The 57,671-nt window shown below is 65.2% G+C and carries 45 protein-coding genes and 2 pseudogenes (1 of these 47 running past the window's edge); 19 read left to right on the forward strand and 28 right to left on the reverse strand.

The window, feature by feature from the left end; translation table 11 throughout:
• Positions 1–114 precede the first annotated feature (114 nt).
• From ACVWY1_RS10820 to ACVWY1_RS10830, 3 genes and pseudogenes are all read right to left on the reverse strand, one after another.
• Positions 115–882: a methyl-accepting chemotaxis protein gene (locus tag ACVWY1_RS10820; protein ID WP_373682083.1), complete on the reverse strand. Its 768-nt coding sequence runs from the start codon at positions 880–882 to the stop codon at positions 115–117.
• Between the two features lie 165 nt (positions 883–1,047).
• Positions 1,048–1,827 (reverse strand): annotated as a pseudogene (locus ACVWY1_RS10825) (methyl-accepting chemotaxis protein); the annotation flags it as partial.
• Between the two features lie 100 nt (positions 1,828–1,927).
• Positions 1,928–3,691: an ABC transporter transmembrane domain-containing protein gene (locus ACVWY1_RS10830; RefSeq protein ID WP_457378258.1), complete on the reverse strand. Its 1,764-nt coding sequence runs from the start codon at positions 3,689–3,691 to the stop codon at positions 1,928–1,930.
• A gap of 246 nt (positions 3,692–3,937) precedes the next feature.
• On the opposite strand from ACVWY1_RS10830, the gene ACVWY1_RS10835 reads away from it, so the two are divergent.
• Entirely contained in the window at positions 3,938–4,108 is a 171-nt protein-coding gene (locus ACVWY1_RS10835; protein ID WP_173862435.1) for a PA1571 family protein, read from the forward strand.
• Between the two features lie 53 nt (positions 4,109–4,161).
• Here the strand turns inward: ACVWY1_RS10835 and pdxB are convergent, their stop codons facing one another.
• The 3 genes from pdxB to rlmM form a co-directional block, all read right to left on the reverse strand.
• Complete coding sequence (gene pdxB / locus ACVWY1_RS10840) at positions 4,162–5,304, reverse strand: 4-phosphoerythronate dehydrogenase PdxB (RefSeq protein ID WP_457378259.1); 1,143 nt, start codon at positions 5,302–5,304, stop codon at positions 4,162–4,164.
• A gap of 47 nt (positions 5,305–5,351) precedes the next feature.
• Entirely contained in the window at positions 5,352–5,594 is a 243-nt protein-coding gene (gene tusA, locus ACVWY1_RS10845; protein WP_139672427.1) for a sulfurtransferase TusA, read from the reverse strand.
• A 107-nt stretch (positions 5,595–5,701) separates the two neighbouring features.
• On the reverse strand, positions 5,702–6,766 hold the full coding sequence (gene rlmM / locus ACVWY1_RS10850; RefSeq protein WP_457378260.1) for a 23S rRNA (cytidine(2498)-2'-O)-methyltransferase RlmM: 1,065 nt from the start codon (positions 6,764–6,766) through the stop codon (positions 5,702–5,704).
• A gap of 219 nt (positions 6,767–6,985) precedes the next feature.
• Between rlmM and acnA the strand changes: the two genes are divergently transcribed.
• The 3 genes from acnA (at position 6,986) to ACVWY1_RS10865 (ending at position 12,399) form a co-directional block, all read left to right on the forward strand.
• Positions 6,986–9,727, forward strand: coding sequence for an aconitate hydratase AcnA (gene acnA, locus ACVWY1_RS10855; protein WP_457378261.1), 2,742 nt, complete (start codon positions 6,986–6,988; stop codon positions 9,725–9,727).
• Between the two features lie 129 nt (positions 9,728–9,856).
• Positions 9,857–10,633: a CPBP family intramembrane glutamic endopeptidase gene (locus ACVWY1_RS10860; RefSeq protein ID WP_139672436.1), complete on the forward strand. Its 777-nt coding sequence runs from the start codon at positions 9,857–9,859 to the stop codon at positions 10,631–10,633.
• A 200-nt stretch (positions 10,634–10,833) separates the two neighbouring features.
• Complete coding sequence (locus tag ACVWY1_RS10865; RefSeq protein ID WP_457378262.1) at positions 10,834–12,399, forward strand: methyl-accepting chemotaxis protein; 1,566 nt, start codon at positions 10,834–10,836, stop codon at positions 12,397–12,399.
• 113 nt (positions 12,400–12,512) lie between these two features.
• Here ACVWY1_RS10865 and ACVWY1_RS10870 read toward each other — a convergent pair whose 3' ends face one another.
• The 4 genes from ACVWY1_RS10870 to ACVWY1_RS10885 all read right to left on the reverse strand — a co-directional run bounded on the left by ACVWY1_RS10870 (position 12,513) and on the right by ACVWY1_RS10885 (position 15,342).
• Positions 12,513–13,397: a pseudouridine synthase gene (locus tag ACVWY1_RS10870; RefSeq protein ID WP_457378301.1), complete on the reverse strand. Its 885-nt coding sequence runs from the start codon at positions 13,395–13,397 to the stop codon at positions 12,513–12,515.
• A 50-nt stretch (positions 13,398–13,447) separates the two neighbouring features.
• Positions 13,448–13,756 (reverse strand): hypothetical protein, encoded by a 309-nt coding sequence (locus ACVWY1_RS10875; protein ID WP_046856421.1) that lies wholly within the window; start codon positions 13,754–13,756, stop codon positions 13,448–13,450.
• Positions 13,757–13,823: 67 nt separating this feature from the next.
• Positions 13,824–14,060: a glutaredoxin family protein gene (locus tag ACVWY1_RS10880; RefSeq protein ID WP_277503313.1), complete on the reverse strand. Its 237-nt coding sequence runs from the start codon at positions 14,058–14,060 to the stop codon at positions 13,824–13,826.
• A 73-nt stretch (positions 14,061–14,133) separates the two neighbouring features.
• The gene (locus tag ACVWY1_RS10885) at positions 14,134–15,342 is read right to left on the reverse strand and encodes an ammonium transporter (RefSeq protein WP_430944398.1); all 1,209 of its coding nucleotides are present in this window, start codon (positions 15,340–15,342) and stop codon (positions 14,134–14,136) included.
• A gap of 302 nt (positions 15,343–15,644) precedes the next feature.
• Here ACVWY1_RS10885 and ACVWY1_RS10890 point away from each other — a divergent pair, with 302 nt between their 5' ends.
• From ACVWY1_RS10890 to ACVWY1_RS10915, 6 genes are all read left to right on the forward strand, one after another.
• Positions 15,645–15,956, forward strand: coding sequence for a DUF883 family protein (locus ACVWY1_RS10890; protein WP_023631678.1), 312 nt, complete (start codon positions 15,645–15,647; stop codon positions 15,954–15,956).
• A 9-nt stretch (positions 15,957–15,965) separates the two neighbouring features.
• Positions 15,966–16,340, forward strand: coding sequence for a phage holin family protein (locus ACVWY1_RS10895; protein ID WP_102683128.1), 375 nt, complete (start codon positions 15,966–15,968; stop codon positions 16,338–16,340).
• Complete coding sequence (locus ACVWY1_RS10900) at positions 16,337–16,663, forward strand: hypothetical protein (protein WP_102683127.1); 327 nt, start codon at positions 16,337–16,339, stop codon at positions 16,661–16,663. Before ACVWY1_RS10895 ends, ACVWY1_RS10900 begins: the two co-directional genes overlap by 4 nt.
• A 78-nt stretch (positions 16,664–16,741) precedes the next feature.
• On the forward strand, positions 16,742–18,073 hold the full coding sequence (locus tag ACVWY1_RS10905) for a deoxyguanosinetriphosphate triphosphohydrolase (protein WP_102683164.1): 1,332 nt from the start codon (positions 16,742–16,744) through the stop codon (positions 18,071–18,073).
• Positions 18,074–18,351: 278 nt separating this feature from the next.
• Positions 18,352–18,972: a response regulator transcription factor gene (locus ACVWY1_RS10910; RefSeq protein ID WP_102683126.1), complete on the forward strand. Its 621-nt coding sequence runs from the start codon at positions 18,352–18,354 to the stop codon at positions 18,970–18,972.
• A gap of 1 nt (position 18,973) precedes the next feature.
• Positions 18,974–22,606 (forward strand): transporter substrate-binding domain-containing protein, encoded by a 3,633-nt coding sequence (locus ACVWY1_RS10915; RefSeq protein WP_457378263.1) that lies wholly within the window; start codon positions 18,974–18,976, stop codon positions 22,604–22,606.
• Positions 22,607–22,636: 30 nt separating this feature from the next.
• Here ACVWY1_RS10915 and ACVWY1_RS10920 read toward each other — a convergent pair whose 3' ends face one another.
• Positions 22,637–22,981, reverse strand: coding sequence for a YggL family protein (locus ACVWY1_RS10920; protein ID WP_046856427.1), 345 nt, complete (start codon positions 22,979–22,981; stop codon positions 22,637–22,639).
• Positions 22,982–23,166: 185 nt separating this feature from the next.
• On the opposite strand from ACVWY1_RS10920, the gene dacB reads away from it, so the two are divergent.
• The gene (dacB, locus tag ACVWY1_RS10925; RefSeq protein WP_277503310.1) at positions 23,167–24,630 is read left to right on the forward strand and encodes a D-alanyl-D-alanine carboxypeptidase/D-alanyl-D-alanine endopeptidase; all 1,464 of its coding nucleotides are present in this window, start codon (positions 23,167–23,169) and stop codon (positions 24,628–24,630) included.
• A 222-nt stretch (positions 24,631–24,852) separates the two neighbouring features.
• On the opposite strand, the gene ACVWY1_RS10930 is transcribed toward dacB, so the two are convergent.
• From ACVWY1_RS10930 to ACVWY1_RS10950, 5 genes are all read right to left on the reverse strand, one after another.
• The gene (locus ACVWY1_RS10930; protein ID WP_457378264.1) at positions 24,853–25,662 is read right to left on the reverse strand and encodes an OmpA family protein; all 810 of its coding nucleotides are present in this window, start codon (positions 25,660–25,662) and stop codon (positions 24,853–24,855) included.
• Positions 25,659–26,012 (reverse strand): DUF4398 domain-containing protein, encoded by a 354-nt coding sequence (locus ACVWY1_RS10935; protein ID WP_102683122.1) that lies wholly within the window; start codon positions 26,010–26,012, stop codon positions 25,659–25,661. Before ACVWY1_RS10935 ends, ACVWY1_RS10930 begins: the two co-directional genes overlap by 4 nt.
• Positions 26,013–26,021: 9 nt before the next feature.
• Positions 26,022–26,843 carry a substrate-binding periplasmic protein gene (locus ACVWY1_RS10940; protein WP_457378265.1) on the reverse strand — a complete coding sequence of 274 codons (822 nt, stop codon included), beginning with the start codon at positions 26,841–26,843 and terminating at the stop codon, positions 26,022–26,024.
• A gap of 86 nt (positions 26,844–26,929) precedes the next feature.
• Positions 26,930–27,859, reverse strand: a complete 930-nt coding sequence (locus tag ACVWY1_RS10945) for an electron transfer flavoprotein subunit alpha/FixB family protein (protein WP_277503308.1) — start codon at positions 27,857–27,859, stop codon at positions 26,930–26,932.
• Complete coding sequence (locus tag ACVWY1_RS10950) at positions 27,860–28,609, reverse strand: electron transfer flavoprotein subunit beta/FixA family protein (RefSeq protein ID WP_102683119.1); 750 nt, start codon at positions 28,607–28,609, stop codon at positions 27,860–27,862.
• Positions 28,610–29,151: 542 nt separating this feature from the next.
• On the opposite strand from ACVWY1_RS10950, the gene ACVWY1_RS10955 reads away from it, so the two are divergent.
• Positions 29,152–30,816, forward strand: a complete 1,665-nt coding sequence (locus ACVWY1_RS10955) for an electron transfer flavoprotein-ubiquinone oxidoreductase (RefSeq protein ID WP_139672461.1) — start codon at positions 29,152–29,154, stop codon at positions 30,814–30,816.
• Between the two features lie 63 nt (positions 30,817–30,879).
• On the opposite strand, the gene ACVWY1_RS10960 is transcribed toward ACVWY1_RS10955, so the two are convergent.
• From ACVWY1_RS10960 to ACVWY1_RS10980, 5 genes and pseudogenes are all read right to left on the reverse strand, one after another.
• Positions 30,880–32,340, reverse strand: coding sequence for a hypothetical protein (locus ACVWY1_RS10960; protein WP_102719455.1), 1,461 nt, complete (start codon positions 32,338–32,340; stop codon positions 30,880–30,882).
• 347 nt (positions 32,341–32,687) lie between these two features.
• Positions 32,688–32,799: pseudogene (locus tag ACVWY1_RS10965) on the reverse strand (type II toxin-antitoxin system MqsA family antitoxin); the annotation flags it as partial.
• On the reverse strand, positions 32,800–34,125 hold the full coding sequence (locus ACVWY1_RS10970; RefSeq protein WP_102683116.1) for an MFS transporter: 1,326 nt from the start codon (positions 34,123–34,125) through the stop codon (positions 32,800–32,802).
• 69 nt (positions 34,126–34,194) lie between these two features.
• Positions 34,195–34,680 (reverse strand): ANTAR domain-containing protein, encoded by a 486-nt coding sequence (locus ACVWY1_RS10975; protein WP_102683115.1) that lies wholly within the window; start codon positions 34,678–34,680, stop codon positions 34,195–34,197.
• Positions 34,681–34,851: 171 nt separating this feature from the next.
• Positions 34,852–35,391: a sigma-70 family RNA polymerase sigma factor gene (locus ACVWY1_RS10980; RefSeq protein ID WP_102683114.1), complete on the reverse strand. Its 540-nt coding sequence runs from the start codon at positions 35,389–35,391 to the stop codon at positions 34,852–34,854.
• Between the two features lie 153 nt (positions 35,392–35,544).
• On the opposite strand from ACVWY1_RS10980, the gene ACVWY1_RS10985 reads away from it, so the two are divergent.
• The 3 genes from ACVWY1_RS10985 to ACVWY1_RS10995 are packed head-to-tail and all read left to right on the forward strand — an operon-like array spanning position 35,545 to position 40,093.
• A complete protein-coding gene (locus ACVWY1_RS10985) occupies positions 35,545–36,723 on the forward strand; it encodes an efflux RND transporter periplasmic adaptor subunit (protein ID WP_102683113.1) in 1,179 nt (392 codons plus the stop codon).
• A 1-nt stretch (position 36,724) separates the two neighbouring features.
• Positions 36,725–38,683: a MacB family efflux pump subunit gene (locus tag ACVWY1_RS10990; protein WP_102683112.1), complete on the forward strand. Its 1,959-nt coding sequence runs from the start codon at positions 36,725–36,727 to the stop codon at positions 38,681–38,683.
• A gap of 3 nt (positions 38,684–38,686) precedes the next feature.
• A complete protein-coding gene (locus ACVWY1_RS10995; RefSeq protein WP_139672473.1) occupies positions 38,687–40,093 on the forward strand; it encodes an efflux transporter outer membrane subunit in 1,407 nt (468 codons plus the stop codon).
• A gap of 60 nt (positions 40,094–40,153) precedes the next feature.
• Here the strand turns inward: ACVWY1_RS10995 and pvdP are convergent, their stop codons facing one another.
• Positions 40,154–41,776, reverse strand: a complete 1,623-nt coding sequence (gene pvdP, locus ACVWY1_RS11000) for a pyoverdine maturation tyrosinase PvdP (RefSeq protein WP_277503304.1) — start codon at positions 41,774–41,776, stop codon at positions 40,154–40,156.
• 147 nt (positions 41,777–41,923) lie between these two features.
• Here pvdP and ACVWY1_RS11005 point away from each other — a divergent pair, with 147 nt between their 5' ends.
• On the forward strand, positions 41,924–42,856 hold the full coding sequence (locus tag ACVWY1_RS11005) for a siderophore-interacting protein (RefSeq protein WP_457378266.1): 933 nt from the start codon (positions 41,924–41,926) through the stop codon (positions 42,854–42,856).
• Between the two features lie 70 nt (positions 42,857–42,926).
• Here ACVWY1_RS11005 and ACVWY1_RS11010 read toward each other — a convergent pair whose 3' ends face one another.
• The 3 genes from ACVWY1_RS11010 to ACVWY1_RS11020 form a co-directional block, all read right to left on the reverse strand.
• Positions 42,927–44,327 carry an aspartate aminotransferase family protein gene (locus tag ACVWY1_RS11010; protein ID WP_102683108.1) on the reverse strand — a complete coding sequence of 467 codons (1,401 nt, stop codon included), beginning with the start codon at positions 44,325–44,327 and terminating at the stop codon, positions 42,927–42,929.
• A gap of 247 nt (positions 44,328–44,574) precedes the next feature.
• A complete protein-coding gene (locus tag ACVWY1_RS11015) occupies positions 44,575–45,897 on the reverse strand; it encodes an ATP-binding protein (RefSeq protein ID WP_457378267.1) in 1,323 nt (440 codons plus the stop codon).
• Positions 45,894–46,577: a response regulator gene (locus tag ACVWY1_RS11020; RefSeq protein WP_102683106.1), complete on the reverse strand. Its 684-nt coding sequence runs from the start codon at positions 46,575–46,577 to the stop codon at positions 45,894–45,896. The genes ACVWY1_RS11015 and ACVWY1_RS11020 overlap by 4 nt, the downstream gene beginning before the upstream one ends.
• Before the next feature lie 200 nt (positions 46,578–46,777).
• Here ACVWY1_RS11020 and dsbD point away from each other — a divergent pair, with 200 nt between their 5' ends.
• The 3 genes from dsbD to dsbG are packed head-to-tail and all read left to right on the forward strand — an operon-like array spanning position 46,778 to position 50,086.
• Positions 46,778–48,496, forward strand: coding sequence for a protein-disulfide reductase DsbD (dsbD, locus tag ACVWY1_RS11025; protein WP_457378268.1), 1,719 nt, complete (start codon positions 46,778–46,780; stop codon positions 48,494–48,496).
• On the forward strand, positions 48,496–49,326 hold the full coding sequence (locus ACVWY1_RS11030; RefSeq protein WP_457378269.1) for a TlpA family protein disulfide reductase: 831 nt from the start codon (positions 48,496–48,498) through the stop codon (positions 49,324–49,326). Before dsbD ends, ACVWY1_RS11030 begins: the two co-directional genes overlap by 1 nt.
• Position 49,327: 1 nt before the next feature.
• A complete protein-coding gene (gene dsbG / locus ACVWY1_RS11035) occupies positions 49,328–50,086 on the forward strand; it encodes a thiol:disulfide interchange protein DsbG (RefSeq protein WP_102684968.1) in 759 nt (252 codons plus the stop codon).
• Positions 50,087–50,178: 92 nt separating this feature from the next.
• Here dsbG and ACVWY1_RS11040 read toward each other — a convergent pair whose 3' ends face one another.
• From ACVWY1_RS11040 to ACVWY1_RS11050, 3 genes are all read right to left on the reverse strand, one after another.
• Positions 50,179–50,577, reverse strand: a complete 399-nt coding sequence (locus tag ACVWY1_RS11040; protein ID WP_102684967.1) for a hypothetical protein — start codon at positions 50,575–50,577, stop codon at positions 50,179–50,181.
• Positions 50,574–55,106: an RHS repeat-associated core domain-containing protein gene (locus ACVWY1_RS11045; RefSeq protein WP_457378270.1), complete on the reverse strand. Its 4,533-nt coding sequence runs from the start codon at positions 55,104–55,106 to the stop codon at positions 50,574–50,576. The genes ACVWY1_RS11040 and ACVWY1_RS11045 overlap by 4 nt, the downstream gene beginning before the upstream one ends.
• Before the next feature lie 150 nt (positions 55,107–55,256).
• Positions 55,257–57,671, reverse strand: the end of a protein-coding gene (locus ACVWY1_RS11050) for a non-ribosomal peptide synthetase (protein WP_457378271.1). Its footprint extends 10,533 nt past the window's final position; 2,415 of the gene's 12,948 nt are visible here — the last part of the coding sequence; the start codon falls outside the window, past its right edge; it ends in the stop codon at positions 55,257–55,259.

Consider the following 57,671-nt stretch of genomic DNA (forward strand, 5'->3'; position numbering starts at 1 on the left):
CCAGCGGGCGGCGCGGGCGCCCCCCGGGGGCCCCGGGGCCCCCGGGTCCGTTGGGTGTGGGGGGGGGGGGGGGGGGGGCGGGGGGGGGGGCCCCCCCCCCCCCCCGCACTACCGTCAGGCGGTCAGGCGGGAAGTCACTTCGCCCAACTGACCCGACAGTCCGTGCAGGCGCTGTCCGGCCTGTTCGGTGTGCTGCACCGCCTGCTGGTTGGCGGTGGCGATGCGGGTGATCTCGACCAGGTTGCGCGAGATGTCCTCGGCGACGCTGGTCTGCTCCTCCGCGGCGGTGGCGATCTGGCGGTTCATATCGCGGATCGCCTCCACCGCCGTGGTGATGCGCTGCAGCATCTGCCCGGCCTGCTGCACCTGTTCGGCGCCCTCCTCGCTGCGCTGCTGGCCACTCTCGATGGCCTTGACCGCCTCCACCGCGCCCGACTGCACCGCCTCGATGATCTGGTGGATCTCGGCGATCGATGCCGCGGTGCGCTGGGCCAGGCTGCGCACCTCATCGGCCACCACCGCGAAACCCCGTCCGGCCTCGCCGGCACGGGCGGCTTCGATGGCGGCGTTGAGCGCCAGCAGGTTGGTCTGTTCGGCGATGCCGCGAATCACTTCAAGCACCTTGCCGATGCGCGTGCTGTCGTTTTCCAGGTGGCGAATCACCGCTGCGGTGCCGGCGATCTCGCGGTTGACCACGGCAATGGTGTCGATGGTGCGCTGCATGACCTGCTCGCCCGCCTGGGCGCTGTGGTCGGCCTCGTCCGCCGCGCGGGCGGCATCGGCGGCATGGCGGGCCACTTCCTGGGCGGTGGCGGACATCTCGTGCATGGCCGTGGCGACCTGGTCGGTACGCAGGAATTGATCATGGGTGCCGTGGGCCATGTCGCCGGCGATACGGCTGAGCTGGCCGCTGGCGCTCTCCAGCTCTTCGGCGTTGTCCTTGAGCCGGCCAACGGTGTCGGCAAGAAAATCGCGCAGGGTGTTGGCGGCCAGCGCCAGGCGTCCGAGTTCATCCTCGCGGCGGCTGTCGACCCTGGCGGCGAAACGCCCCTGGCTGAGCTGGGCGACGTAGTCGATCAACTGGCGAATCGGCTCGACCAGGCTGCGGTTGACCAGCCATAGGCTGAACAGCCCGACCAGCACGGCCGAGGCCAGCATCACCAGCACGCCCAACCACACCGTGCGCTCGGCGCTGGCGCTGATGGCGTCGGCACGCCCGTGGGCATCGGCGCGCAGTTGCTCCACCAGTGCACTCATCTGGTCGCTGGTGGCGCGGTCCACGCCCTTGACCGCCAGGTCGCCGGCCACCGGGTCGCCACCGGCGGCCAGGAATGCCTGGCGCCCTTGCTCGTAGGCCGAACCCAGCTGGCGGTGGCTGGCCTTGAGCTGCTCCAGACGCGATTTGAGCGCCGGGTCGCTGCTGTCGATCAATTGCCCCAGCAATTGCTGCACCTGCTGCTCGCGGGCCTGGAACTGCTGCCAGTACTTGTCCAGCTCCGCGGGTTGGCGACCACGCAGCAGCACGTTCTTCCACTCCTGCACCTGGATCTTGAACTGCAGGTTGGCTTCGTCGATCAGCTGCGAGGCACGCAAGGGTCCGTCCACCAACTCGGCGTAGCCGCGCACACTGGACGACAGGAACTGGAAGCACACCAGGGCGATCAACAGGATCGCCAACAGGCTGCCACCGAGCAGGGAGAGAATTTGCACTCTGAGGGTTTTACGCAAGATTGCGGATCTCGGAACAAGGAAGAGGGAAACGGCGCACGCCGGCACCGCCGACAGAGGCGTCCTTGTCCTCGTTCGCTGCCCCATCAACGCCGCCATCGGGCGATGGCAACCAGGGCAAGCACCTGCGCAACAGCCGAGGCAGATAGTCTCAGGCAATTGCTACAGAATTGTTACAAAACAGCGACAGCAAAGACGCTCAACCCGAGTTGAATTGCAGTGCTGCCAGGCGGGCGTAGAGTGGGCTTTGCTCGATCAATTGTCGATGGGTCCCGACTGCCGCCAGTCGGCCTTTGTCGATCACCGCGATACGGTCGGCATGCTGCACCGTCGCCAGGCGGTGGGCGATGACCAGCGTGGTGCGCCCGGCCATCAGTTCTGGCAATGCCTGCTGGATCAGATACTCGCTTTGCGCGTCCAACGCGCTGGTGGCTTCGTCCAGCAGCAGGATCGGCGCATCCACCAACAGCGCCCGGGCAATCGCCAGGCGCTGACGCTGGCCACCGGACAAGCCCACGCCCCCTTCGCCCAAGGGTGTCTGGTAGCCCTGAGGCAGCTGGATGATGAACTCATGGGCATGGGCACCGCGCGCCGCCGCCTCGACCTCGGCCAGGCTGGCCTCGGGCCGGCCATAACGGATGTTGGCCTCGACCGTGCCGCGAAACAGCGCCGGTTGCTGGGCCACAAGGGCAAACTGGCGGCGCAGGTCGGCAGGCGCCAGACCGGTTATCGGCTGGCCATCGAGTAGAATCGCGCCACCTTGCGGATCGTAGAACCGCAGCAGCAGGTCGAACAAGGTCGATTTGCCGGCCCCCGACGGCCCAACCAACGCCACGGTCTCGCCGGGACGGACATGCAGGCTCAGGCCGTCGACGGCCGCCACCGCGGGCCGTGACGGGTAGGCGAAGCGCACCTCGCGCAGTTCGATGTCGCCACTGGCGCGCCCGTGCGCCAATCCCGCCGGCTGTGACGGCGCCAGGATCGCCGTCTGCGCCGCCAGCAGCTCGGCGATGCGCTCGGCGGCACCGGCGGCCCGTTGCAATTCGCCAATCACCTCGCTCAGGGTGCCAAAGGCGCTGCCGACGATCAGGCTGTAGAACACGAACGCGGCGAGCTCGCCGCCGGAGATACGCCCGGCGATCACATCCATGCCGCCGACCCAGAGCATCACCCCCACTGCGCCAAGCACCAGCACGATCACCAGGGTGATCAGCCAGGCGCGCTGGGCGATGCGACGGCGCGCCACATCGAACGCCGCCTCCACGGTGTCGCCGAACAGTGCCTGGTCGCGCGCCTGGTGGTTGTAGGCCTGCACCGTCTTGATCTGGCCAAGGGTCTCGGCGACATAGCTGCCGACATCGGCCACCCGGTCCTGGCTCTGCCGCGACAGGCTGCGTACGCGCCGGCCAAACAGCAGGATCGGCGCCAGCACCAGGGGCAGGGCCAGCACCACGATGCTGGTCAGCTTGGGGTTGGTGACGAACAGCAGGATCACCCCGCCGACCACCATCAGCGCATTGCGCAGGAACATCGACAGCGACGAGCCGATCACCGACTGCAGCAAGGTGGTGTCGGCGGTCAGCCGCGACTGGATCTCCGAACTGCGGTTGTCCTCGAAAAAACCCGGGTGCAGGCCGACCAGGTGGTCGAACACCGCCCGGCGGATATCGGCCACGCAGCGCTCGCCGATCCACGACACCAGGTAGAAGCGGGCGAACGTCCCCACCGCCAGGGCCAGCACCAGCAGCAGGAACAGGCCAATGGTCTGGTTGAGCTGGTGCGCCGAGCCGGTCATGAAGCCCTGATCGACCAGCAGGCGGATCCCCTGCCCCATGGACAGGGTGATGGCGGCAGTGACCACCAGCGCCAGCAAGGCCAGCAGCGCCTGGCGGCGATAGGGTCGCACGAACTGCCAGCCCAGGTGCAGGGCGCGGCGTTGGCGGGGAGAGATCGGATCGGACATGGCAAAGGTCGTTCCACAGGGGATTGGTAGCAGACTACCACTCGTCGGCGCTATGCAACGCCTGGGAATGCGAGGTCGTCCCATGCCCGGACGGAGCGACAGTGGCTATGCCCATTCGTTCTAAAGTGTGACTGGAGCTTTGCCGCGCTTTCTGGTGGACTGATCCAGCATGAAGCCGAAAAGCTGTCACAGACCAGTCACGGCGAAGCGATACCTTGAGCTTGAACCTGAAAGAGGAGACAGGACATGAGCTTGCAGCACACCGATACGCCCAAGACCCAGCCCCCTGCGCAACATCAGGTCTGCGGCTCGATCATCGATGCCCAGGGCCGCGAGGTACCCATCACCGAGCAGATGATCCAGAAGGCCTGCAAGGACCTGGAAGCCAGCCGGGCCGAGAAAACCCGCAAGACCTGACCCCTGAATTGCGTGCAACCCGGCGCTTGCGCCGGGTTTTTAGTGGCCGAGCCTCAGGCCAGCACCGCCCCCAGCGCACTGACCAGTTGCGCCAGCTGCGGCGCCTCCCCACGTACACCCACCGCCAGCCCCTCGATCTCACGCCTTACCGGGTAGTGTTTGCGCAGCAGGTCGAACGCCGCACGCTGTTCGAGCGGATCTTCGCTCAGGCTGCGACGGAAATCGGCATCGTCACGACGTGGGTCGTAGACCGCCCGGCACAGGGTGGCCAATGCCCAAGCCGAATCCGCGCTCGCGTCAAACTCGATCCGCGCAAGGCCCGGCGCCGGCAGCAGGTCGGCAAGGCGCACCTGCTCGGGCTCCCCGCGCCAGCGGCAGAAGGCCTGGTAAATCTGCGCCGTGCCCCGCTGCTTGCCGTCCAGGCTGTAGCCGGCGATGTGCGGCGTGGCCAGGGTGCACAGGTCAGCCAGTTGCAGGTCCACCTGCGGCTCTCCCTCCCACACATCAAGCACCGCGTGCAGATCCTCGCGATCCAGCAGCAGTTCGCGCAGGGCCGCGTTGTCCACCACAGGCCCACGGCTGGCGTTGATCAGCCAGGCGCCTGCGCGCAAGCGGGCCAGGCGCGACTTGTCGAGCAGGTGCCAGGTCGGGTGCTCGCCGCCACGCTGCAGCGGCGTGTGCAGGCTGATCACATCACACTGCGCGAGGACACTATCGAGATCGACAAAATCGCCGGTCTCGCTGGCCTGGCGCACCGGGTCGCACACCAGCACCTTCCAACCAAGGCCGCGCAGCACCCGCACCAGCCGCCCGCCGACCTCACCCGCGCCGACCACGCCATAGACGCGCTTGCCCAGGTCGGCACCCTCGAGTTCGGCCAGGGTCAGCAGGCTGCCCAGCACGTAGTCCACCACGCCACGGGCATTGCAGCCCGGCGCGCTGCTCCAGTGGATACCGGCTTGGGCGAAATGCTCGAGGTCGAGATGATCGGTGCCGATGGTGCAGGTGCCGACGAAGCCCACCCGACTGCCCTCAAGCAGTTGCCGATCGACGCGAGTCACCGAGCGTACCAGCAGCACGTCGGCGTCCTTGACGCAGTCGGCGTCGATGGCCCGGCCGGGATAACGGCGAATTTCACCGAAACCGGCAAAGAAGGCATCGAGCAGCGGGATATTCTCGTCGGCAACTATCAGCATGGCGCTCTCCTGTCAGGGGAGCGCAGTGTAGCGCGATCGCGGCAGGCTCAGTCGGCCTTCTTGCGGATCCAGTACAGGTAGGTTCCGGCGTCTTCTTGCTGGCCGAGCAGCTCGTGGCCGAGGAAGATGCAGAACTTGGGGATGTCGCGGCGGGTCGACGGGTCGGTGGCGATGACCTTGAGCACGCCGCCGGATACCAGCTCGCGCACATGCTTGTGCAGCATCATCACCGGCTCCGGGCAGTTCAGGCCGGTGGCGTCGAGGATCGCGTCGTGGGTGAAATCGGTCATGAAAGGCTCCGCAAAATGCTCGTCATTGTGGCGTATCGGCCGAGGGGCGCCAAGCCCACTCCCACAAGGGCCGGGTACCGTGGGAACGGGCTTGCCCCGCGATGGGCTCAGCGCGGCTTCAGGTCCAGCCGGCGCAGATGGCAGGTGACTTCCTCACGGTCGTGATACAGCTGCTTGCAGGCGATCGAGACCTTCACCTTGCGTGCCTTGAACCCAGCCTCAATGCGGTCCAGCAGCTTGCGAACCTCGGCGTGGCGTTGCTTCATCGGCAGCTTCAGGTTGACCACCGCCTCGCGGCACAAGCCCTCGCCCAGCCAAGTCTCGATCAGCGAAGCGGTACGCGCCGGCTTCTCGACGATATCGCAGACCATCCAGTCCACCGTCTGCTTCGGCTGCCAGGTGAAACCGTCGGCCATCAGATGGGTGACCAGGCCGGTATCCATGAGGCTCTCGGCCATCGGTCCGTTGTCGATGGCGGTCACCAGCATGCCACGCTTGACCAGCTGGTAGGTCCAGCCTCCGGGCGAGGCGCCCAGGTCGACACCCGTCATGTCATCGTTCAGGCGCGCGTCCCATTGCTCGCGCGGGATGAACTGGTGCCAGGCTTCCTCCAGCTTGAGGGTCGATCGGCTCGGGGCCTCGCGGGGGAACTTCAGCCGTGGGATGCCCATCGGCCACAGCGCCGAGTTGTCGGCCTCGGCCAGGCCGAGGAACACCCGGCGGCCGCTGATGAAGGTCAGCAGCAGGCGCGGACGGCGGGCGTCATCGACCAGGCGGCCGGCCTTCTCCAGGGCCTTGCGCAGCGGCACTTCGAACTTGCGGCAGAAGGTCGACAGCTCCTTGCCCTCGTTGCTGTCGAGCACCTCCAGCCACAGGCTGCCGCACACCGGCAGTCCGGCCAGGTGCTCGAGCAGCACGCTGATACGGTCGGTCTCTGGCAACTCGACGTACATACCGCGGGCCCACTGGCGCGGGAAGATCAGCTGCGAGAAGCGCAGCGCCTGCATCATGCGTTCGGCGCCACCGGGCTCGGTGCAGACGAACTCGGCGCAGGCACTCTGCGGCTTGCCCTTGGCATAGCCGGGCACGCCCAAATGGGCGGCGTGTTCGCTGCTTTCGGCGCAGACCTCGCCCTCGAAGCCGGGCCGGCAATGCATGAACAGGGTATTCATTTCTCACTCCACATCACTGGCGCAGACGGCGCCAGGGCGGCGAATGATAAAGGAAGTCGGGAACCAGCGACACGCCCCATCGGTCCAGAAAAGGGTCGGGGCCGGCAAACCGGTCTAACCTGACTGTTCAGCCAGGTCCGTGCCGTGCGGACCGGTCCAGAGCGGTGATACCGGCGAGCGACCCGCAGTCGCCGGGCACCGGAGCACAAGGAGTTGTAAATGCCCTCGCTCGATAGCCTGAAAACCCTCAAGACCCTCCAGGTGGCCGACCGCGCCTACCACTATTTCAGCTTGCCCGACGCCGCCCGCCAGCTCGGCGACCTGCAGCGCCTGCCCATGTCGCTCAAGGTACTGCTGGAGAACCTGCTGCGCTGGGAAGACGGCAAGACCGTTACCGGTGACGACCTGCGCGCCCTCGCCGCCTGGCTGCAGGAGCGTCGCTCCGACCGCGAGATCCAGTACCGCCCCGCGCGGGTGCTGATGCAGGACTTCACCGGCGTGCCGGCGGTGGTCGACCTGGCCGCCATGCGCGCGGCCATGGCCAAGGCCGGCGGCGACCCGCAGCGGATCAACCCGTTGTCGCCGGTGGACCTGGTGATCGACCACTCGGTGATGGTCGACCGTTATGCCACCCCGGCCGCATTCGCCCAGAACGTCGACATCGAGATGCAGCGCAACGGCGAACGCTACGCCTTCCTGCGCTGGGGCCAGAGCGCCTTCGACAACTTCCGCGTGGTGCCGCCGGGCACCGGCATCTGCCACCAGGTCAACCTCGAGTACCTGGGCCGCACGGTATGGACCCGCGAAGAGGACGGCCGTACCTATGCCTTCCCCGACACCCTGGTCGGCACCGACTCGCACACCACCATGATCAACGGCCTGGGCGTGCTCGGCTGGGGCGTGGGCGGCATCGAGGCCGAGGCAGCCATGCTCGGCCAGCCGGTATCGATGCTGATCCCCGAGGTGATCGGTTTCAAGCTCACCGGCAAGCTGCGCGAGGGCATCACCGCTACCGACCTGGTCCTGACAGTCACGCAGATGCTGCGCAAGAAGGGCGTGGTGGGCAAGTTCGTCGAGTTCTATGGCGACGGCCTGGCCGACCTGCCGCTGGCCGATCGCGCCACCATCGCCAACATGGCCCCCGAGTATGGCGCCACCTGTGGTTTCTTCCCGGTCGACCAGGTGACCCTCGACTACCTGCGCCTGTCCGGCCGCCCCGAGGAGACCGTGCAACTGGTCGAGGCCTACTGCAGGGCCCAGGGCCTGTGGCGCCTGCCCGGCCAGGAGCCGTTGTTCAGCGACACCCTGGCGTTGGACATGAACGATGTGGAAGCCAGCCTGGCCGGGCCCAAGCGCCCGCAGGACCGCGTCGCCCTGGGCCAGGTGCGCCAGGCCTTCGACCACTTCATCGAGTTGCAGCCCAAACCACTGGCCAAGGAAGTCGGCCGCCTGGAAAGCGAAGGCGGCGGTGGCGTGGCGGTGGGCAATGCCGACCAGGCTGGCGAGATCGACTACACCCACGAAAACCAGACCCACACCCTGCGCGACGGCGCGGTGGTGATCGCCGCCATCACATCCTGCACCAACACCTCCAACCCCAGCGTGATGATGGCCGCCGGGCTGGTGGCGAAGAAAGCCGTGGAGAAAGGCCTGCAACGCAAGCCCTGGGTGAAGAGTTCGCTCGCCCCCGGCTCCAAGGTTGTCACCGACTACTACAAGGCCGCGGGCCTGACACAATACCTCGACCAGCTCGGTTTCGACCTGGTCGGTTATGGCTGCACCACCTGCATCGGCAACTCGGGCCCTCTGGACGAGGCCATCGAGCAAGCCATCGGCAGCGCCGACCTCACCGTCGCCTCGGTGCTATCGGGCAACCGCAACTTCGAAGGCCGGGTACACCCGCTGGTCAAGACCAACTGGCTGGCTTCGCCGCCGCTCGTGGTGGCCTATGCTCTGGCCGGAAGCGTGCGCATCGACCTCAGCCAGGAGCCGCTCGGCACCGGCAAGGACGGCAAGCCTGTCTACCTGCGCGACATCTGGCCAAGCCAGCAGGAGATCGCCGAGGCGGTCAGCAATGTCGACACCCGCATGTTCCACAAGGAATACGCCGAGGTGTTCGCCGGCGATGCCCAGTGGCAGGCGATCGAAGTGCCACAGGCCGCGACCTATGTCTGGCAGGCCGATTCCACCTATATCCAGCACCCGCCCTTCTTCGATGACATCGGCGGCCCACTGCCGGAGATCGGTGATGTGCGCAACGCACGCATCCTCGCCCTGCTCGGCGACTCGGTAACCACTGACCACATTTCCCCGGCCGGCAACATCAAGGCCGACAGCCCGGCCGGCCGCTACCTGCGCGGCAAGGGCGTGGAACCGCGCGACTTCAACTCCTACGGCTCACGGCGCGGCAACCACGAAGTGATGATGCGCGGCACCTTCGCCAACATCCGCATCCGCAACGAAATGCTCGGTGGCGAGGAAGGCGGCAACACCCTGTACGTGCCCAGCGGTGAAAAGCTGTCGATCTACGATGCCGCCATGCGTTACCAGCAGGATGGCACGCCGCTGGTGGTGATCGCCGGGCAGGAATACGGCACCGGCTCCAGCCGCGACTGGGCGGCCAAGGGCACCAACCTGCTGGGGGTCAAGGCGGTGCTGGCGGAGAGTTTCGAACGCATCCACCGCTCCAACCTGGTGGGTATGGGCGTGCTGCCACTGCAGTTCAAGGCAGGGGACGACCGCAAGCGCCTGGGGCTGACCGGCAGCGAGCGCATCGATGTGCTGGGGCTGACTGATGCGCAGATCCGCCCGGGCATGAGCCTGCCGCTGCGCATCACTCGCGAAGACGGGCGCCAGGAGCAGATCGAGGTCCTGTGTCGGATCGACACTCTCAATGAGGTGGAGTACTTCAAGTCGGGGGGGATCCTGCATTATGTGCTGCGGCAATTGATCGCAGGATAAGGCCCCTTCGCGGGGCAAGCCCGCTCCCACGCAATGTGGGGGCTTGCCCCGCGCGGGTGGTTTCAGGTGTCCTGAAGGCCAGACGAGGAGTCCTACCCTCCTCTGATTCACCGGCACTAAGGAAACACCATGCCTCTTCTCCACTGGATCGCCCTGCTCCTGCTTGCCCTCGGCTATGCGATCGCCCTGACCTACGGCAGCCTCGGCCTCGCCGCCCTGCCCGCCTTGCTCGCGCTGCTGTGCAGTGCCCTGCTCGTCCGCCGTCCGGTGCGCTGGCAACAAAGCCTCGGCCATCTGCTGTTCATCCTCCTGGGCATCGCCCTGGCGCTGCACTGGCTGCCCGGTTTCCATGGCGCTCGCGTCATCGACAAGGCCGTCCTCAGCGAAGGCGCGGTACCCTTCTCCATGTACCTGAACCTGGACAAGCCGCTGATCGGCCTGTGGCTGCTGCTGGCCTGCCCTTGGCTGGTAATGCTGCGCGGTCGCGGCCTGGCCATGAGCCTGGCGCTGATCCTTCCCCTTACCCTGCTCGCCTGTCTGGGTGGTGCCTCGGCCCTGGGCCTGGTGGCCTGGGCACCGAAATGGCCGGACCAGGCCTGGCTGTGGCTGGCCAACAACCTGCTGCTGGTGAGCCTGACCGAGGAACTGCTGTTCCGTGGCTACATCCAGGGCGGCCTGCAACGTCTGTTCAAACATGAGGGGCTGGCGCTGCTGGTGGCCGCCCTGTTGTTCGGCCTCGCGCACCTGGCCGGCGGCTGGCAGTGGTTCTACCTGGCCACCCTGGCCGGGGTGGGGTATGGTCTGGCCTATCGCCATGGCGGGCTGGCAGCGGCGGTGCTGTGCCACACCTGCGTCAACCTGGCGCACTTCGCCCTGTTCAGCTACCCGATGCTGGCCCCGAGCTGAACAATCGGTCATGATCAGACCTAAACGTCATCATTTATAAAGAAAACTGCAATATTGAAGGCAATGGCTGCGATCAGGTCGGCTGCGATAGCTCAACCACACTGATGGCACCTTGCCCCAGATCAAGGCAGTCAAATATTCATTCAATAAAACCAGAGGCTTGCCGATACCCGTCGAAAGCCTTGCGGATTGAACAGCCAATGCGTAACAACCAGCCGATTACCCAGAGAGAACGGACTTTCCCTGCCCAGCAGCGGTTGATCTCCACCACCAACGCCAAAGGCGTGATCACTTACTGCAACGATGCCTTCATCGAGATCAGCGGATTCTCCCGCGATGACCTGATGGGCGCACCGCACAACCTGGTGCGTCACCCCGACGTCCCGTCAGCCGTATTCGCCCATATGTGGCAGACCCTCAAGCAGGGCCTGCCGTGGATGGGTATCGTCAAGAACCGCTGCAAGTCGGGCGACCACTACTGGGTCAATGCCTACGTCACACCGATCTTCGACAACAACCAGGTGGTCGGCTACGAGTCGGTGCGGGTCAAGCCCACCGCCGAGCAGATCCGCCGCGCCGAGGCGCTGTACCAGCGCATCAACCAGGGCAAGTCGGCCATCCCGAAACGTGACAAGTGGCTGCCGGTGCTGCAGGACTGGTTGCCGTTCATCCTGATCAGCCAGGTCGGTTTCCTGATCGGCAACTGGCTGGGCCACTCCTGGGGCTTCGCCTTGGCCGCCGGCCTGTCGGTGCCGCTGGGCCTGCTCGGCCTGAGCTGGCAGCAACGCGGCCTCAAGCGCCTGCTGCGCCTGGCAGAACAGACCACCTCCGACCCGCTGATCGCACAGATGTACACCGACAGCCGCGGCGTTCAGGCACGCCTGGAAATGGCCATGCTCAGCCAGGACGCACGGATGAAGACCTGCCTGACCCGCCTGCAGGACAGCGCCGAGCAGCTCAGCGACCAGGCCCGCCAGTCCGACACCCTCGCCCACCAGAGTTCCTCGGGCCTGGAGCGCCAGCGCGTGGAGACCGAGCAGGTGGCCGCCGCCGTCAACCAGATGGCCGCCACCACCCAGGAAGTGGCCAACCATGTTCAGCGCACCGCCGACGCGACGCAGGAGGCCAATCGCCTGACCAGCCAGGGCCGCAATATTGCCGGCGAAACCCGTGACGCCATCGAACGGCTGTCGGCTGCCGTGGGCGAAACCGGGCTGACCGTCACCCAGCTGGCCAAGGACAGCGACGAGATTGGCGGCGTGGTAGATGTGATCAAGGGCATCGCCGACCAGACCAACCTGCTGGCGCTCAACGCTGCCATCGAAGCGGCCCGCGCCGGGGAGATGGGTCGCGGCTTCGCCGTGGTGGCCGATGAGGTCCGCCAACTGGCCCAGCGAACCGCTGAGTCCACCGGGCAGATCCACACCCTGATCGCCAAGCTGCAACAGACCGCCAACAACGCGGTGCAGACCATGGAATCCGGCCATCGCCAGGCCCAGGAAGGCGTCGAGCGGGTCATGCAGGCCGACCAGGCATTGGTGGGCATCAGCGATGCCGTGGCCAATATCACCGACATGGCGACACAGATCGCCGCGGCCACCGAAGAGCAGAGCGCGGTGGCCGAGGAGATTAGTCGCAACATCAGCACCATCGCCGACCTCGCCGACCAGACCGCCGGCCAGGCCCAGCGCTCGGCGCTGCTCAGCGAAGAGCTGACCAGCACTGCGGGGACCCAGTACTCGCTGGTGGAGCGTTTCAACCGCTGATGACAAAAGGCGCCGCTTAAGCGGCGCATCGCCGGCAAGCCGGCTCCCACACTGACCGCGCCGCCCTCAGGCCAAGCGCCATTTCTGTGGTAGCCAACTTGCCGGCGATGCTTTTACCAGTCGAGCGCCAGCCGGCTCTCGAAGTAACGAACCTCACCCGTCAACGGATCCTCGAAACGCAGGCTATGGGCCAGCAGCTTGAGTGGCCGTGCGTAATCATCCTGCTCGTTTACCAGCTGCGGATAGAACGGATCGTTGCAGATCCCCGCCCCGAGCGCCGCCATGTGCACACGCAACTGGTGAGTCTTGCCGGTGACCGGTGAAAGGCCGTAGCGCCACAGTTCGCCCTGCTTTTCCAGTACGCAGGCATGGGTTTCACTGTTGTCGCCCCCTTCGACCTCATGCATGCGGAAGAACGGTTCGCCATGCACCAGGCGGCTGCGATGCACCAGCGGGTAGTCATGCTGCGGCATCGCCGCGGCAATGGCCTGGTAGTGCTTGTCGATACGCCGCTCGGGAAAAAGGCGCTGATAGGCGCCACGGCTCTGAGGGTTGGCAGAGAACAGCACCAGCCCAGCCGTGTGTCGGTCAATGCGATGCAGCGGAACCAGATGCGGGTTGTCCAGGCGCCGGATCAGCCGGCGCAGCAGCGTCTGCTCGACATACTCGCCGGTGGGCGTCACAGGCAGGAAATGCGGCTTGTCCGCTACCACCAGGTGCTCATCCACATGCAGGATTTCTTCCTGCACCGGGATCACCCTTTCATTGGGTACTTCACGGAAATAGTGCAGGCGCATGCCCCGACGATAGCGGGTGTCCGCTGCAATCGGCTGGCCCTCGGCATTCAATACCCGCCCTCGGGCGAAGCGGTCGAGCCATTGTTCGCGGCTGATGCCCTTGAAATGCTCGCACAGGCAGTCGAGCACGTTTGCCCAGGGCCCAGGCGGCAGGCATACAGTGCTGGCTTGCTGTTGGGCGGGGTCGAAAGGCGTGGTCATCATCGGGCTCGGTTCTGCGTGGGCGGACATTATCTCCTACCCCCCGCCCCTCAACCAGCCTCGCAGGCCGGCTCGCAGCGCGCCTTCAGCCAACGCAGTACCTGCACCGCGTCCCAGCGACCCGGATCGTAGAGGGCGTAGCTCAGCCCCTGGTAGCCCACGACATCCAGCGGGCGGTGGAAGCCGGCACGCTGGAACAGCGCCTCGATCTCGGCAAAGCAGGTGTTGAAATGGACCTTGCCGAACGGTGTGCGCTCGTCGGTGACGATGCCATCGAGGCGCAGTTCCAGCACCGCCTCGCACACACGCTCGGGCGCCATGTGATTGATGCTGTACTTGAGTTGCTCGACATTGAGCATGACCTACCTCGGGATACTGTATTTATATACAGAATACGAAGCGAAGCGGGTGCCGTCAATGCGCTACTCAGCCGAGGAAGGCCACTATCTGCTCGGCATCGAACGGCCAACCCAGCTCGGCACCGGTATCGCAACGGCGCAATACCGGAATGATCAGCCCGTAACGTTCGAACAGCACCTCACTGTCGGCGATATCGACCAGTTCGACCAGCAAGCCGTGCTCGACGAATGGCATCAGCAACGCTTCGGCCACTTCGCACAGATGGCACCCGAGGGTGCCGAACAATTGGGTTTCAGGCAGCATGCGTCTATCCGCAAAATCGCAGGAAGGGATGCTCATTCTAGGTCCGCCTGCGCCTGCGTGCACCTGACCTGCCTCAATCCTGGCTGGTGGCGCCGATGCGATGCACCGCCAGGTCCGCGCCCTGGAACTCCTGTTCATGGTTCAAGCGCAAACCATGCAGCACCTTGAGCAGACCATACACAGCAAAGCCGCCGATCAGTGCCACCAGCACACCCGCAAGGCTGCCCAGCAGTTGGCTGACCAGGCTGACACCGCCCAGCCCTCCCAGGGCCACCTGCCCGAACACGCCGCAGGCGATGCCGCCCCACACGCCGCACAGGCCATGCAGCGGCCATACCCCCAGCACGTCGTCGATCTTCCAGCGGTTCTGCGCGGCAGTGAAGCACCAGACGAACAGCCCGCCTGCCACCAGGCCGGTGGCCAGCGCCCCCACAGGGTGCATCAGGTCGGAACCTGCGCACACCGCCACCAGGCCGGCCAGCGGGCCGTTGTGCAGGAAACCGGGGTCGTTGCGCCCGGCCAGCAATGCCGCCAGGGTGCCCCCGACCATGGCCATCAGCGAATTGATCGCCACCAGCCCGCTCACCCCTTGCAGGGTCTGCGCGCTCATGACATTGAAGCCGAACCAGCCGATGATCAGGATCCACGACCCCAGCGCCAGGAACGGAATGCTCGAGGGGGCGAACGCCACCAGCCGGCCATCGCGATAACGGCCGCGGCGCGCCCCCAGCAGCAACACCGCCGCCAGCGCCAGCCAGCCCCCCATGGCGTGCACCACCACGGAGCCGGCAAAGTCGTGGAACGGCGCACCGAAGCGCGTTTGCAACCAGGCCTGCAAGCCGAAGTTGCCGTTCCACACGATGCCTTCGAAAAACGGATAGATGAACGCCACGATCAACGCCGTCGCGCACAGTTGCGGCGCAAAGCGCGCGCGTTCGGCGATGCCGCCGGAAATGATTGCCGGAATCGCCGCGGCGAAGGTCAGCAGGAAGAAGCACTTGACCAGCGCGTAGCCATGGTCGCTGGCCAGCGCCGCCGCCGGCTGCAAGAAGCTCACGCCATAGGCGATCCAGTAACCGACGAAGAAGTACACCAGCGCCGAGATGGCGAAGTCGCTGAGGATCTTCGACAGGGCGTTGACCTGATTCTTGTACCGCACTGTGCCGACTTCGAGAAAGGCGAACCCCGCATGCATGGCCAGGACCAGTATAGCGCCCATGAGGATGAACAAAGTGTTGGAGCCGTGGACCAGGGAGTCCATCGCGCTGTGCGTGTTTTCCATGTAATGGCAGACCTGCAAAAAGGCACCAGGACAGTTCAAGAACCGGCATCCATGCACCGCATCGGTGCCAGGCCGCTGCCCAATTTCGGTGAGCCGGGCGAGGCCTGCGTGGTTTTTTCTTGGGTTTGTCGTGGATTGGGTTAAGGTTTAGCGGTATCTGCAGCAAGGGCGCCTGATGTCGGCGCACGCCTCGGCGGACACGCACCGTTTTTTAGCAAGCGCTGTACCAACACATCCCGCTGAACCTTCCACGCCACCGCTTACTCGAAATACCACACACATCCACAGGGAGAGGCCCACCTATGGCCAGCAAATCGGCAAAGACTGCACAAGACATACTGATGGCTGACTTCCAGGCCCTGGTCCGCGACACCGAAAAACTGCTGGCCGACACGGCCAACCTGGCCGGCGACCAGGCCGATGAACTGCGCGAGCAGATCCACGATCGCCTGGTCCAGGCTCGTGAAACCCTGCAACTGACCCAGGACTCGGTGCGCGCCCGTGGCCAGGCGGCCCTGGGCAGCGCCGAGCAGTACGTGCAGGAGAACCCGTGGCAGGCCATCGGCATCGCCGCCGGCGTCGGCCTGCTGATCGGCCTGCTGGCCAAGCGCTGAGGAACCTTCATGGACAACGAAGCCATCGGCACGGGCGCCTCCGGCAGGCGCCTGGGCGCGGCCGTGCTGGGCTTGCTGCACAGCCATATCGAGCTGTTCGGTATCGAGTTGCAGGAGCAGAAGGCCCGCACCTTGAGCCTGCTGCTGTTCGCCGGCCTGGCGCTGGTGTTCGCCCTGCTGCTGCTGACCGCCCTGTCGGGGCTGGTGCTGGTGCTGCTGTGGGATAGCTACCGCCTGGCCGGGATTATCGGCCTGTGCGTGTTCTACGGGGTCGCCGCGCTGTACTGCGGCCTGCGCCTGAAGGCCGCGGTGTTCGACGAATCCTCGCCGTTCAATGCCACCCTCGAGGAGTTGGCCAAGGATCGGGAGCGCCTGCTGCCATGAGCCTGCCAGAACTACCCAACACCCGTAACCCACGGGAGCTGCGCAAGGCGCTGCTGCGCCTGCGCATGGAAATGCACCGCCAGGAAATCCGCCACGAATCCGGGCAGTTGCTCGAACCGGTCCGCCGCCTGCGCGGCATGGGCGGCTCGTTCGGTGAAGGCCTGGGGGTCAAGCACGGCTCGCTGTGGGGCATTGGCGCCGTGGTCGCCCTGGGCTTTCTCACCGGCAAGGGCGTGCGCAGCGGCAACCTGACGCGCCTGGTGCGCCTGGGCGCCAGCCTGGCCCCCTTGATCCGCCTGTTCCTCGGCAGCCGCCGCCGCTGAAGCCCGAGCGCGCCCGGCCCTTGCGCGGGCGCGCCGGACACAGGAAGCTATCCCGACTCGACGATGGGAGAAAACGCCTTGGACTGGCAAACCCTGCTGACCCGCGAACGACTGGGCAAGGCCCTCTACAGCCCCGAGGAGCTCGGGCGCAGCCCTTTCCACAAGGACCACGACCGCATCATCTTCTCCGGCGCCTTCCGCCGCCTGGGGCGCAAGACCCAGGTGCATCCGGTGTCCAGCAACGACCACATCCACACCCGCCTCACCCACTCCCTGGAAGTCAGCTGCGTCGGCCGCTCGCTGGGCATGCGTGTCGGCGAGACCCTGCGCGGCCAACTGCCGGACTGGTGCGAACCCAGCGACCTGGGAATGATCGTGCAGTCGGCCTGCCTGGCCCACGACATCGGCAACCCGCCGTTCGGCCACTCGGGCGAGGACGCCATTCGCCACTGGTTCCAACAGGCTGCCGGGCGTGGCTGGCTGGACGACATGAGCGACGAGCAGCGCGGCGACTTCCTCAATTTCGAAGGTAACGCCCAAGGGTTTCGTGTCCTCACGCAGCTCGAATACCACCAGTTCGATGGTGGCATGCGCCTGACCTACGCAACCCTCGGTGCCTACCTCAAGTACCCCTGGGCCGCGCGCCACGCCGATGCCCTGGGCTACAAGAAGCACAAGTTCGGCTGCTACCAGAGCGAACTGGGGCTGCTCGAGCAGATCGCCGGCAAGCTCGGCCTGCCCCAGCTCGAACACCAGCGCTGGGCGCGCCATCCCCTGGTGTACCTGATGGAGGCCGCGGACGACATCTGCTATGCCTTGATCGACCTCGAGGACGGCCTGGAGATGGACCTGCTGCAGTATGCCGAAGTCGAGGCGCTGCTGCTGGACCTGGTGGGTGACGACCTGCCGGAAACCTACCGCCTGCTGGGCGCGGGCGAGTCACGCCGGCGCAAGCTGGCGATCCTGCGCGGCAAGGCCATCGAGCACCTGACCAATGCCGCCGCCCAGGCCTTCGTCGAACAACAGCAGGCCCTGCTTGCCGGCCGCCTGGCCGGTGACCTGGTGGAGCACATGCACGGCCCGGCGCAACGCTGCGTGCTCCAGGCCAAGGACATGGCACGCAAGAAGATCTTCCAGGACAAGCGCAAGACCCTGCACGAGATCGGCGCCTACACGACCCTGGAGATCCTGCTCAACACCTTCTGTGGCGCGGCCCTGGAGCAGCACGGTGGGCGCACGCCATCGTTCAAGAGCCGGCGCGTGCTGGACCTGATCGGCAACAACGCCCCCGACCCGCATGGTTCGCTGCATGGCGCATTCCTGCGCATGATCGACTTCATTGCCGGCATGACCGACAGCTACGCCAGTGAAATGGCCCTGGAAATGACCGGGCGCTCCAGCCCGAAATAGAAAAAACGGGGTGGCAGACGAATGTTTGCCACCCATGTTTAATTTGTATGAAATTTCCTATGATATTTTTTTACAAATAAACTTGCCAGCTTCCCATCCCCGCAAAAGTTATCAACTCCTGATAAAAACCTGCCAACATCTACATCTCTCGTAGCAAAGTTTCGCGAGCGCTGTAAGTTAATTCCTATATCCCGCATTTGGCACCTACTTCCCTGCCCGCCGCCATGCATCTGAGCTAATGTGCCGGCTGCCTTCACCTGCAGCCTGGAATGTTGAATATGCACTCAGTCTTTATTGTTGATGACCATCCCGTTATACGCTTGGCGATACGGATGTTGCTGGAGAACCAGGGATATCGGGTGGTCGGTGAATCGGACAATGGCGTTGACGCCATGCAGCTTATCCGCGAGACCCCGCCGGACCTGGTCATACTGGACATCAGCATCCCCAAGCTCGATGGCCTGGAAATGCTTTCACGCCTGCAGGCCATGGCCATCCAGCTGAAAGTCCTGGTGCTGACCGCGCAATCGCCGGCACTGTTCGCCGTACGCTGCATGCACTCCGGCGCGGCCGGGTACGTGTGCAAGCAGGAAGACCTCAGTGAGCTGCTCAGCGCCATCAAGGCCGTGCTGTCCGGCTACAACTACTTTCCCAGCCAGGCACTCAATCCACCGCCGACAGGCAGCAACCAGGAGCTGGAACTGTTCCGCCAGGTCAACGACCGGGAATTGATGGTCCTGCAACTTTTCGCCCAGGGCCGCAGCAACAAGGAAATTGCCAAGGGCATGTTCCTCAGCAACAAGACCGTCAGCACCTACAAGAAGCGCCTCATGCACAAATTGCGCGCCAGCACATTGGTAGAGTTGATCGACGTCGCCAAGCGCAACGCACTGGTCTGAAATGATGACGTGGAGGTACATCGCTGTATTGCTGCTCTGCCTGGGCACGCCGCTGCAAGGTGGCAGCGTGACCGTCGACCTGGGGCGCACCTACACCTTGCTCAGCCGCTCGGCACCGACGTCGGTCCGGCCGCCCCTGACAGCGGCCCAGCGCGACTGGCTCGCAGAGCGCAAGGAGCTGGTGCTGGGCACCTCGGCGCCCGACTATCCCCCCTTCGATATCGCCACGGGTGGGCGCGAATACCAAGGGTTGACCGCCGACTACGCCGGCTTGATCGGCAGCGCCCTGGGCCTGCCTGTCCGTGTGCAGCGCTTTCCCAGCCGCCCGGCGGCGGTCGCGGCGCTCAAGAGCGGCCATATCGACCTGCTGGGCAGCGCCAACGGCTATGAAGCCGTCACCCAGGGCCTGGCGCTGTCACGCCACTATGCCATTGACCAACCCGTGCTGGTGACCCGCGAGGACGAAAGCCGCGCACTGGACACCGGCCTGGCGGGCATGCGCCTGAGCATGCTGTATCACTACCTGCCGCCCGGGGAAATCCACGCCAACTACCCCAAGGCCGAACTGCTGACCTTCGAGTCATCCACCCAGGCCCTGAATGCGGTAGCCTTCGAACAGGCCGACGTGTTCATTGGCGACACCATCTCCACTCACTACCTGATCAGCCAGGGTCACTTGCCGCATGTGCGCATGGCCAACTTCGGCAAGCACGAGGCCGTAGGCTTCAGCTTTGCCATGCGTGAGGGCGAGCCTATCCTCCAGTCCCTGGTGGATGCCGCGCTTGACGCGCAGTCCAGCGCCACCCGCAACGATATCTTCAAACGCTGGAGCGCAAGCAGCGGCAGCCTGCTGACCGATCGCAAGCTGCAGTTGTCGACACGCGAGGAGCAGTGGCTGAGCCAACACCCGATCATGCGCGTGGTGGTCAACGACACGGCGGCGCCACTGACGTTCTTCGACAGCAATGGTCGCCTGCGGGGGATAGTCGCCGACCTGCTTGAGCTCATTCGCCTGCGCACCGGCCTGCGCTTCGAGATCCGCCGCGCCAGTGGCGACGGCGACATGATCGATCAGCTCGAGTCCGGTCGTGCCGATATCATCGCCAGCCTGTCCACCGAGGCACGCCGGGGCAACCCGCTGCAGGTCAGCCGCCCCTATCTGGAGAGCGCCTATGTGCTGGTCACCCATACCGGCACCGGCCAACCCAACAGCCTCAAGCAACTCAAGGGCAAGCGGGTCGCCGTTCCCCGCGACAGCACCGTGGCCGCCCTGCTTGCAGCTCGCCACCCGCGGATCCACCAGGTTGCCACCGAAAGCACCTATTACTCCATGGTGCTGCTCGGCAGCGGCGCGGTGGATGCGGCGATCGCTACCCTGATCGACGCCAACCACATGCTCGCCACCAGCAACGACCTGGTCATCCGCAGCACGGTCGGCACGGAACCCGCGGCCTTTTCCATGGCCACCGCCCCCGACGCCAGTGAGCTAAGTTCGATCCTCGACAAGGCGTTGCTGAGCATCTCGCCAGAAGAACTGGGGGTGATCAACAGCCGCTGGCGCGACCATGGGCTGCGTGACGACGCCTACTGGCGCAGCTACCGCCGGGTGATCCTGCAGGTGGTCGGGGTGATCGCGATCCTGCTGGTGCTCGCATTGGTATGGAATGCCCGGCTGCGCCGTCAGATCAAACAACGTCAGCGGGCGGAACGGGCGCTGAACGACCAGCTGGAGTTCATGGGTGCCCTGCTCAACGGCACGCCCCACCCCATGTATGTGCGCGATCGCGAGGGACGCCTGCAAAGCTGCAACGACAGCTATCTGCAAGCCGTCGGTGCCAGCCGCGAACAGGTGCTGGGCAAACGCCTGGAAGACGCCCCCTACAGCGACTGTGACTATACCCAACAGGTGCAGGACGACTACCAGCGGGTGATGGCGCAGGGAACACCCTTGATTCTTGATCGCCCCTTGCGCCTGAAAGACCGCGACCTGACGATCTATCACTGGATCCTGCCCTACCGCGATTCGGTAGGCGAAATGCAAGGAATCATCGGCGGCTGGATCGACATCAGCGAACGCCGCAACCTGGTCCAGGACCTGCGCCTGGCCAAGCAGCAGGCCGATGACGCCAACCGGGCCAAGAGCACGTTCCTGGCCACCATCAGCCATGAGATCCGTACGCCGATGAACGCCCTCATCGGCATGCTGGAGCTGGCCTTGAAGCGCGCCGAGCAGGGCAAACCGGACCGCCCCGCGCTGGAAGTCGCCCACCATTCGGCCAACGATCTGCTGGGCTTGATCGGCGACATCCTGGATATCGCCCGGATTGAATCCGGGCAAATGTCGCTGGCTCCCGAACCCGTCGACCTCGCGGCGCTGGTCGAGTCGGTCGGGCGAATTTTCGACGGCCTCGCCCGCCACAAGGGTTTGGTACTGGACGTGGTGATTGCCCGCGAGGCGCGCTGCCATGCGCTGCTCGACCCATTGCGCTTCAAGCAGGTCCTGTCGAACCTGGTCAGCAATGCGATCAAGTTCACCGAACAAGGGCAGGTGCGCATCACCGTCAAGCTGCGCAACGAGGGCGAACCGGCGTTGCCGGCGCTTGACCTGGAGGTTCGCGACAGCGGTATCGGAATTCACGAGGACGACCTACAACGCCTGTTCTCCCCCTTCGTACAGGCCAACCCCTACAGCGACGGCGCACGGGCCGGCACCGGCCTTGGGCTGGTGATCAGCCGCGACCTGTGCGCGATGATGGGCGGCGAACTGACCCTGCAGAGCCTGCAAGGTGTCGGCACCCGCGTGCGCCTGGTGATGCCGCTACAGTGCGTCGAACCGGTCGCGGCCCCGCTGCGGCCCATGACTCAATTCCTGCCGCCGAACGAGCAACTGCGCATTCTGGTGATCGACGACCACCCGGCCAACCTCCTGTTGATGGCCCAGCAGCTGAATTACATGGGGTTGAACCAGCAAAGCGCCGAGGAGGGCGGCGAAGGACTGCGTAAATGGCGTGAGGGCTGTTTCGATGTACTGATCGTCGACTGCAACATGCCACAGATGAATGGCTACGAACTGGCTCGGACCGTACGCACGGAGGAGCGCCTGCACGGCCGACCGCGCTGCACCATTCTCGGCTATACCGCCAACGCCCAACCCGAAGTTCACCAGCAGTGCCTGGACGCCGGCATGGATGACTGCCTGCTCAAACCCATCGGCTTGCAGGTGCTGGGGCAACGCCTGAGCGCCATCACACCCATTGCCCGGCGGTGCGACAGCCACCCTGGCCCGGCACCACGCTTCGATCTCAAAGGCCTGTCCACGATCGTTGGCGACAACCTCGCCGACCGCGACCGCATCCTCGAAACCCTGCTCCTGAGCCTGCGCCAGGACCTGAAGATTCTGATGGCCATTGATCCGCGGCACGAAGGTGACGAGCTGGCGCTGCAGGCACACAAGATCCTCAGCGCGGGACGGATGCTGAATGCGCGGGCGTTGATCGAGGCTTGCCAGGCACTGGAAGGAACGGACGTACCCCAGGCCGAACTGCTAAGGCGCCGTCAGGCGTTGGCACGGCATATGCGCCGCGTCGAGAAAGCCCTGGCCAGGCAGCTGGAGCACCTGGCCGAGGCGGGATGAGGGCGGTACAGGGCGTACCGCCGACATCGATCAGGAAGCCGGGTTGATCGGCTTTTCCGGGTACCAGGCATCCAGCAGCGGGCTGACTTCAATGCTGGTCAGTTCGCTACGGCCCTTGAGCCAGGCTTCCACAGCGGCGCGCTGCTCTTCGCTGACCGAGCCACGCTTGACGGAGCAGACCAGACCGAAGTCATCGCCGCCGACATAGTCCAGGCCGTTGGCATCCATGGCATCAGCCAGGAAAGCATCGAGGAAGGCATCGATGGCTTCATCGGACAGGTCTTCCTTGAAGCCCAGGTTCAGTTCGAAACCCAGCTCCTGGAATTCATCCACGCACAGTTTCTTGCGCAGGCGACGGGAACGGTTGGTAGCCATGAAACAATCCTCTCAATTAATTACGCGCGGCACTTTACCAGTTTCCAGCGCACAACGGCGCTTTTCCGTCGAACGAGGCCCATGCAGAGCACGCTTGGGGCATAATGCGCACTATATTCGTCTTGGGGCCATCATTTCATACAGCCCCAGTGTCTTTTTCCCTCGCCCGCAGGGTTTGTCCATTTATGATCAAGACGCTCCGCCCACTGCTGTTCGCCGGCCTGTTCCTGCCCTTGTCGCTGTCCGTCCAGGCCGCCACCGTCAACACCAATCTGCCACCGAAAGTGCAACAGGCGCTCAAGACCAACAAGCTGCAGGATTCGGCCCTGTCGCTGGTCATGCTGCCGCTGGACGGACCGGGCGCGGCGACCGTGTTCAACGCCGACGTGTCGGTCAATCCGGCCTCGACCATGAAGCTGGTCACCACCTATGCCGCGCTTGAGCTGCTGGGCCCCACCTTCCAGTGGAAAACCGAGTTCTACACCGACGGCACCCTGAGCAACGGCGTGCTCAATGGCAACCTGTACCTCAAGGGCGGTGGCGACCCCAAGCTGAACATGGAAAAACTGTGGTTGCTGATGCGCGACCTGCGCGCCAACGGTGTGCGTACCGTGACCGGCGACCTGATCCTGGATCGCAGCCACTTCGTGCAACCCAACCTGCCACAGTTCAACGACGACGGCGGTGACGACAACAAGCCGTTCCTGGTCAAGCCGGACTCGCTGCTGGTCAACCTCAAGGCCTTGCGCTTCGTCGCCCGTAACGACGGTGGCAAGGTCAACGTGTCGGTCGAACCACCGATCGCCAGCATCCGCATCGACAACCAGGTCAAGGCCGTGGCGGGCAAACAGTGCACTGGCGAAGTGCGCTACAACCCGGTAGTGCAGCCTGATGGTGTCAGCGTCACGGTCAGTGGCCAGCTCGCCGATGGCTGCAACTCGCAGACCTACCTGGCGCTGCTGGATCATCCGACCTATGCCGCCGGTGCCGTACGGGCCATCTGGAACGAGCTGGGCGGCAGCATCCAGGGCCGCGACCGCATCGAGAACGTGCCCAAGAGCGCACGCCTGCTGGCACGGGCTTTCTCGCCAGATCTGGTGGAAGTGATCCGCGACATCAACAAGTACAGCAACAACACCATGGCTCAGCAGCTGTTCCTCAGCCTTGGCGCGCAGTTCCGTACCGACGCCGACGGCGACGATGCCCGTGCTGCCCAACGGGTGGTCCGCCAGTGGATGGCCAAGAAAGGCATCACCGCACCACACCTGGTGATGGAGAACGGCTCGGGCCTGTCCCGTGCAGAGCGGGTCAGCACCCGCGAGATGGCGGCGCTGCTGCAGGCGGCCTGGAAGAGCCCGTACGCGGCCGAGTTCATCAGTTCGATGCCGCTGGTGGGCATGGACGGCACCATGCGCAAGCGGCTCAAGCGCACCGCCATGACAGGCGAAGGGCACATCAAGACTGGCACCCTGAATACCGTGCGGGCGATTGCCGGGTTCAGCCGGGACAGCAACGGGCACACCTGGGCGGTGGCGGCCATCCTCAATGATCCCAAGCCTTGGGGGGCTTCGCAGGTGCTGGATCAGGTGTTGCTGGATCTTTATCGGCAGCCGAAGGTGGGGAATGGGACTACTGGGGTGATGCCTTGATTGCGCTTGGGTCCTCAAAGTGTGGGTTTTGATTGATGTAAGCACATTCATTGGCGAGGGCGACGCATAGTCACCTTTTCGCCTTTACGGCCAGGCCTTCGAGGTGTTCGCCGCGAAGGCTTCTGCGCCTGTGAGATCGAGCGCCGCCCGCGCGGCGCTCGATCTGATAGGCGCTGCAAGAGTTAAGGCGAACACCTGGTAGCCCTATCAAAGAGGCGGGGCTCAGCGTGCGGGGGCGAGCTTGCCCTTTTCGTCGGAGAAGACGATCTCTACCCGACGATTCTGTGCCCTGCCCCGCTCCGAGGCATTGGCTTCGACCGGGTACTGGTCACCATAGCCCTCGACCTGGATGCGCTTTTCATCCACGCCCAGGTCAACCAGCATGTCGGCGACCGACTGGGCACGATCACGGGACAGCTTCAGGTTCTCTTCCGCCGCGCCGGTGCTGTCGGTATAACCCTCGATCCGCACCACTCGACGCGGATTGAGCTGAAGGAACTGCACCAGCTTGAGCACGGTGCGGCTGGCCGAGTTCTTGAGGTCGGCTTGGCCGGTGTCGAACAGCACGTCACCCAGGGTCATCACCAGGCCGCGGTCAGTCTGCTCGGACGCCAGCGCGACAATCTGCGCCTCGACGAACTTGCCCTGCTGCTGCACGCTCGCCAGCTTGGCTTCGCGCAACGCCAGTTGCAGGCGCTGGCGCTCCAGGTCGAGCTTGGTCAATCGCTCCTGATTCAGCGCCAGCTTGGCATGCTCGCTGGCGATCTCGCTGTAGCGTTGGCTGAGGTAGGCGTAATGGCGAACATCGCTGCCGGTGCCGACATAACCGGCCAGGCGCTCCGCGCGCCCCAGCGATTCGCCGGCACGGATCACGTCACGGGGCGCGCTGCGCAGCACGTCGGAATTGTCCTTGACCTTCTGGAACGCGGCGCTGGCGTCGTCCAGCGCCGACTCGCTGCGCTGGCTGGCGCAGCCCTGCAACCCCACCAGGGCCAGCAAGGCCAACGCGGCCACGGGCGTGAAGCGGCTCATGGCTGCACCTCCAGCTGTTTGCGCAGACGCTTGATACGCGATTGCAACACCTGCAACTGCTCCTCGCTCTTCTGGTTCAGCACCCGCGCCTCGGCCAGGCGGGCATCGAGTTCGGCCTGCTCGGCGCGCATGCGTGCATCGCGATAGCTTTCACCGAGCATGTTGCTCTTGGCGCGGGCCAGTTTGTCTTCGGCCAACTTGAACTCCGGCACCTGCTCGGTGGCACCGACCGCCTTGGCCTGCTCGAGCGCCTGCTCAGACAAGCGCAGCTGTTCATTGGGTGCCGGGTCATTGGCACAGCCGGCCAGGCCAAGCACGGCCAGGGCGAGCATCAAGGGTTGGATTCTCACACACGCTTCCTACTGTTTGGGGGCACCCTGCGACGCCTGCATCTGCGCCTTCCAACGCTCGACATTGCGCTGCAACACAGCATCGCTCGCCCCGGAGATCGGCAATTCTGTCAGCTTTTTCGCCAGTTGTCCGCGCAACCAGCTGTCGTTGCAGGCCGAGTTGTGCGACACCGCCAGATACAACCCCGGCCGGTCCACCGGCAAGCCGCGGGCGATGAGGTCATTACCCACCCCCAGGCTCTGGGCCATGGCCATGCCCGAGTAGCGCCCGGCCAGCACATAGTCCACCTGGCCAAGCACCAGCTTCTGGAAGGCCTGCGTCAGATTCTGCGCCGGTTCCAGCTTGAGCTGGGCCTTGGCGAACGCCTCGAAGGCCGGTGTCAGACGGGCCTTCTCCGACAAGGCGCCCTGGTAGCGGGCAAGGTCGGCCGGACCGTCGAACGCCAGGGCTGCGTCATGACGGGTCCAGACCAGGTATTCATTGAGCTGCAAAGGCGGGTGGATGTAGTCCAGGCTGGTCAGCTGGGTTACCTGCATCGGCGTGTCGAGCAACAGGTCCATGCGCCCGCTGCGCACTTCCTCCAGCGCTTGTTCGCGCTTGCCGGCGTGCAACACCTCGACCTTCACCCCCAGCTCGGCGGCGACTTGGCGAAGCAGGTCGACATTGGCGCCAATCAGGTGCTTGGGGTCTTGCGGATCCTGCCAGGAATACGGTGGCGCATCCGGGCTGCCGGTGGCTACCAGACGCTCGCACTTCCCCACCGCCAAGGCCTGAGTCGACAGCAGCGCCAGCACGCAGGCCAGCCCCCCCTTGCTCCAGCGAAACGCCATGCACCCTCTCCCGCCCCTGAAAAAAATCATGAAAAAACCCGGACCGCCAAGGGCGGCCCGGGTTCTTTATAAGTGAAGCAGTCGGATCAGACCAGCTTTTCCAGCTCTGGAACCGCTTCGAACAGGTCGGCGACCAGGCCGTAGTCGGCCACCTGGAAGATCGGCGCCTCTTCGTCCTTGTTGATCGCGACGATCACCTTGGAGTCCTTCATGCCGGCCAGGTGCTGGATCGCGCCGGAGATGCCGACGGCGATGTACAGCTGTGGCGCGACGATCTTGCCGGTCTGGCCGACCTGCATGTCGTTCGGCACGAAGCCGGCGTCGACGGCGGCGCGCGAGGCACCCACGGCAGCACCGAGCTTGTCGGCCAGGGCGTACAGGTGCTTGAAGTTGTCACCGTTGCCCATGCCACGACCGCCGGAGACGACGATCTTGGCGGCGGTCAGCTCTGGACGGTCGGACTTGGCCAGCTCTTCGCCGACGAAGGCCGACTTACCAGCGTCGTGGGCCGCGGCCACGGTTTCGACGGCAGCCGAGCCACCTTCGGCGGCCACGGCATCGAAACCGGTGGTGCGCACGGTGATGACCTTCACGGCAGCGCTCGACTGCACGGTGGCGATGGCGTTACCGGCGTAGATCGGGCGCTTGAAGGTATCGGCCGATTCCACCGAGATGATCTCGGAGATCTGGTCGACGTCCAGCAGCGCGGCGACGCGTGGCAGGATGTTCTTGCCGTTGGTGGTGGCAGGGGCCAACACATGGCTGTAACCCTTGGCCAGTTCGACTACCAGCGGCGCGACGTTTTCCGGCAGGGCGTGGGCGTAGGCCGCGTTGTCCGCGACCAGCACCTTGGCGACACCTGCGATCTTGGCGGCGGACTCGGCGACGCCACCGACGTTCTGGCCTGCGACCAGCACGTGGATATCACCACCGAGCTTGGCGGCAGCGGCGACAGTGTTCAGGGTGGCCGGGGCTACGGCACCGTTCTCGTGTTCAGCGACAACCAGGATAGTCATTTAGATTACCTTCGCTTCGTTCTTCAGCTTCTCGACCAGTTCGGCCACCGACTTGACCTTGATACCCGCGCTGCGGGCGGCAGGCGCTTCGACCTTGAGGGTCTTGGTGGTGGAGGCGAGGGATACGCCCAGGGCGTCCGGAGTGACAGTCTCCAGCGGCTTCTTCTTGGCCTTCATGATGTTTGGCAGCGACGCGTAGCGCGGCTCGTTCAGGCGCAGGTCGGTGGTGACGATGGCTGGCAGGTTCAGCGCAACGGTCTGCAGGCCACCGTCGATTTCACGGGTGACGTTGACCTTGTCGCCAGCAACTTCGACCTTGGAGGCAAAAGTGCCCTGGGCGTAACCGGTCAGCGCGGCCAGCATCTGGCCGGTCTGGTTGTTGTCGCTGTCGATGGCCTGCTTGCCGAGGATGACCAGCTGCGGCTGCTCCTTGTCGACAACGGCTTTCAGCGCCTTGGCCACGGCCAGGGAGTTCAGTTCATCGGCGGCCTCGACCAGGATGGCGCGGTCGGCGCCCAGGGCCAGGGCGGTACGCAGTTGCTCCTGGGCGGCGGTCGGGCCGATGGAGACGACGACGATTTCGCTCGCCACGCCCTTCTCTTTCAGGCGGACGGCTTCTTCCACGGCGATTTCGCAGAAGGGGTTCATGGACATCTTGACGTTTGCAAGGTCGACGCCGGAGTTGTCCGCCTTGACGCGAACCTTGACGTTGTAGTCGACCACTCGTTTGACAGCTACAAGAACCTTCATGGATTCCTCGTTACTCTCCGGTGAAAAGAAGATCGCCTGGGGACTGCCCGGCGAATGCGCGTGGGTACAAGGGCACCTCTAAAAACGTTTCTGCGCCGGCAAAGTTCAGTTGACCGATCAGTCTTGTTGCGACCTTCAGGGACAAAACCTGCGGGTCATTTTCTGTCGTGGCGTGTAGACTCCACTACAAAACCTGATTCGGCCCGTAAACCCTGCTCCACGCCTGGTCTTTAGGGGTGCACCTGCGCCCGACGGTCAGCCTACGGCGAACGCGAAAGCGCTCGTATCTTGACCGTAACACCCAATCCGGTCAATACGGCAAATTGGCCAGCCTCCAGCCGCCTACCTGCGATTCTACGGGCCTCCGGCAAATTCAAACAAACGTTTGTATTGGACCCGCCAAGTGGTGTAGATATAATGCGCGGCCAAGACAAAACGGTGTAGTCCATCACCTGCGAAGCTACAGCCTCTGCACGCCGCACGTGACCGTGAACACCCATAAAAGACAAGCAACGCGATGAGCCTTGAGTAGGAGAGAACCTGTGGAACGCGAATACATGGAATTCGACGTGGTCATCGTCGGCGCAGGCCCGGCGGGCCTGTCCGCCGCCTGCCGCCTGAAGCAGAAGGCCGCCGAAGCCGGTAGCGAGATCAGCGTCTGCGTGGTCGAGAAAGGCTCCGAAGTCGGCGCCCACATCCTCTCCGGCGCCGTATTCGAGCCGCGCGCACTGAACGAACTGTTCCCCGACTGGAAAGAACTGGGCGCACCGCTGAACACCGAAGTGAAGCGCGACGACATCTATGTGCTCAAGGATGCCGGAAGCTCGACGAAAGTGCCTGACCTGTTCGTGCCCAAGACCATGCACAACCAGGGCAACTACATCATCTCGCTGGGCAACCTGTGCCGATGGCTGGCCCAGCAGGCGGAAAATCTTGGCGTGGAGATCTACCCAGGCTTTGCCGCCCAGGAAGCGCTGTTCGACGAAAACGGCGTGGTGCGCGGCATCGTTACCGGCGACCTGGGCGTGGACCGCGAAGGCAACCCGAAAGACGGCCTGTACACCCCCGGCATGGAACTGCGTGCCAAGTACACCCTGTTCGCCGAAGGCTGCCGTGGCCATATCGGCAAGCAGTTGATCAAGCGCTTCGACCTGGACAACGAGTCCGACGTACAGCACTACGGCATCGGCCTGAAAGAGATCTGGGAAATCGACCCGGCCAAGCACGAGCAGGGCCTGGTAGTGCACACCGCCGGCTGGCCGCTGGACGTGATGGCCAAGGACAACACCGGCGGCTCGTTCCTCTACCACCTGGAGAACAACCAGGTGGTCGTTGGCCTGATTGTCGACCTCTCCTACGCCAACCCTTACCTCTCGCCGTTCGACGAGTTCCAGCGCCTGAAGCACCACCCGGTGATCAGCCAGTACCTCGAAGGCGGCAAGCGCATCAGCTACGGCGCTCGCGCCCTGGCCAAGGGCGGCATCAACTCGCTGCCCAAGATGGTCTTCAACGGCGGCGCGCTGATCGGTTGCGACCTGGGCACCATGAACGTGGCCAAGATCAAGGGCAGCCACACCGCGATGAAGTCCGGCATGCTCGCCGCCGAAGCGGTGGCCGACGCACTGATCGCCGGCAGTGAAGGCGGTGACCAGCTCAACAGCTACGTCAGCGCCTTCAAGGCCAGCTGGCTGCATGAAGAGCTGTTCGCCAGCCGCAATTTCGGCCCGGCCATGCACAAGTTCGGGCCACTGCTGGGCGCAGCGTTCAACTATGTCGACCAGAACTGGTTCGGCGGCAAGCTGCCCTTCACCCTGCACGACACCAAGCCGGACTATGCCTGCCTCAAGCTCGCGGCCGACTCGAAAAAAATCGACTACCCCAAGCCGGACGGCAAGCTCAGCTTCGACAAGCTCAGCTCGGTGTTTCTCTCCAGCACCAACCACGAAGAGGAACAACCCTGCCACCTGAAGCTGACCGACCCGAACATCCCGATCGCCAGCAACCTGCCGTTGTACGACGAACCGGCGCAGCGCTACTGCCCGGCGGGCGTTTACGAAGTGGTCACCCAGGAAGACGGCAACAAGCGCTTCCAGATCAACGCGCAGAACTGCGTGCACTGCAAGACCTGCGACATCAAGGACCCGGCCCAGAACATCACCTGGGTCACCCCTGAAGGCGCCGGCGGGCCGAACTACCCGAATATGTAAGCCCTGCCCTGGCGGCAAGCAAAAGCCCCCTGGCCGAGAGGCCCGGGGGTTTTTTCATGGTCGCTATCCCTTGTACGAAACCACGGTGTGCGTGGTGTCCAACCCCAGTTGTTCGAGCCGCTCCAGGACATGCCCCAGGCACTGTCCGCCATCGGGTTTGTAGTGTCCGGAGGCATCGTTGACCAGACCAAGAATGTCGCTCACCGCATTGCTGGTGGTCTTGCGGTCGATGCGCATTTCTCCGGCGCACACCACCGGCTGGCCACCGCCAAGCTGGCTGTGCCGGGTATAGCGCGTACGGTCCAGGGACTGGTCCCAGAGTTTGACCAGGATGCTTTTTTGCGGGGTGTAGACCCAGGTGTAGGCATCCTGGGCAGTATTGGGGCGCAGATAGGTCAATCTGCCGCTCTTCAGCTCATAGGCCAGTATCTGACCCCGCTCCTCGCCAATTAGCTGACAGACGCCCTCAAGGGTTTCAGGCTGATAGCTGCGCCATTTCAGCACATCGATCAGCCATTGCTGCAATTGCACCGGGTAGGTGTAACCAGCAAAGTCCAGGGGCGCCGAGATATCGGCCTTGCGCCAGTCCAGCCAGTTCACCCGGCCTTGCCATGCCACGCCGCCCCTGGCCTCGATCCAGCGGTTGTCGCTCCCTACCACACGGTTGTTCAGCTGGTCATTGACCTTGAGGTCCAGCGACTGCATCTTCCAGGCCGGACCGTACCCCCCGGCACTGGTCTGGTAGATCTCGACCGAATGCAACTCATCGGCATAGATCACGCTGCGCTGGAACATCTTGGACAGGTCGACCTCGACCTGGAAGTGCGCCCCCCGCTCGAAGTTGCCGGCCAATGGCTGTCGGTGCTCGCTGCCATTGATCGAAAACGAAAGCGTATCGCCGGTTCCGGCACTGTAGTCGGCAGAGACCGCGAGGCACACGCTCAGCTTGTCGATGACCATGCTCGGTACCTGACCCCGCCTCGGACGCTGAGGCAAGTGCACCCGCCAGGCCTCGGCAGGCAGCGCCTCGCTTCGTCGCTGCAGCCAGACCTCACCCGCAATCGGAGCACTGCACAAGGTACGGGTGCCGTCGCCATAGAGAAGCTCGCCCTTGGACGACAGCCGCCAGCGATCTCCCGAGGCTGCGCTCGCCTTGCCGCAGATCCCGAGCCCCAAGGTCTGCCCGGTGGTGACATTGACCAGTTGCCCGTCCTTGTAGAGCCATTGCATGGCCTTGGGATCTGGATTCACGGCGAGGCACACGCCCTCCTCGTCCGCCATCAGGTAATCATGACCATTGGTGAGCATGAACGGGATACCGCTGGGTAGGCCGTTCACGGGGTCCCCGGCACCACCACTGCCATCCAGTGCCTTCAGCTGGGTGAATTCGACCGTTTGCTGACGCTGCGCACTGTCGGTCAACAACACGGCATGGCCGTTGGCGGCCAACTCGATACGGCTGATGTGGCGAAAGTCATGCAGCGGGTGCACGCCGGTCAGTTGCTTGCCGTCACCGTAGACCACCACCCACGCCTGATCGTGAAGGTGCTGGGACTCCAGGACACAGGCAAGGCTACGGCCCCAGTGAACAACGGGGGTTCTGGCTTGATCATCCGGTTTCGTGCTGGCGGGATTCGCAGCCGAAAAGCTCATCTGTGGCGGAAACGCTGGCAGTTGGGCCCGCGTCATCCAGGTGATGCTGAAACTGGACATGTACATTTCTCCTGACAGTATGAACGGAAGGGTCCGTCAACGATCAGTCGAAACTACGTGCACAACCTCGCAGGCGCTGTAGGGGAGCAGAGTTGCGGACACTCAAAAACCCGCCCCTGCCTGTAGGACCTGTTGACTGCCAGGCCGTAGCAGACAGCCCTGACTTCCTCGAACAATTCCGGATGACAGTCAAGGCGCTTGAAACAACTTGATCAGCGCGACCGATGGTTGAGCCTTGCCGTTCTCGTAGCGGGAAAAGGCATTACCACCTCATTTGTCACCGCACATGAGCGGCATCGACTCGGCAACAAACCCCAACGGTTCACGACGCCCGAAATAGAGCGCCGTCAGCAACCCGACCATGCCCATGACCAGACAAAAGCCGACACACACCCACGGACTCCAGGGCATCAGGGCGATCAGCGCCAGCGGCGTGGTACTGGCCCACAGGGCGTAGGCGACGTTGTAGGTGAAGGAGATGCCCGACACGCGGATATCCGCCGGGAACAGCCCGACCATCACCGATGGCACTACCCCCACCACGCCACAGCACAATCCGGCCAGGGCATAGGCCAGCCAGGTCATGCCCCACTGCCCCACCAGGCTGGCGTACAGCGCGCCGATACCCAGCGGCAGCAACAGGCTATAGATCATCAATGCCCGCCACGCACCCATACGGTCGACCAACAGCCCGGCCAGCACACACCCGATATTGAGGAAGACGATGCCCACACTGCTCAGAGCAAAGGTATGCCCGGCGGTCATGGCGAAGCGCTGCTGCATCACGGTCGGGGTGATCACCACCAGCACCACCACCGCCGAGGTCAGCACGCACGTAAGCAGCGCCGCCGGAATCAACGCCCGACGGTGTCGGCTCAGTACTCTACGCAACGGGAATGCCACAGGCTGCTCCCGCTGCTCGCGCAACGCCAGGAATACCGGCGTTTCACTCAACCAGCGGCGCAACCAGACACCGATCACGCCGAACACTCCGCCCAGCAGGAAGGGATAGCGCCAGGCGTAGTCGAGAATTTCCTGGGGCGTGAACACCTGCGCCAACAAGGTCGCGGTCAGCGCCCCGAGCAGATAGCCAAAGGTCAACCCAGCCTGCAGGAAGCCCAGCGCATACCCGCGTCGCCCGGGTGGCGCGTGCTCGGCAACGAACGTCCAGGCACTGGGCACCTCGCCGCCCACCGCCGCCCCTTGCAGGATGCGCAGCGCCAGCAGGATCAGCGGCGCGGCGTAGCCGATGTCGGCGTAGGTCGGCATCATCCCGATCAGCAGGCACGGCAGCGCCATCATCAGGATGCTCAGGCTGAACACCCGCTTGCGCCCCAGGTGATCGGCGAAATGGGCCATCAGGATGCCGCCCAGCGGCCTGGCCAGGTAACCGGTGACGAAGATCCCGAAGCTCTGCAGCAAGCGCAACCACTCCGGCATCTCGGGCGGGAAGAACAGCTGGCTGAGCGTCAGGGCAAAGAACACGAAGATGATGAAATCGTAGATTTCCAGGGCACCACCCAGCGCGGCCAGCCCCAGGGTCCGGTGGTCGCCACGGCTGAACCGTGGCGGGCGGGTGGTATCGAGCGCAGTCATGGCAGCTTCCGCAACGTGGCAAAAGGCCAAGAGAATAGCAAAAGCCTTGAGCCTGTGGCCGTCCGTGCTTCAGGAGTTGCGGCAGAACACTGTCTGCGCGAGGTTGGTGCGTCGCCGGGAATAGTTCGAGGCCCCGGCCAGCCCCGGTGGCAGGGGCAACTGCCCGACCAGCACCGGCAGGTCGATGATCGCCATGAACGACTCCAGCGCCTCGCTGTCGGGCGCATGGGGCAGGCTGATGCTGACAGCATGCCGGTCACTCGGCGGCACCGCCGGCACCTTCAGGTGCGGCGAGTGGTACAGCAGCGCATGCTGGATCTGCGAACTGACCCGGCAGAAGCGCGCCAGGTCCACCCCAGCATGGCTGGCCAGCTCGATGTTGCCCACCAGCAGGTTGAACGGTTGCAAGGCACTGTGCACCAGGCGCTGCAGGTCTTCGAAATTCTCCACCGGAGCGATCCGGTAATAACCCAGGCCATTGAGCATCCTCTCCAGTTGCAGGCGCTGGGCGGGATGCTCGTCGGCGATGAGGATGCGCATGGATTTGTTAGGCATCGTCCGGACCTGGGCAGTTAGGTGATGACAGTGGCTCCGTGACCATACTGCGCCGGGAACGGCAACGTCAGGCAGCGCGCCTGGACGGGGGGTCTTTATTGATAGTTGTCGTGAACCCGGGAGAAATCAAGTGACCGGCTCACGGAATTTTCACATCCGCCGGCATCCCGCTCAGGACTCCCACTGGCGCATGCGCATGCGGCAGTGCTTCATGGCGTTGACGATGTGCTTTTCCACCACGCTGCGGGAAATATCCAGGCGTTCGGCGATCTGCTGGTGTGACAAGCCCTCGAGCTTGCGCAGCAGGAAACTGTCACGGCAAGGCGCGCTCAACTCGCCCAAGGCCTGCTGCATCAGCGCCAGACGCTGGTCGAGCTGCATGCTGTGCGTCGGCGCGGGGCTGTGCCAACGCTCATCGCTGTCGAGCACCTCGAGCGGCTCGGCCTGACGCACCTGGTGACGCCGGTGATGATCGACCACCAGGTTCATCGCCGTGCGATAAAGAAACGCGCGCGGGTGTTCGATACGCTCGCCGCCCGTGCGCTCCAGCACGCGGATGTAGGCATCATGGGCAACGTCTTCGGCCGCCTGGCGATTGCCAAGCCGGGCAGACAGAAAGCTCACCAACTCGCGATAGTAATGTTCCACGACGGCACCTGTCGTCTCCCTGCTCGAGCGCTGGTAGGCAGGCGCAGCGGGTCTGGATAATATCAGTGTGCGATCTTACAAATTATAATTATTCGCAGCAACACACAGCCCTCCCCTTCCTGCGTTAAATCGCCACCTATCACATTCGTTTAACTGGGACCCCCGAGCGCGTGCCGCGTCGCAGCACTCGGCCACTACCCCCGGCTGGAAGCCCGCATGACACGCACATCCAATACCCGCCGCCGAGTGCTGTTCGGCGCCCTGGGCCTGGCCGGCCTCGGCAGCCTCGTGGCCTGGCAGGTCCTGCCGCTCGGCGGCGCACCGGTCAGCACCGTGCCGGTGCTGCGCGCCGACATCGAAAGTAGCGTTACCGCACTGGGTACCCTGCAACCGCGCCGTTACGTCGACGTCGGCGCCCAGGCCTCGGGTCAGATTCGCAAGTTGCATGTGGAGGCCGGTGACGAAGTGCGCCAGGGCCAGTTGCTGGTGGAGATCGACCCGTCCACGCAACAGGCCAAGCTCGACGCCGGACGTTACTCGATCGAGAACCTCAAGGCCCAGCTGGCCGAACAGCGTGCGCAATACCAGCTTGCCCAGCAGCAGTACCAGCGCCAGCACGGCCTGGCCGCCGCCGGCGCCACCCGCCAGGAAGACCTGCAGACGGCGCAGGCGCAACTGAAGGTGACCCAGGCCCGCATCGACATGTACCTGGCGCAGATCCGCCAGGCCCAGGCCAGCCTGCGCAGTGACGAGGCAGAACTGGGCTACACGCGCATCTACGCCCCCATGAGCGGTACCGTGGTGGCGGTGGATGCCCGCGAAGGCCAGACCCTCAATGCCCAGCAGCAGACGCCGCTGATCCTGCGGATCGCCAAGCTCTCGCCGATGACCGTCTGGGCCCAGGTGTCCGAAGCCGACATCGGCAAGGTCAAGCCGGGCATGACCGCCTACTTCAACACCCTGGCCGGCGGCAAGCGCCGCTGGACCAGCACCGTGCGCCAGATCCTGCCGGTACCGCCCAAGCCGCTGGACCAGACCAGCCAGGGCGGCGGCAGCCCGGCCAGCGCCACCGCCGGCACCACAGGCAGCAAGGTGGTGCAGTACACCGTGCTGCTGGACGTGGACAACCCCGACGGCGCCCTGATGGCAGAAATGACCACCCAGGTGTTCTTCGTCGCCGGGCAAGCCAGCCAAGTGCTCAGCGTCCCCCTGGCTGCGCTGGATGACACCCCCGGCGACGGCGTGCGCCTGGCCCAGGTGCTGAACAGCAAGGGTCAGGTCGAGGCACGCCAGGTACGCACCGGCTTGAGCGACCGCCTGCGGGTGCAGGTTCTCGAAGGCCTGAACGAAGGCGAGCGCCTGGTCATCGGCCTGCCTGCCGCCAGTGGGGGTTGAGATGGCCACGCCCCTGATCGAGCTGTGCGACATCCGCAAGGTCTACGGCGGTGTCGATTCGCCCAGGGTCGAGGTGTTGCGCGGCATCAGCCTGAGCATCCACCCCGGCGAGTTCGTCGCCATCGTCGGCGCCTCGGGCTCCGGTAAATCGACCCTGATGAACATCCTCGGCTGCCTCGACCGTCCCACCTCGGGCAGCTACCGCTTCGCAGGCCGGGACGTGGCCGAACTGGACAGCGACGAGCTGGCCTGGCTGCGTCGCGAAGCGTTCGGCTTCGTGTTCCAGGGCTATCACCTGATCCCTTCGGGCTCGGCCCAGGAGAACGTCGAGATGCCGGCCATCTACGCCGGCACCCCGCCCGCCGAGCGCCATGCCCGCGCCCACGCCCTGCTCGAGCGCCTGGGCCTGGCCAGCCGCACCGGCAACCGCCCGCACCAGTTGTCCGGCGGCCAGCAGCAACGGGTGTCGATCGCCCGGGCGCTGATGAACGGCGGGCACATCATCCTCGCCGACGAGCCCACCGGCGCCCTCGACAGCCACAGCGGCGCCGAGGTGATGACCCTGCTCGACGAACTGGCCAGCCAGGGCCATGTGATCATCCTCATTACCCACGACCGTGAAGTCGCGGCCCGCGCCCAGCGGATCATCGAAGTGCGCGACGGCGAAGTGGTCAGCGACTCGCCCAGCCAGCCATCGGCCAACATCCCCCGGCAATTGCAGGCCGACGACCTGCGCCAGCGCCTGGACCGCGGCGCCACCCAGCGCGGCGCCTGGAAAGGCGAACTGGTCGAGTCCCTGCAGGCTGCCTGGCGGGTGATGTGGATCAACCGCTTCCGCACCGCGCTGACCCTGCTCGGTATCATCATCGGGGTCGCCTCGGTGGTGGTCATGCTCGCGGTCGGCGAAGGCAGCAAGCGCCAGGTCATGGCGCAGATGGCCGCATTCGGCTCGAACATCCTTTACCTCAACGGCAAGCACTCCTCCGAGGAACTGATGGGCATCGTCACCCTCGACGATGTCGACGCCATCGGCGAACTGCCCCAGGTCAAACGGGTCATGCCGGTAATCGGCGACAAGCTCATGGTGCGCCACGGCAACAAGGGCGAGCAGTTCTACGTTGGCGGCAACAACACCGGGTTCCCCGAGATCTTCAACTGGCCCGTGGTCGAGGGCAGCTTCTACAGCGAAGCCGACGAAGCCAACGGCGCCGCCGTGGCGGTGATCGGGCAGAAGGTGCGTGACAAGATGTTCGGCCCGGGCAGCAATCCACTCGGCCAGTACCTGCTGATCGGCAACGTGCCGTTCCAGGTGATTGGGGTGCTCCAGGGCAAAGGCGCCAGCTCCGGCAGCGAGGACAGCGACGAGCGCGTGGTGGTGCCCTACTCCGCCGCCGCCATCCGCCTGTTCGGCAGCCGCGACCCGGAATACGTCACCATCGCCGCCCTGGACTCCAGCCGGGTGAAGGAGACCGAGCAGGCGATCGAGCGCCTGATGCTGCAGCGTCACCAGGGCAAGCATGACTTCGTCCTGACCAACGACGCCGCGTTGATCCAGGCCGAGGCCCGCACGCAGAACAGCCTGTCGCTGATGCTCGGTGCGATTGCCGCGATCTCCCTGCTGGTGGGTGGCATTGGCGTGATGAACATCATGCTCATGACCGTGCGCGAACGCACCCGCGAGATCGGCATCCGCATGGCCACCGGCGCGCGCCAGCGCGACATCCTGCGCCAGTTCCTCACCGAGGCGGTGATGCTGTCGATGGTCGGCGGCGTGACCGGCATCGTCCTGGCCCTGGCCATCGGCGGCAGCCTGTTGCTGGCCGACATCGCCGTGGCCTTCGCCCTGCCCGCCATCCTCGGCGCCTTTGCCTGCGCCGTGATCACCGGCGTGGTGTTCGGTTTCATGCCGGCCCGCAAGGCCGCCCGCCTCGACCCGGTCAAGGCCCTTACCAGCGAATAACCCATGACGATCCCCTGCCGTATCAGCTTGCTGGCCCTGAGCCTTGGCCTGGCCGCCTGCAGCACCCCACCGCCGCCTGCGGCGAACATCGACGCCCCGCCGGCCTGGCAAGGGCCGACCAGCGCCAACCAGGCCCTGCCGGACAACCAGTGGTGGCGCGCCTTTGCCAGCCTGGAACTGGACCAGTTGATCGAGCGCGCACGCTCGAACAGCCACGACCTGGCGGCAGCCGCGGCGCGGGTGCGCAAGGCCCAGGCCATCGCAGTGATCGCCGGGGCGCCATTACTGCCAGAAGTACAGCTCGGCCTGGATGGCAGCCGGCAGCGCCTGTTGCGCGGTGAAGGCAACAGCCAGCTCGACGCCAGCAGCAGCGAGCGCACCAGCACCTCGTTCGGCACCCGCCTGAGCGCCAGCTACGAGATCGATTTCTGGGGCGGCCTGCGCGCCACCCGCGACAGCGCGCTGCGCAGCCTGGATGCCAGCCGTTTCGATCGCCAGACAGTCGAGCTGACCCTGGTCAGCGCCGTGGCCGACAGCTACCTGCAAGGCCTGGCACTCGACGAGCAACTGCGCATCGCCCGGCTCAACCTGGACAATGCCCGCGACGTGCTGGGCCTGGTCGAAGCCCGCGAACGTTCAGGCTCGGCCACCCGCCTGGAACTGGCCCAGCAGCGCAGCCTGGTCGCTGCCCAGGAACGCCAGCTACCGTTGCTCGAACAGCGTCGCCAGGACAACCGCATCGTCCTCGCCACCCTGCTGGGCGACCCGGTGCAGGCCCTGCCCGACAATCGCGAAATGATCAGCAACGTACAGTGGCCCAGCATCGGCAGCGGCGTGCCCAGCGAACTGCTCGGCCGGCGGCCGGACATCGCCGCCGCCGAGGCGCGCCTGGCGGCGGCCAGCGCCAACATACAGGTGGCCCGGGCGGCCATGCTGCCTCGCCTGATACTCGGCGCGAACCTGGGCAGCGGTGCGCGCACCCTGCCCAATGTCTTCGACAGCCCCTACTACACCCTGACTGCCGGCCTCGCCGCGCCGATCTTCAACAACGGCCGACTCAGCGCCGCACGGGACCAGGCCAGCGCCGAACAGGAGGAATTGCTGGAGCTGTACCGCGGCAGCATCCTGGCAGGCTTCGCGGATGTGGAGAAAGCCTTGAACGCCATCGCCGGTGTTGAACGCCAGCGCCGCTGGCAGGACCAGGAGGTGGAGCAGGCACGCATCGCCTTCGACCTGGCCCAGCAACGTTACGCCGCCGGCGCCGAGACCCTGCTGACGGTACTCGAGACCCAGCGCACGCTGTATCTGGCCCAGGACCAGCAGGCGCAACTGCGCCTTGAGCAGTTGCAGGGCAGCGTGGCGCTGTACAAGGCATTGGGTGGGGGCTGGCAGACGCCGGTCAAGCTGTAGGGCACGCGACAAGTCCCTGCAGGCGCGGGTTTGCCCGCGCTTGCAGGGGCACAGGGTGCATCAGGGCACGATGTTTTTCAGTGACAGGTGGCGCGCGTACCAAGGGCGTTGCGGCACCTTGCGCAGCAGGCTATCGAGCTTTTCTTCGTTACCGAACGTGATACGCAGGGCCAACTTCATGGTCTCCACGTCCATCTCCACCGACTTGCCCAGGCGCATGCCTGGCTGCGTGCTGCAGCCATGGGTGTCCGGGCCCAGCCACGGGTCGCCGGCTTCGACCCAGCGACCCGGGGCGAACCAGGGCACGCCATTGACCTCCAGGCGCCGTACCTGACCGGGGTGATAGCGCTCATGGGCACGGAACCAGTCGTCGATGCGGTCGTCGATCCAGCCATGGAAACCCCAGAACACCGGATTGACATGGGACGAGAACGGATCGCCGAGAAAATCGTTTTCGGGCTCGAACCAGCGCGCGGCAAAGTCTGCCTGGTCACGGGCGAACGGCACCGGCGCGCCATTGTTCGGATCACGCGGCACCGACGCCCAGCACATGTGCAGCCAGTCGTGCAGGTTCATCTCCAGTTCCGAACCGAAAGCCCCAAGGGTCAGCTTCGACAGGTACAACGGGTCCTGGTACTGCGACTCCCACACCTGGAAGTTGCTGCAGTAGGTTTCGCCGGCCTTGATCGCCCCAACCCACTGGCCATAGGCTTCGTCGCCCGGCGCCTGCCAGGTTGGCGGCACGCAGTAGCCGTCGTGGTTGTCGAAATAGCGGGCAAAGCCTGCGCGGTCGAACTCGACGCTCGGCTGCGGCAGCGGGAAGCGCTGCCACGAGGGCAGGTCCTGCAAGGTGCGTGCATACATCAGCATGTGCCGGTGCATGAACAGGAAATCGATGCCCGAGCCATTGCGGTGCTTGCGCGGGCCACGGGCATCGCGCTCATGGTCCCTGGGCCCGGGCTGCCAGCCCAGGCCACGCAGGGCGTCCTGCTTGTTGCGCGGCAATTTGTGCCACTGGTCACGGGTGGCATGCCAGAGCTGGTGGAACAAGCGGTGTTCGGCACCGACCACCCAGGCCAGCATCTCGGGGGTGTAAGGCAGGCGTTCACGGGCCTCGGGGAACAATCGCTTGACTGCGACGAAACGGCTGTCGGGCACCGGCAGCGTCAGCGGCCGATCCAGACGCTGCACGCGCCCGGTCAGCGTGCCGCTGCCGGCATTGGCGAATTCGGCCCAGACTTCGTCCAGACTGGCCACGCACTCATAGCCCGGCCCGCCATGCTGGTTGATCAGGCGCCAGCGCACCTGCGCGCTGCTGGCACCGACCAGGTCACCCAGCACGCGGTAGGCCGGCTCGCCAGCCCCACGCAAGCGCTCGCCGGTATCGACGAAACCGCGCAGGCCGCGCCCCTTGGTGGCGACGTCGAGGAACATCTCGACACCTTGCTGGGGCAGCCCATCCAGGCCGCGCTCGGCACCCTCGAAGCGGATTTCCCAGACGCCGCGCAGTTGGTCCGCGAGCATCTGGCCTGCGTAGTCGGCCAGCTCGACGCTGGCTTCCCCAGGCGTGACGATGTCGTCCTCGGGGTCATGGGTCAGTTGCTTGTGCGCGTAATAGGCCGCCGTGCCTGTGGCGCCTGCCACAGCCAGGCCGGCGATGAATCCTCGTCGGGAAATTGTCATTGCGCCTCAATCCGTCTTCGCGTGCCGCGACTGCTATCCAAGCTAGAACGTAGGCGGGCCAGGGAAATTTAGGCGCGGCTCACCCCGGCTAATTAACCGCGCAGTGCGCTCGTCTGATGGGTATCTCCCGCTGACAGAGGCATGCCCATGACCTCCCCGCTTGCCCGCCTGGCACCTGCTGCCCAGGCCACGCCCTACCGGCTCTTCGACCTCGACCTCAAGGCCATCGAAACCCTGAGCCCCTCACTGACGCGCTTCGTCTTCACCGGCGAGGACGTCGCGCAGATGACCACCCTGGCCCCCGACCAGCGTGTGAAGTTGCTGTTTCCGACGCCAGCCGGCGCGCCATCCAACCTGCCCAAGCACGCGCAATGGCAGCAGGCGCGGCGCGAACTGCCGGCGCAAGACATGCCGCCCATGCGCACCTACACCATCCGCGCCCTGCGCCGCGAGGCGCTGGAGGTGGATGTGGACTTTGTCCTGCACGGCGTCAATGGCCCCGCCTCGGCCTGGGCCACCCATGCCCGCGTCGGCGACCGCCTGCAGATGGTCGCCCCCAACCTGGCATATGCCGACGACCCCGGCGGCTATGAATGGAAACCGCCACGCAGCGCCCGGCGCATTCTGCTGGTCGGCGACGAAACCGCCCTGCCGGCGATTGCCGGCATCCTCGAACAGCTGGCCACGACCGCGCCGGAGCTGGCAGTGGAAGCCTTCATCGAAGTCCCGTTGGAAGCCGACTGTCTCGACCTGCGCCAGAGCCCGGCCACCCGCCTGCACTGGCTGCCACGCGACCTGCTGCGCAGCGAGCACGGCCAAGGCATGCAGCACGCCGTGCGCGAGCTGGCCAGCCTGCCGGCGCCGCGTGGCGCGTCGACGGTCGAGCTGGAAGACGTGGATATCGACGAAAGCATCCTGTGGGAACAGGCCTGCGGCGAACACGGCGACTTCCATGCCTGGGTCGCCGGGGAATCGGGGACTGTCATGGACATCCGCCGCTACCTGATCAAGGAGCGCGAGCTGCCGCGAGAAAGCCTGACCCTGATGGGTTACTGGCGCGCCGGGCGCGTGTTCGACTGAGCAACGAGCAGGGGCGCCTTGCGCCCCATCGCCGGCAATGGACGAAGGGGCTGAACGCAGCCCCGGAACATCAACCGGCCTTGACCGCCGCCGCGACGGCTTCGGCAAATCTTGCCGCCACTTCATCGATCTGCTCGGCACTGATGATCAACGGCGGCAGGAAGCGCACCACAGCACCATGGCGACCGCCCAGCTCGAGGATCAGGCCGCGGCGCAGGCACTCGCGCTGCACCTTCGGCGCCAGGCTGCGGCATGCCGGCGGATGCCCCTGCGCGTCGCGCTTGCCCGCCGGATCCACCAACTCCACGCCCAGCATCAAGCCACGGCCACGAATATCGCCGAGCTGCGGATAGTCCTGCTGCAACCGCTGCAGGTGCCCACGCAAGCGCTGGCCCATGGCCTCGGCGTGCTCGCACAGACGGTGCTCGACCAGGTACTTCATCACCGCAGAGCCCGCCGCCATCGCCATCTGATTGCCACGGAAAGTGCCGGCGTGCGCACCCGGCGACCACTGGTCGAGCCAGTCGCGGTAGACCATCACCGCCAGCGGCAGGCTGCCGCCGATGGCCTTGGACAGGGTGACCACGTCAGGCACGATGCCGGCGTGCTCGAAGGCGAACATCTTGCCAGTGCGGGCGAAGCCGCTCTGGATCTCGTCGACGATCAGCGCCACCCCGGCCTGCTCGGTGATCCGCCGCAGCCCGCGCAACCACTCGATATCGGCAGGGATCACACCGCCCTCGCCCTGCACCACCTCGACGATCACCGCCGCTGGCAGCGCCACCCCGGCCTCGGGGTCGTTCAGCAGGTTTTCCAGGTAGTGCAGGTTGGCGCGCACGCCCGCCTCGCCACCCAGGCCGAACGGGCAGCGGTAGTCATAGGGATAGGGCAGGAACTGCACGCCATTGTTCAGCAGCGCGCCAAGTGGCTTTTTCGGCCCCAGGCTGCCCATCAGGCTCAGGGCGCCCTGGGTCATGCCATGGTAGGCGCCCTGGAACGCCAGCACGGTGCTGCGCCCAGTCACGGTACGCACCAGCTTGAGCGCGGCCTCCACCGCATCGGTACCGGTCGGGCCGCAGAACTGGATCTTGGCTTCGCCGCGCAGGCCCTCGGGCAACAGGCCGAACAGGTCCTGGACGAACTGGTCCTTGACCGGCGTGGTCAGGTCCAGGGTATGCAGTGGCAGCTCGTCAGCCAGCACGCGCTGGATCGCGTCGATCACCACCGGATGGTTGTGACCCAGGGCCAGCGTGCCAGCACCGGCCAGGCAGTCGATGAATTGGCGGCCCTCGACGTCCTCGACGTACAGGCCTCGGGCGCGCTTGAGCGCCAGCGGGATGCGTCGCGGGTAGCTGCGGGCGTTGGACTCCTGCTGTTGCTGGCGCAACAGCAGGGGCGAATCCTCGAATTCGTACAGGGGGCGCGGCGCGGTGGCCGGCAGCACCTGGGCAAGGCTGGAAGCGGTCGACATCGGAAAATCCCTCGCAAGCAAGCGAATGTGCCCGCCACGCGCCCTGTAACCGGATGTGTGTCGGGTTCTTATCGCTTGAAAAACGCTTCAGCGAGGTGCGGATTTAGCGGTTGCCGTCGGATTTGTTGAGGATCTGCGGCCTCTGTCGCGGGGCAAGCCCGCTCCCACGCCATGCGCTGGCCCGGCAAGAGCAGTCGCGCGGATGCGAATTGCGTGGGAGCGGGCTTGCCCCGCGATAGGTATGAACTCAACTCCCCGAGCGTGCCGGCACCTGCAGGCACACCCGCAAGCCATCGGCCTGGCTGTCGAAACGCAGGTTGCCAGAACAGCGCTGGACGATGGCCTGGACGATCGCCAGCCCCAGGCCGCAGCCACCGCTCTGGCCGTTGCGCCAGAAACGCTCGGTCAGGTGTTCGAGATCTGCCGGCGCGATACCTGGACCATGGTCGCGCACGAGGAAATCCACCTGGCCGTCCTGCGCCTGCACATCCAGCTCCACGGCGGCATCACCGCCATGGCGCAGGGCATTGTCCAGCAGGTTGCGCAGTGCCGCCACCGCCAGCGGCGCCGGCATGCCCAGGTAGACCCTGGCCGCTTCGTCGGGCAGATGCAGGTGAATACGGCGGTTGTCGCCGCCCCCGGCATCCTCGATGGCCTGCCGGGCAACCTGGGCGGCGCTGCACTGCACACCGTCATCGAACGACAGGCTGCCCTCGACCCGCGCCAGCATCAGCAACTGCTCCAACGTGCGGTGCATGCGGTCGGTACCCTGCTCGGCGTGTTCCAGGGCCTGTTCGCGCACCGCGCCGTCAGTCATGCGCGCCACCTGCAGGTGGGTCTTGATCGCGGTCAACGGGCTGCGCAGTTCATGGGCGGCGTCGTCGGTCAGGCGGCGTTCGCGCTCGAGGGTCTGGGCGATGCGCAGGAACAGCTGGTTCTGGGTGTCGAGCAGCGGTTGCAGTTCGCTGGGCAGGCCGGCCACCTGCAACGGCTCGACGCTGTCGGCGCGGCGCCTGCGCAAGGCGTCGCGCATGCGATTGAGCGGTTCCAGGCCCTTGCCCAAGCCGATCCACAACAACCCCAGGCTGCCCAGCAGGGCCATCAGCACCGGTGCCGAGGCCGCCAGCAGGATCGACTGGTTCAGCGCCTCGCGCTCCTGGTGACGGTCGGCGGTGGTGATACGCACGTCGCCATGGTTGTAGGTGAAGGTACGCCATGAGGCGCCATCGATGGTCTGGTCACGGAACCCACTGCGCTCGTCGTCCATGGCGCCATCGTGCTTGTGGTTGCTGGCGAGGATCTCGCCACGCAACGAGCTGACCTGGCAGGCCATGCCATCCGGCACACTGAACTGGTCAGCGGAGAAATGCGCGTCCTGCCCCTTGGCGGTCAGCGGCTGCGGCAACTGGTCGATCAGCCCCGCGACCATGCGCGCCGAGGCCACCAGCCGCTGGTCGAGGGAAAACATCATCTGCTGGCGCAGGTCACGCAGCATCCACGCCGCCGCCAGTGCCCAGATGACGATGAACACGCTGCCGAGGATCAGTGACAGGCGTACCCGCAGGCTCATGATGCGGCCTCCTCCGGCGCCTGGGCCGGGCCCAGGCGGTAACCCAGGCCGCGCACGGTCTCGACGATGCTGTTGCCCAGCTTGCGCCGCAGGTGGTGGATATGCACGTTCAGCGCATTGCTCTCGACTTCGTCGCCGAAGCCATAGACGCAATCCTTGAGCTGCTCGCTGGAAAGCACGCGCCCCGGATTCTGCAGCAGCGCCTGGAGCAGCGCCTGTTCGCGCCGCGACAGGTCCAGTGGCCGACCAGCCAGGGTCGCCTCGCAACTGCTGGGGTCGTAGCGCAGCGGACCATGCTCGATCACGTTCACCGCCCGCCCGGCCACCCTACGCAGCAGGGTGTGCAAGCGGGCGGCGAGTTCGCGCAGGTCGAAGGGCTTGAGCAGGTAATCGTCGGCACCGGCCTGCAGGCCATCGACCCGGTCGGTGACCGCGTCACGGGCGGTGAGCACCAGCACCGGCAGGATCTCGCCCTGCTGGCGCAGGCGGCGCAACAGCTTCAGGCCATCTTCGTCGGGCAGGCCCAGATCGAGGATCATCACGTCGAACTTCGCGGTCTGCAGCATCTGCCGAGCCTGCGAGGCGCTGGCCACCCGGTCCACGGTCAGGCCTTGGGCCGAGAGACCGGCGCAGATGCCGCTGGCGATCAGGTCATCGTCCTCGCAGAGCAGAACGTGCATGGGGGGGCTCCTGGGTGGGGAAGATGGCATTGCACAGGTTCATCATTAAGGGGGGATTATGAACCGGTTTGGCGACGTTCGTCGGGCTGATAGCATCAGGCGCTGCAACGCCCCCACCGACGGTCCTAGGACCAGCTTAACCTTCAGTTAATAACCCAAGGCCAGCATGGCCTCCTTCAAAGTTCTGCCAAGGCGTCGACATGCGTGTTCTCCTGCTTTTCCTGACATTCCTGCTCGCCGGCCCCCTACAGGCCAACCCGTTCGCGGTCAAACCGGACTTCCTGCCGGTGAACGAAGCCTTCGTGCTGACTCACGACCGCCTGGAAAACGGCCAGACGCGCCTGCATTTCCAGATCAAGGACGGCTACTACCTCTACCAGAAGCGCCTGAAGTTCGACGGCCTGCCCCCCGAGCAGCACCCGCCCCTGCCCCAGGCCGAGAACCATCACGATGAGTTCTTCGGCGACAGCGCGGTCTACCGCACCCAACTCGAACTGCTGCTGCCGGCCAGCGCCAGCGGGGAACTGCGCCTGGGCTGGCAAGGCTGCGCGGACGCAGGGCTATGCTATCCGCCGCAGACCACCCCGATCGCCCTGGGCGGGGCGGCTGCGGCAACACCGGCTGCCGACCAGGCCAGCGACCAGGCCCTGGCCGGCACCTTGCAGCAGGATAGCCTGGCCTGGAGCCTGCTGGCATTCTTCGGCCTGGGCCTGCTGCTGGCCTTCACCCCGTGCTCGCTGCCAATGCTGCCGATCCTCGCCGGGCTGGTCCTGGGCAATGGCGCCAGTGCCCGACGTGGCTGGTGGCTGGCCGGCATCTATGTGCTGAGCATGGCGCTGGTCTATGCCGCCCTCGGCGTGATCGCCGCGCTGCTGGGCGCCAGCCTGCAAGCCTGGCTGCAACAACCCTGGCTGCTGGGCAGCCTGGCTGGTTTGTTCGTGCTGCTCGCCCTGCCCATGTTCGGCGCTTTCGAACTGCAACTGCCCGCCGCCCTGCGTGACCGCCTGGACCGCGCCGGGCAAGGCACCCGTGGTGGCAACCTGTATGGCGCGGCGCTGCTGGGCGCCCTGTCGGGCTTGCTGCTGGGCCCCTGCATGACCGCGCCCCTGGCCGGCGCGCTGCTGTTCATCGCCCAGAGCGGCGACGTGCTGCAAGGGGCACTGGTGCTGTTCACCCTCGGCCTGGGCATGGGTGTCCCGCTGTTGCTGCTGGTCACCCTGGGCAATCGCTACCTGCCACGCCCAGGCGCCTGGATGAACCTGGTCAAGGGCTTGTTCGGCTTCGTGTTCCTGGCCATGGCCCTGTACACCGTGCGCGGCCTGCTGCCGGAAACGCTGGTGCTGGCCCTGGCCGGTGCCTGGTTGATCGCTCTGGGCTGGGCCGCCTGGCCAGCCCTGCAGCGCCTGCCCGCCTTGCGTGCTATCCCACTGCTGGGCGCGCTGTGGGGCGGCCTGTTGTTGGTGGGCGCCGCAGCCGGTGGCAATGATGTGTGGCAGCCTTTGCAGCCTTTTGCCGGCAAGAGCACGGCCACGGCCCCCGCCAGCGGCCACGACGCCTTTGTCACCGTCAGCGCACCGGCCGAGCTGCAACGTGAACTCGATGCCGCCAAGGCACGTGGACAGTGGGTACTGGTGGACTACTACGCCGACTGGTGCGTGTCGTGCAAAGTCATGGAGAAACAGGTGTTCGCCCGTGCCGATGTCCAGACCAGTCTTGACGGCGTACACCTGCTGCGCCTGGATGTGACCGCCGACTCCCCGGCCAGCCGCGAGTTGCTGCAACGCTACCAGGTGCCGGGCCCGCCCAGCCTGATCTGGGTCGGCCCGGAGGGCGACGAGCGCCGCGCCCGCCGTATCACCGGTGAAATCGACGCCGCCGGATTACTCCAGCACTGGGCCCAGACCAGGAGCCAAGGCTGATGCTCACCGTCACCCTCGGGCCGCTGACCATGGCCCTCAACCACCTGCTGCTGCTTGCCGCGCTGGGCATCGCCAGCCTGGTCGGCTGGCGGGTCGCCAGGCGCGGCGGCGAAAACCCGGAGTCGGCGCTGTTCAACCTGTTCCTGCTGGGCTTGCTGTTCGCCCGCCTGGGTTTCGTCCTCGCCTACTGGCCGATGTACCGTGACGACCTGCTGCAAATAATCGATATCCGCGACGGCGGCTTCCTGCTCTGGGGTGGGCTGCTGGGCATCGTGCTCGGCACCCTGTGGCAAGGCTGGCGCCGCCCGGGCCTGCGCCGCCCGCTGGGCTGGGCGCTGTTCAGCGGCGCCCTGTTCTGGGGGCTGGCCAGCCTGGCCAGCCATCTCTACAGCAAGGGCACCGAACTGCCCGACATGAGCCTGCGCGACAGCCGCGGCCAGGCGGTGGCCCTGCACGACTACCGCGGCCGCCCACTGGTCATCAACATCTGGGCCACCTGGTGCCCACCCTGCCGCCGCGAGATGCCGGTGCTGCAACAGGCCGAGGACGACTATCCCCATGTGACCTTCCTGTTCGTCAACCAGGGGGAGACCCCTGAGAACGTCAGCACCTTCATGGCCACCACCGGCCTGACCCTCTCCAACGTGCTGTTCGACGGCACGGGCGAGCTGGCCCGCAAGGTCGGCTCCATGGCCCTGCCCACCACCCTGTTCTACAACGCCGAAGGGCGGCTGGTCGGCAGCCACCTGGGCGAACTGTCGCGCGCCAGCCTGCGCCACGCCCTGGAACCCTTCGAACGCGCCGATGCGCCCGCCCCACAAGGAAACTGACATGCGATTGAATGCACTGCTGCCCCTGACCCTCGCCCTGCTTGCCACCCCCACGCTGCAAGCAGAGGAACTGCCCAAGGCGATCCAGCAACTGCAAGCCAAGGGTGCCGTGATCAAGGGCAGCTTCGACGCCCCCGACGGGCTGCGCGGCTATGCCGCCGAGTACCACAACAACGGCATTGCCCTGTACCTCACCCCCGACGGCAAGCACGTCCTGGTGGGCAGCCTGTTCGACGAGCAAGGCAAGGACCTCAGCGCCGAACCCTTGGAAAAACTGGTGTACGCACCGATGAGCAAGGCCGTGTGGGCGAAGATGGAAAAGACCGCCTGGATCCAGGACGGCAAGGTCGATGCGCCGCGTACCGTCTACCTGTTCAGCGACCCCAACTGCCCCTACTGCAACATGTTCTGGCAGCAGGCGCGGCCCTGGGTCGACTCGGGCAAGGTGCAACTGCGCCACATCATGGTCGGCATCATCCGCGAGGACAGTCCGGGCAAGTCCGCCGCGCTGCTCGCCGCCAAGGACCCTGCCAAGGCCTTGCAGGAACACGAGAAGGCCGGCAAGGCCAGCTCGCTCAAGGCGCTGGACAAGGTGCCGGAGGCGGTACAGAAAAAACTTGAGGCGAATCTGGCGCTGATGGAAGAACTGGGCCTGGCCGCAACCCCGGCGATCTTCTATCAGGATGAAAAGGGGCAGTTGCAAAGCCAGCAAGGCGCGCCGCGGCCAGAGATGCTCGGGAAGATCCTCGGCAAACGCTGAAACGCGTCAGGGGAAACGGCTCAGGGCAGCTTTCCGGCTGGCTGCCCTGACCGCCCTGCCACCCTTTCTGGCACTGCGCACTGCGTACAGGATCACCAGCTTTTCATGGCGGTGGAGAAACACGGCGTTTGCCCATCGAAGTACAGTTTCACCCCCGTCGTGGTCAGCAGGATGGTCTGCCCATCCTTGCGCTCCTCCTCGAAGCCCACCCCTGCCTCGGTCAGGTAATCCTTGAACGCCTCCACAGACGTCGTCTCATCGATCGGATGCCGGTTGAAGGACATTGTGCGGATGCGCGAAATATCATATTGCACAAGACAGAGCTGGTTCATGTCGAACAGGTACTCGATACCTTGCGAGAACACCCCGAAGCGCTGATCCGGCTCGCTGATCATCTGCACGGTGGGTTTGTGAAAACCGGGCATGAGTGTTTCCAGAGAAGCCCCGAACCGCACCTGCAGCTTGCCCTTTACAAAATCGTCGAACGTCATGTGATTGCTTCCAGTAGTTTCTTGAACCTGACAACGCCTCGCTCCGCCTGCTGGTAGAGGCGGGTAGCGGGCTTGTTGTGCTTGAGGATCTGCTCGAAATCGGCAAGCGCCCGACGTGTCTGCGATACGGCTTCAGTCATGATGGAGGTGTCCTTGCCCATGCCACCGATGACTTTGTCCGCCTCTTTCAACATCTTCTTGTCCTTGATCAACTCGCCCCAGCGGAACCAGTCGCCATCATCGGACAAGCGCGCCTCGGCAACTTTCCGGTTGTTGACGTAGATATCGGCGTGCGGCCCCTTGACCATGACATCGTCGCGGTAAGGTTGCATCTTGGCATGACTGCAACTCAACCCCAGCGGATCGATCCAGGTCACCGGGTTGGGTGAATACTGGTACAGGTTCACGCCACCCAGCAGGCCGACAGGATCTTGCTGGGTGAACCGCCCGATATCCGGGTCGTAGAATCTGAACATGCTGTAATGCAGCCCGGTTTCCCGGTCCAGGTACTGCCCCTGGAAGCGCAGGTTCTGCCGACTGACCTGTTCGGGTGCGTGCCACTCCTCCCTGCTGTTGCCCCACACCTGGAAATTGCCGTGCCAGACACTCATGCCGCGCTCATCAGTCAGTTGCTCTGGCAGACCGGCAAGATTGGTGTGGAAGTAGAAGACCCGTTCATGGCCAGGCGCTCCATCCACCCTGGCCAGAGGCTCGTGACTGGTCGCATCGGCATACAGGAACAGGCTCGGCCTGCCATCCTGTACTTCCTGCAGCAGACGCAACCCTTGCCACAGAAATTCGCTCCGGCTGACGGGTGCTTCATGATTGTCACGATAGACACGCTTGTCGACTCGCCTGCCCAAGGGATCATAGGCGAACTCGATTCGCTCGCGGACTGCTCCGCGTTGCTGCCTGACCCTGACCAACCGATGCTCGGCGTCATACTCGAAATGCTGGACAAGGCGGTTGCCGCTGCGCTTCTCGCTGAGCCGGCCAAAGCGGTCGTAGCGGTAGCGTCTGTCCTGGAACACCTTGACCCGGTCATGGCGCACCCGGCCACCGACCTGGTAACCATCAAGCAGGTTCCCGGCAGGGTCATAGCCGAAGTGTTCGACAGTCGGCGACTGCCGGTGGGGCAACTGACGTGATGCGCCGTGGATACGTTCGGTGGGACCGTAGTCATAGCTGACGCGCCCACCAGCACCTGTCTGAAAGCGCCCGATGATCTCATCGAGCTCCACTCCCAGCCCATTGCCGCAGCGCTGGGCCTGGGTCAGTACCTCGCCAACGAGATTGTTGCCGGCATCGTACCGGTAATCCTTTTGCAGCAAAGGCAGCACCGCCTGTGCGCTATCCTGGTACTCGATGACCCTCTGCACCAGACGCCGCGTGCTGTCGTGGCGTGTCCTGGTTGACAATGCGCCCTGGCTTCGCAGGACTTCGGCGTGCAACGCATCCCGTTCGAAATCACTGATTACCCGGCCATCGAGGTTGAGCTGGTGAAGGTGCCCACTCCCGTAGCGCAGGTAATTGATCCGACGCTGGTCCGGCAAGGTCAGGGTCTGCAGGTTGCCCAACGGGTCGTAGCGGTATCCGAGCTGCCCGGGGCCGCAGCTTTCCTCCAGCAATTGCCCTGAAGCGTCATAGGCAAAGTCCAGTTGCCGGGATTGCCCAGCCTGGTCGCTGAAACGGATCGACAGCAGATTGTCGGCTGCATCGTAGGTATACGCTGTCAGCCCATCCTCGGTTCGCTTGCGCACCAGGCGCCCGGCCGCGTCATGCTCGAAGCAGCGCAACTGCACCTGAACGTCCGCTTCCTCAGGGCTGCCCGCAAGAGCGGGCTCCGCTGTACTGGCCGGATGCAGGGTCGTCTGGACGACGTTGCCCAGCGCATCGTACGACAGGCTGTAACCACCGCCGTCGAGGTTCTTCTGGGCCAGAAGTCGATCCAGCGCATCCCACTGAAAGCGGTAGCACTCGCCGTTCTCGTTTTCCAGCTGCTGCAGGCGGCCGTAGGCATCCCAGCCCAGGCGTACGGTCAGGCCCATGGCATCGGTACGTTGCAGCAGCCGGCCGCTGGCGTCGTACTGCCATTGGGTCATGCATTGGTCCGGGCCGGTATGGCCTGTCAGCTGGCCGGCCGCATCGACTTGATAGTGCTCGACCCTGCCGTCTGCCAGTTCGCGCTGCAACAGGTTGCCACGGGCATCGAAACGATATCGCGTGGTACCGCCTTCGGCGTTGCGCAACTCGCTCAAGTACCCCTGCGGGTCATAGCGATAAGCCGTCTTTTGTCCTGAGCAGTCACGCGTGGCAATCAGCTGGCCTCGCTCATTCCAGCGCAACGAGCGGTCCTTGCCCTGCGCATCGACAATCCGCGCCAGTCGTCCCTGTTGATCATAGTCATAGCGGGTCTGTTGTCCGAGCGGGTCGATTTCGGCAAGCAGATTGCCCCGTCGATCATAGGTATAGCGACGCAACCGCCCTGCTCCGTCGGTGATACGGTCTGGCAAGGCCCAATGCTCGATGTAGCCGATGCTTTCACAACGCCCCAGGGGATCGGTCGTGGCGACCAGACGGCCAAGGGCATCGTAACCGTAGGACCACTCGCCCCCCTGTGCGTCGATACTGCGGCGCAGCAATCCATCGACGTAGTCATACCGCCAGCATTGCCCCAAGGCATCACGGAAGGTATGGATTTCGTAAAGCGCCCCCCAGTGATAATGCTCGGTGCGCCCCAGGCCGTCGACCACCTGGGTATGGCCTTGCTCAAGATCATAGGTGAAGCGGTACTCCTCGCCATCACTGCCCCAATGCCGCACCACACGCCACTCATGGTCTGGTTGTGGCTCAAGCAGTGGCGGCATGTGATAAGGCGTGCCGTCGAGGCTGCAGGGCTGACGACGGATGGCCGCAGAGGCGAAGCAGGCCCACTCGTACTGACGAATCGCGCCCGTGGGCAGCGTATGGCTGGCCAGCAATCCCTGGTCGGTGTAGGCGAAATGCCGCAGCACCCGCCCTTCGCCGTCGGCGACCTGTTCCAGTTGGCCCGCCGGGGTATACCCATACCGTGCCAGGCATTCCCGGCGCTCGACCGCAAAGGCCTGGCCGGCCTGCAGGTACAGCCTGTGCACCGCCGACACGCGACGGGGTTGGGCTTCGGTGTAGTGCAGCTCGATGAATGTGCGAGCGAAACTGTCACCCAGAAACTGCAGGCGTCCCTGCGCGTCGTAGAACAGCTCCAGGGTATTGAGATTACGGTCGCCCAGCTTGACCAGCCGCGAGCGCCGGGGTTCCAGCGGATCGGTATGGAACACCTGATACAGTCCGCTGTTGATGTTCTCGACGATGGTGAAACCGTTGTCCTGATGGAAAAACGCCAAACCATCGAGAATGCTGACGAATGCGCTGCCGACCTGCAGGCGACCAAGCTCCAGCCGCGCACCCTCCTCGTCGACGTAGATCCACAGCTCTCCACCTTCCGGGTGCGCGACACGTTCCAGGCACACCTCGTAAGGCACGCTCCAGCCCATGCCGAACATGCCATCGACACGTCTGTCGTTGCTGTCGTAGCGGCGCGCCCAGGTAATCGGCACCAGCGCCGCCAACCTGAAGTCCACATCCTCAGGACCGTCCTGGAACTTGCCGCCCGTGGACGGCGCCACTGGGTTGCCCACTCCGCATCGGCGACCTTTGAGCATTCCCCTTCGACTGATGAGCATCCCCGCGATCAAGCCGATGATCTTCGCCGCGGCGCTCTTGCCATCATGGATGTCGCGCACTGTCAGCGTACCGCCGCCGATACGTACATTGGGCGAGAAGGTCATGCCGATGGGCCCGTCGCAGGTGGTCTTGTCCCCCACCCGGGCGGCGGGCTGGCCATTGATGAACACCTTGTCGGAGCCTTGGGCGACGAACTGTTCAGGCATCGGCGGGTGCTTGCTGCACACCGCCTTGTCCTGGGGCTTGGGGATCGTACCGGGTGCCGCGGGGGTCGTCACCGGTGGGTTGAAGATGCTGTTGATCTCCTGGGCCAGGCCGATCACCGGCAACACCATGGATGCCCCGACCATGGCGTACGCCCCGATATTTTCGAGGATCGACGGCTCCTCGCCCACGGCGGGCGCTTCGACCGGGCCACCGCTCACCCCGGCTGCGCGGGCGGCGAAGATGCCGTTGATGCGGGTGTTGTGCGAGCCACTGCTGATGGCGCCGTAGGGCTCCGGGGGGAACAAGGAATTGCCGACCCAATTGCTGAAGTCGGATATGCGATCGCCAATACTCTTGTCCTCGCCACCCGGCAGCAGGCTGGCGGCACTGACCATGGCCCCGGCGATCAGCGGCGTGAGCACGGCGGCGGCACCGCCGGTACCGACCACCGCGACCACCGCGCCACCGATGGCGGCACCGACCGCGGCGACCGCCGCCGCATAGACCGCAGCCTCGACCAGGCCACTGACCAGCTCGGCCATCAGCGGCGGATGAAGAATGAGATCGCCCATGCGGGCGGCATGCAGGCTATCGTCCATGAAACCTGTGAAATCCTTGGCTACTGAGTGTGCAGCGTAGCACCGGCAAGGGTAGGTTTTACAGGGTGGCCCGGCGCCACATCGCCGCGTCAGCGCAGGGTTTGCCTGATCCTGTGGGAGCAGGCAGGCCCCGCGCTGACGGCAATGAGGCTACAACGCCTCCAGCTCCGCCATCAGGTCGCTCAACCGATCGACCTTGGCGTCGTCCAGCGCGCTGTCCTGCAAGCCACGCACATAGTCCGCCAGCTCTTGCACCGTGCTGCACTCGAACATTGCCCGCAACGGCACGTTCAACTGCAGGGCCTTCTGCACCCGCGAGGCGATCTGCGTTGCCAGCAGCGAATGCCCGCCCAGCTCGAAGAAGTTGTCGCGCACGCCCACCCGCTCGGCCTTGAGCACATCGGCCCAGATGCCGGCGAGCGTCTCTTCAAGCTCATTGCGCGGCGCCAGGTAGGCCTGGCTGTGCTGGCCACCGATATCGATGGCAGGCAGCGCCTTGCGGTCGAGCTTGCCGTTGGCGTTGTGCGGCAGGCTGTCGAACCAGCCCCAGTGCAGCGGCACCATGTACTCCGGCAACTCGGCGCGCAGGCGCTGCTTGAGCTGGTCGAGCAGCGCGGTATCGGCACTGACGCCCTGGTGCGCCACCAGGTAGCCGACCAGGTGCTTGCCATTGACGCCCTCCTGCACGCCCACCGCCGCATCGCGCAGCTCCGGCTGTTCGTGCAGGCGCGCCTCGATCTCGCCCAGCTCGATGCGGTAGCCACGGATCTTGACCTGATGGTCGATGCGCCCGACGTATTCCAGCACGCCATCCGGACGGCGCCGCGCCAGGTCGCCGGTGCGGTACAGGCGCTCACCGGGGGCACCGTACGGGTGCGGGATGAACGCCTGGGCCGTGCGCAGCGGGTCGCCGACATAGCCACGGCCCACACCGGTACCAGCGACGCACAGCTCGCCCACCGCGCCCAGCGGCACCAGGGTCTGGTCTTCGCCGAGCAGGTACAGGCGGTTGTTGTCGGTCGGCGTGCCGATCGGCAGGTAGCTGCCCTGGGTCGAGGCGGCATCGACGCGGAAGAACGCCACGTCGTCCGAGCACTCCGCCGGGCCGTAGGCGTTGACCAGGCCGATGGCCGGGTAGCGCTGCAGCCACTGGGCGGCCAGCTCGGGCGGCATGGCCTCGCCGGTCGGCAGCATCCAGCGCAGCCCATCGAGGGCCTGGTGATCGTTGGCCAGCATGCCCTGGATCAGCGACGGCACACTCTCCAGCACTGTGATGCCGGTGGCCTGCACATGGCTCAGCAAGCCTTGCGGATCATGGGCGATGGCGTTCGGCACGATCTCCACACGGGCACCGAACAACGGCGCGGCGAGGAACTGCCACACCGAGATGTCGAAGCTCTGCGAGGCGGTCTGGGCGATCACGTCCTGCTCGTCCAGGGCCAGGTACGGCACCTTGCTCAGCTGGTTGTTGAGCATGCCGCGCTGCTCGACCATCACGCCCTTGGGCAGGCCGGTGGAACCGGAGGTGTAGATCACATAGGCAAGGTTGTCCGGCGCGCTGTGGATGCCAAGGTTATGGCTGGCCACGTTGCCTGCCTGCACGTCTTCCCAGACCAGCAGCTTCGGCCGCGCCGTGCCCGCTACCTCATCGAGCAGCTGGCGCGCCTGCTCGGCGCAGGCCGCGCTGCACACCAGCACTGGCGTGCGGCTGAGCTCGACGATACGTTGCAGGCGCGCTGCAGGCAGGCCCGGATCCAGCGGCAGGTAGCCAGCGCCGGCCTTGAAGCTGCCGACGATCATGCCCAGCAGCGCCAGGCCGCGCTCGGCCAGCAACGCCACCGGTTGGTCGATGGCCACGCCAGCCGCAACCAAAGCATGACCAAGCCGGTTGGCCGCCACGTTCAGGCCCGCATAGTCGTATGCGGCCGCCTCGCAACGGGCGACGGTGCGCTGCGGATGCGCGGCCACCCGTGCCTCGAACAGCTCGATGTAGCTCTGCTCCAGCGCATAGGCATGGTCGGTGCGGTTGCAGTCCTCGAGCAGGAAGCGTTGTTCGTCGGCCCCCAGCAGCGGCAGCTCGCCGACCTCGCCGTCGAAGCCCTCGACCAGCGCCAGCAGCAGGCGCTTGAATTCGGCGAGCAGGCGCTCGACGGTCGGGTAGTCGAAGTAGCGCTGGTCGAACGACAGGTGCAGGCCCAGGTCATCGCCCGGGTAGCACACCGCGGTCAGCGGGAAGTTGGTGTGGGTCCGGCCCGAGTCGGAGCTGGCGTCCAGGTGCTGGGCGTGGTCGAGCACCGCAGTTTCCACCGGGGCGTTCTCGAACACGAACAGGCTGTCGAACAACGGCTGGCCCTTGGGCAGTTCGCTGCATTCCTGGATCGCCACCAGCGGCAGGTACTCGTACTCACGCAACTGCATGTTGCGATCGAGCAAGCCTTGCAGCCACTGGCGCACGCTGCTGCGCTCGCCCGGCTGCGGCAACTGCACGCGCAGGGCGATGCTGTTGATGAACAGGCCGACCGTGCGCTGCATCTGCGGCAGGCTCACCGGACGCCCGGCCACGGT

This window comes from Pseudomonas sp. TE6288 (genome assembly GCF_054062095.1).

What these genes read in the sequence shown, in the direction of transcription:
- ACVWY1_RS10985 (WP_102683113.1), top strand. Translation starts at nt 35,545, where the DNA reads ATGACACGCACATCCAATACCCGCCGCCGAGTGCTGTTCGGCGCCCTG.
- ACVWY1_RS10880 (WP_277503313.1), bottom strand. Translation starts at nt 14,060, where the DNA reads ATGCTGCCTGAAACCCAATTGTTCGGCACCCTCGGGTGCCATCTGTGC.
- ACVWY1_RS10870 (WP_457378301.1), bottom strand. Translation starts at nt 13,397, where the DNA reads ATGACCACGCCTTTCGACCCCGCCCAACAGCAAGCCAGCACTGTATGC.
- ACVWY1_RS10930 (WP_457378264.1), bottom strand. Translation starts at nt 25,662, where the DNA reads ATGAGCCGCTTCACGCCCGTGGCCGCGTTGGCCTTGCTGGCCCTGGTG.
- ACVWY1_RS10995 (WP_139672473.1), top strand. Translation starts at nt 38,687, where the DNA reads ATGACGATCCCCTGCCGTATCAGCTTGCTGGCCCTGAGCCTTGGCCTG.
- ACVWY1_RS10860 (WP_139672436.1), top strand. Translation starts at nt 9,857, where the DNA reads ATGCCTCTTCTCCACTGGATCGCCCTGCTCCTGCTTGCCCTCGGCTAT.
- dsbD (WP_457378268.1), top strand. Translation starts at nt 46,778, where the DNA reads ATGCGTGTTCTCCTGCTTTTCCTGACATTCCTGCTCGCCGGCCCCCTA.
- ACVWY1_RS10900 (WP_102683127.1), top strand. Translation starts at nt 16,337, where the DNA reads ATGAGCCTGCCAGAACTACCCAACACCCGTAACCCACGGGAGCTGCGC.
- ACVWY1_RS10950 (WP_102683119.1), bottom strand. Translation starts at nt 28,609, where the DNA reads ATGAAGGTTCTTGTAGCTGTCAAACGAGTGGTCGACTACAACGTCAAG.
- ACVWY1_RS11045 (WP_457378270.1), bottom strand. Translation starts at nt 55,106, where the DNA reads ATGGACGATAGCCTGCATGCCGCCCGCATGGGCGATCTCATTCTTCAT.
- ACVWY1_RS10835 (WP_173862435.1), top strand. Translation starts at nt 3,938, where the DNA reads ATGAGCTTGCAGCACACCGATACGCCCAAGACCCAGCCCCCTGCGCAA.
- ACVWY1_RS11010 (WP_102683108.1), bottom strand. Translation starts at nt 44,327, where the DNA reads ATGTCGACCGCTTCCAGCCTTGCCCAGGTGCTGCCGGCCACCGCGCCG.
- ACVWY1_RS10940 (WP_457378265.1), bottom strand. Translation starts at nt 26,843, where the DNA reads ATGGCGTTTCGCTGGAGCAAGGGGGGGCTGGCCTGCGTGCTGGCGCTG.
- ACVWY1_RS11030 (WP_457378269.1), top strand. Translation starts at nt 48,496, where the DNA reads ATGCTCACCGTCACCCTCGGGCCGCTGACCATGGCCCTCAACCACCTG.
- pvdP (WP_277503304.1), bottom strand. Translation starts at nt 41,776, where the DNA reads ATGACAATTTCCCGACGAGGATTCATCGCCGGCCTGGCTGTGGCAGGC.
- ACVWY1_RS10990 (WP_102683112.1), top strand. Translation starts at nt 36,725, where the DNA reads ATGGCCACGCCCCTGATCGAGCTGTGCGACATCCGCAAGGTCTACGGC.
- ACVWY1_RS10945 (WP_277503308.1), bottom strand. Translation starts at nt 27,859, where the DNA reads ATGACTATCCTGGTTGTCGCTGAACACGAGAACGGTGCCGTAGCCCCG.
- ACVWY1_RS10970 (WP_102683116.1), bottom strand. Translation starts at nt 34,125, where the DNA reads ATGACTGCGCTCGATACCACCCGCCCGCCACGGTTCAGCCGTGGCGAC.
- pdxB (WP_457378259.1), bottom strand. Translation starts at nt 5,304, where the DNA reads ATGCTGATAGTTGCCGACGAGAATATCCCGCTGCTCGATGCCTTCTTT.
- ACVWY1_RS10885 (WP_430944398.1), bottom strand. Translation starts at nt 15,342, where the DNA reads ATGGAAAACACGCACAGCGCGATGGACTCCCTGGTCCACGGCTCCAAC.
- ACVWY1_RS10830 (WP_457378258.1), bottom strand. Translation starts at nt 3,691, where the DNA reads ATGTCCGATCCGATCTCTCCCCGCCAACGCCGCGCCCTGCACCTGGGC.
- ACVWY1_RS10920 (WP_046856427.1), bottom strand. Translation starts at nt 22,981, where the DNA reads ATGGCTACCAACCGTTCCCGTCGCCTGCGCAAGAAACTGTGCGTGGAT.
- ACVWY1_RS10895 (WP_102683128.1), top strand. Translation starts at nt 15,966, where the DNA reads ATGGACAACGAAGCCATCGGCACGGGCGCCTCCGGCAGGCGCCTGGGC.
- ACVWY1_RS10915 (WP_457378263.1), top strand. Translation starts at nt 18,974, where the DNA reads ATGATGACGTGGAGGTACATCGCTGTATTGCTGCTCTGCCTGGGCACG.
- tusA (WP_139672427.1), bottom strand. Translation starts at nt 5,594, where the DNA reads ATGACCGATTTCACCCACGACGCGATCCTCGACGCCACCGGCCTGAAC.
- ACVWY1_RS11020 (WP_102683106.1), bottom strand. Translation starts at nt 46,577, where the DNA reads ATGCACGTTCTGCTCTGCGAGGACGATGACCTGATCGCCAGCGGCATC.
- dacB (WP_277503310.1), top strand. Translation starts at nt 23,167, where the DNA reads ATGATCAAGACGCTCCGCCCACTGCTGTTCGCCGGCCTGTTCCTGCCC.
- ACVWY1_RS10875 (WP_046856421.1), bottom strand. Translation starts at nt 13,756, where the DNA reads ATGCTCAATGTCGAGCAACTCAAGTACAGCATCAATCACATGGCGCCC.
- ACVWY1_RS11005 (WP_457378266.1), top strand. Translation starts at nt 41,924, where the DNA reads ATGACCTCCCCGCTTGCCCGCCTGGCACCTGCTGCCCAGGCCACGCCC.
- ACVWY1_RS11015 (WP_457378267.1), bottom strand. Translation starts at nt 45,897, where the DNA reads ATGAGCCTGCGGGTACGCCTGTCACTGATCCTCGGCAGCGTGTTCATC.
- ACVWY1_RS10820 (WP_373682083.1), bottom strand. Translation starts at nt 882, where the DNA reads ATGGCCCACGGCACCCATGATCAATTCCTGCGTACCGACCAGGTCGCC.
- ACVWY1_RS11040 (WP_102684967.1), bottom strand. Translation starts at nt 50,577, where the DNA reads ATGACGTTCGACGATTTTGTAAAGGGCAAGCTGCAGGTGCGGTTCGGG.
- ACVWY1_RS10890 (WP_023631678.1), top strand. Translation starts at nt 15,645, where the DNA reads ATGGCCAGCAAATCGGCAAAGACTGCACAAGACATACTGATGGCTGAC.
- acnA (WP_457378261.1), top strand. Translation starts at nt 6,986, where the DNA reads ATGCCCTCGCTCGATAGCCTGAAAACCCTCAAGACCCTCCAGGTGGCC.
- ACVWY1_RS10910 (WP_102683126.1), top strand. Translation starts at nt 18,352, where the DNA reads ATGCACTCAGTCTTTATTGTTGATGACCATCCCGTTATACGCTTGGCG.
- dsbG (WP_102684968.1), top strand. Translation starts at nt 49,328, where the DNA reads ATGCGATTGAATGCACTGCTGCCCCTGACCCTCGCCCTGCTTGCCACC.
- ACVWY1_RS10975 (WP_102683115.1), bottom strand. Translation starts at nt 34,680, where the DNA reads ATGCCTAACAAATCCATGCGCATCCTCATCGCCGACGAGCATCCCGCC.
- ACVWY1_RS10865 (WP_457378262.1), top strand. Translation starts at nt 10,834, where the DNA reads ATGCGTAACAACCAGCCGATTACCCAGAGAGAACGGACTTTCCCTGCC.
- rlmM (WP_457378260.1), bottom strand. Translation starts at nt 6,766, where the DNA reads ATGAATACCCTGTTCATGCATTGCCGGCCCGGCTTCGAGGGCGAGGTC.